Annotated in this window: 51 protein-coding genes (1 of these 51 cut by a window edge); 19 read left to right on the forward strand and 32 right to left on the reverse strand. The window is 53.8% G+C overall.

Annotated features, from left to right (window positions below; genetic code table 11):
* Positions 1–163 precede the first annotated feature (163 nt).
* From IEX86_RS06900 to IEX86_RS06955, 12 genes are all read right to left on the reverse strand, one after another.
* Positions 164–2917: a hybrid sensor histidine kinase/response regulator gene (locus tag IEX86_RS06900; RefSeq protein ID WP_229685281.1), complete on the reverse strand. Its 2754-nt coding sequence runs from the start codon at positions 2915–2917 to the stop codon at positions 164–166.
* A 93-nt stretch (positions 2918–3010) separates the two neighbouring features.
* Positions 3011–4294, reverse strand: a complete 1284-nt coding sequence (gene purD, locus IEX86_RS06905; RefSeq protein ID WP_188865401.1) for a phosphoribosylamine--glycine ligase — start codon at positions 4292–4294, stop codon at positions 3011–3013.
* A 124-nt stretch (positions 4295–4418) separates the two neighbouring features.
* The gene (gene purH / locus IEX86_RS06910; RefSeq protein WP_188865402.1) at positions 4419–6026 is read right to left on the reverse strand and encodes a bifunctional phosphoribosylaminoimidazolecarboxamide formyltransferase/IMP cyclohydrolase; all 1608 of its coding nucleotides are present in this window, start codon (positions 6024–6026) and stop codon (positions 4419–4421) included.
* 79 nt (positions 6027–6105) lie between these two features.
* Positions 6106–6426, reverse strand: coding sequence for a DNA-binding transcriptional regulator Fis (gene fis, locus IEX86_RS06915; RefSeq protein ID WP_010795429.1), 321 nt, complete (start codon positions 6424–6426; stop codon positions 6106–6108).
* A complete protein-coding gene (gene dusB, locus IEX86_RS06920) occupies positions 6423–7418 on the reverse strand; it encodes a tRNA dihydrouridine synthase DusB (protein WP_188865403.1) in 996 nt (331 codons plus the stop codon). Before dusB ends, fis begins: the two co-directional genes overlap by 4 nt.
* 180 nt (positions 7419–7598) lie before the next feature.
* On the reverse strand, positions 7599–8876 hold the full coding sequence (locus IEX86_RS06925; protein ID WP_188865404.1) for a DUF3426 domain-containing protein: 1278 nt from the start codon (positions 8874–8876) through the stop codon (positions 7599–7601).
* A gap of 105 nt (positions 8877–8981) precedes the next feature.
* Positions 8982–9857 (reverse strand): 50S ribosomal protein L11 methyltransferase, encoded by an 876-nt coding sequence (gene prmA / locus IEX86_RS06930; RefSeq protein WP_188865405.1) that lies wholly within the window; start codon positions 9855–9857, stop codon positions 8982–8984.
* A gap of 79 nt (positions 9858–9936) precedes the next feature.
* Positions 9937–11283: an acetyl-CoA carboxylase biotin carboxylase subunit gene (accC, locus tag IEX86_RS06935; protein ID WP_188865406.1), complete on the reverse strand. Its 1347-nt coding sequence runs from the start codon at positions 11281–11283 to the stop codon at positions 9937–9939.
* Positions 11284–11299: 16 nt separating this feature from the next.
* Positions 11300–11758 carry an acetyl-CoA carboxylase biotin carboxyl carrier protein gene (gene accB, locus IEX86_RS06940; protein ID WP_188865407.1) on the reverse strand — a complete coding sequence of 153 codons (459 nt, stop codon included), beginning with the start codon at positions 11756–11758 and terminating at the stop codon, positions 11300–11302.
* 96 nt (positions 11759–11854) lie between these two features.
* Positions 11855–12307 carry a type II 3-dehydroquinate dehydratase gene (gene aroQ / locus IEX86_RS06945; protein ID WP_188865408.1) on the reverse strand — a complete coding sequence of 151 codons (453 nt, stop codon included), beginning with the start codon at positions 12305–12307 and terminating at the stop codon, positions 11855–11857.
* A gap of 124 nt (positions 12308–12431) precedes the next feature.
* Positions 12432–14213, reverse strand: a complete 1782-nt coding sequence (gene dsbD / locus IEX86_RS06950; RefSeq protein ID WP_188865409.1) for a protein-disulfide reductase DsbD — start codon at positions 14211–14213, stop codon at positions 12432–12434.
* A gap of 99 nt (positions 14214–14312) precedes the next feature.
* A complete protein-coding gene (locus IEX86_RS06955; protein WP_188865410.1) occupies positions 14313–15932 on the reverse strand; it encodes a response regulator in 1620 nt (539 codons plus the stop codon).
* 207 nt (positions 15933–16139) lie between these two features.
* Between IEX86_RS06955 and IEX86_RS06960 the strand changes: the two genes are divergently transcribed.
* From IEX86_RS06960 to speA, 4 genes are all read left to right on the forward strand, one after another.
* A complete protein-coding gene (locus tag IEX86_RS06960; RefSeq protein WP_188865411.1) occupies positions 16140–17195 on the forward strand; it encodes a DUF2333 family protein in 1056 nt (351 codons plus the stop codon).
* Positions 17196–17341: 146 nt separating this feature from the next.
* Positions 17342–18331 carry an aldo/keto reductase gene (locus tag IEX86_RS06965; protein ID WP_188865412.1) on the forward strand — a complete coding sequence of 330 codons (990 nt, stop codon included), beginning with the start codon at positions 17342–17344 and terminating at the stop codon, positions 18329–18331.
* A gap of 188 nt (positions 18332–18519) precedes the next feature.
* Positions 18520–18891, forward strand: a complete 372-nt coding sequence (locus tag IEX86_RS06970) for a translation initiation factor Sui1 (protein WP_188865413.1) — start codon at positions 18520–18522, stop codon at positions 18889–18891.
* A gap of 94 nt (positions 18892–18985) precedes the next feature.
* Complete coding sequence (speA, locus tag IEX86_RS06975; RefSeq protein WP_188865414.1) at positions 18986–20899, forward strand: arginine decarboxylase; 1914 nt, start codon at positions 18986–18988, stop codon at positions 20897–20899.
* Between the two features lie 35 nt (positions 20900–20934).
* Here the strand turns inward: speA and mtgA are convergent, their stop codons facing one another.
* On the reverse strand, positions 20935–21630 hold the full coding sequence (gene mtgA / locus IEX86_RS06980; RefSeq protein ID WP_188865415.1) for a monofunctional biosynthetic peptidoglycan transglycosylase: 696 nt from the start codon (positions 21628–21630) through the stop codon (positions 20935–20937).
* A 67-nt stretch (positions 21631–21697) separates the two neighbouring features.
* Between mtgA and IEX86_RS06985 the strand changes: the two genes are divergently transcribed.
* The 4 genes from IEX86_RS06985 (at position 21698) to trmB (ending at position 23944) form a co-directional block, all read left to right on the forward strand.
* A complete protein-coding gene (locus tag IEX86_RS06985) occupies positions 21698–22069 on the forward strand; it encodes a DUF423 domain-containing protein (RefSeq protein ID WP_188865416.1) in 372 nt (123 codons plus the stop codon).
* 76 nt (positions 22070–22145) lie between these two features.
* Complete coding sequence (thiS, locus tag IEX86_RS06990; protein WP_188865417.1) at positions 22146–22346, forward strand: sulfur carrier protein ThiS; 201 nt, start codon at positions 22146–22148, stop codon at positions 22344–22346.
* Positions 22347–22364: 18 nt separating this feature from the next.
* Positions 22365–23159 (forward strand): thiazole synthase, encoded by a 795-nt coding sequence (locus tag IEX86_RS06995; RefSeq protein ID WP_188865418.1) that lies wholly within the window; start codon positions 22365–22367, stop codon positions 23157–23159.
* Between the two features lie 113 nt (positions 23160–23272).
* Complete coding sequence (trmB, locus tag IEX86_RS07000) at positions 23273–23944, forward strand: tRNA (guanosine(46)-N7)-methyltransferase TrmB (protein ID WP_188865875.1); 672 nt, start codon at positions 23273–23275, stop codon at positions 23942–23944.
* Between the two features lie 42 nt (positions 23945–23986).
* Here the strand turns inward: trmB and IEX86_RS07005 are convergent, their stop codons facing one another.
* From IEX86_RS07005 to IEX86_RS07045, 9 genes are all read right to left on the reverse strand, one after another.
* Positions 23987–24310, reverse strand: coding sequence for a DUF3392 family protein (locus tag IEX86_RS07005; protein ID WP_188865419.1), 324 nt, complete (start codon positions 24308–24310; stop codon positions 23987–23989).
* 13 nt (positions 24311–24323) lie between these two features.
* Positions 24324–25481: a radical SAM family heme chaperone HemW gene (hemW, locus tag IEX86_RS07010; RefSeq protein WP_188865420.1), complete on the reverse strand. Its 1158-nt coding sequence runs from the start codon at positions 25479–25481 to the stop codon at positions 24324–24326.
* Positions 25478–26071 (reverse strand): RdgB/HAM1 family non-canonical purine NTP pyrophosphatase, encoded by a 594-nt coding sequence (gene rdgB, locus IEX86_RS07015; RefSeq protein WP_188865421.1) that lies wholly within the window; start codon positions 26069–26071, stop codon positions 25478–25480. Before rdgB ends, hemW begins: the two co-directional genes overlap by 4 nt.
* A gap of 135 nt (positions 26072–26206) precedes the next feature.
* Positions 26207–26806: a methionine biosynthesis protein MetW gene (gene metW / locus IEX86_RS07020; protein WP_188865422.1), complete on the reverse strand. Its 600-nt coding sequence runs from the start codon at positions 26804–26806 to the stop codon at positions 26207–26209.
* 10 nt (positions 26807–26816) lie between these two features.
* Positions 26817–27956, reverse strand: coding sequence for a homoserine O-succinyltransferase MetX (metX, locus tag IEX86_RS07025; protein ID WP_188865423.1), 1140 nt, complete (start codon positions 27954–27956; stop codon positions 26817–26819).
* A gap of 104 nt (positions 27957–28060) precedes the next feature.
* Entirely contained in the window at positions 28061–30022 is a 1962-nt protein-coding gene (locus IEX86_RS07030) for a dynamin family protein (RefSeq protein WP_188865876.1), read from the reverse strand.
* Positions 30023–30173: 151 nt separating this feature from the next.
* Positions 30174–30806 carry a YggT family protein gene (locus tag IEX86_RS07035; RefSeq protein WP_188865424.1) on the reverse strand — a complete coding sequence of 211 codons (633 nt, stop codon included), beginning with the start codon at positions 30804–30806 and terminating at the stop codon, positions 30174–30176.
* Positions 30807–30815: 9 nt separating this feature from the next.
* A complete protein-coding gene (proC, locus tag IEX86_RS07040; protein ID WP_188865425.1) occupies positions 30816–31634 on the reverse strand; it encodes a pyrroline-5-carboxylate reductase in 819 nt (272 codons plus the stop codon).
* A gap of 11 nt (positions 31635–31645) precedes the next feature.
* Positions 31646–32350 carry a YggS family pyridoxal phosphate-dependent enzyme gene (locus IEX86_RS07045; protein WP_188865426.1) on the reverse strand — a complete coding sequence of 235 codons (705 nt, stop codon included), beginning with the start codon at positions 32348–32350 and terminating at the stop codon, positions 31646–31648.
* A 73-nt stretch (positions 32351–32423) separates the two neighbouring features.
* On the opposite strand from IEX86_RS07045, the gene IEX86_RS07050 reads away from it, so the two are divergent.
* Both IEX86_RS07050 and IEX86_RS07055 read left to right on the forward strand, forming a co-directional pair.
* Entirely contained in the window at positions 32424–33458 is a 1035-nt protein-coding gene (locus tag IEX86_RS07050; protein ID WP_188865427.1) for a type IV pilus twitching motility protein PilT, read from the forward strand.
* Complete coding sequence (locus IEX86_RS07055; protein ID WP_188865428.1) at positions 33458–34597, forward strand: PilT/PilU family type 4a pilus ATPase; 1140 nt, start codon at positions 33458–33460, stop codon at positions 34595–34597. The genes IEX86_RS07050 and IEX86_RS07055 overlap by 1 nt, the downstream gene beginning before the upstream one ends.
* 3 nt (positions 34598–34600) lie before the next feature.
* Here IEX86_RS07055 and IEX86_RS07060 read toward each other — a convergent pair whose 3' ends face one another.
* The 3 genes from IEX86_RS07060 to IEX86_RS07070 form a co-directional block, all read right to left on the reverse strand.
* The gene (locus tag IEX86_RS07060; protein ID WP_188865429.1) at positions 34601–36016 is read right to left on the reverse strand and encodes a UdgX family uracil-DNA binding protein; all 1416 of its coding nucleotides are present in this window, start codon (positions 36014–36016) and stop codon (positions 34601–34603) included.
* 2 nt (positions 36017–36018) lie between these two features.
* Positions 36019–37230 (reverse strand): putative DNA modification/repair radical SAM protein, encoded by a 1212-nt coding sequence (locus IEX86_RS07065; protein WP_188865430.1) that lies wholly within the window; start codon positions 37228–37230, stop codon positions 36019–36021.
* A gap of 97 nt (positions 37231–37327) precedes the next feature.
* Positions 37328–37996 carry a C40 family peptidase gene (locus IEX86_RS07070; protein ID WP_188865431.1) on the reverse strand — a complete coding sequence of 223 codons (669 nt, stop codon included), beginning with the start codon at positions 37994–37996 and terminating at the stop codon, positions 37328–37330.
* Positions 37997–38205: 209 nt separating this feature from the next.
* Here IEX86_RS07070 and IEX86_RS07075 point away from each other — a divergent pair, with 209 nt between their 5' ends.
* On the forward strand, positions 38206–38622 hold the full coding sequence (locus IEX86_RS07075) for an NINE protein (protein WP_188865432.1): 417 nt from the start codon (positions 38206–38208) through the stop codon (positions 38620–38622).
* A gap of 40 nt (positions 38623–38662) precedes the next feature.
* Here IEX86_RS07075 and IEX86_RS07080 read toward each other — a convergent pair whose 3' ends face one another.
* From IEX86_RS07080 to gshB, 7 genes are all read right to left on the reverse strand, one after another.
* Positions 38663–39934 carry a dihydroorotase gene (locus tag IEX86_RS07080; protein WP_188865433.1) on the reverse strand — a complete coding sequence of 424 codons (1272 nt, stop codon included), beginning with the start codon at positions 39932–39934 and terminating at the stop codon, positions 38663–38665.
* A complete protein-coding gene (locus IEX86_RS07085) occupies positions 39935–40933 on the reverse strand; it encodes an aspartate carbamoyltransferase catalytic subunit (RefSeq protein ID WP_188865434.1) in 999 nt (332 codons plus the stop codon).
* 18 nt (positions 40934–40951) lie between these two features.
* A complete protein-coding gene (gene pyrR / locus IEX86_RS07090; RefSeq protein ID WP_188865435.1) occupies positions 40952–41464 on the reverse strand; it encodes a bifunctional pyr operon transcriptional regulator/uracil phosphoribosyltransferase PyrR in 513 nt (170 codons plus the stop codon).
* The gene (gene ruvX / locus IEX86_RS07095) at positions 41461–41922 is read right to left on the reverse strand and encodes a Holliday junction resolvase RuvX (protein ID WP_188865436.1); all 462 of its coding nucleotides are present in this window, start codon (positions 41920–41922) and stop codon (positions 41461–41463) included. The genes pyrR and ruvX overlap by 4 nt, the downstream gene beginning before the upstream one ends.
* Positions 41923–42492, reverse strand: coding sequence for a YqgE/AlgH family protein (locus IEX86_RS07100; protein ID WP_188865437.1), 570 nt, complete (start codon positions 42490–42492; stop codon positions 41923–41925).
* Between the two features lie 51 nt (positions 42493–42543).
* A complete protein-coding gene (locus IEX86_RS07105) occupies positions 42544–43437 on the reverse strand; it encodes an energy transducer TonB (protein ID WP_188865438.1) in 894 nt (297 codons plus the stop codon).
* 108 nt (positions 43438–43545) lie between these two features.
* Positions 43546–44508 carry a glutathione synthase gene (gene gshB / locus IEX86_RS07110; protein WP_188865439.1) on the reverse strand — a complete coding sequence of 321 codons (963 nt, stop codon included), beginning with the start codon at positions 44506–44508 and terminating at the stop codon, positions 43546–43548.
* A gap of 228 nt (positions 44509–44736) precedes the next feature.
* Between gshB and pilG the strand changes: the two genes are divergently transcribed.
* From pilG to IEX86_RS07150, 8 genes are all read left to right on the forward strand, one after another.
* The gene (gene pilG / locus IEX86_RS07115) at positions 44737–45144 is read left to right on the forward strand and encodes a twitching motility response regulator PilG (protein WP_010795389.1); all 408 of its coding nucleotides are present in this window, start codon (positions 44737–44739) and stop codon (positions 45142–45144) included.
* 39 nt (positions 45145–45183) lie between these two features.
* Complete coding sequence (gene pilH / locus IEX86_RS07120; RefSeq protein WP_188865440.1) at positions 45184–45549, forward strand: twitching motility response regulator PilH; 366 nt, start codon at positions 45184–45186, stop codon at positions 45547–45549.
* A gap of 24 nt (positions 45550–45573) precedes the next feature.
* Entirely contained in the window at positions 45574–46110 is a 537-nt protein-coding gene (locus tag IEX86_RS07125) for a chemotaxis protein CheW (RefSeq protein ID WP_188865441.1), read from the forward strand.
* Between the two features lie 184 nt (positions 46111–46294).
* Positions 46295–48325 (forward strand): methyl-accepting chemotaxis protein, encoded by a 2031-nt coding sequence (locus tag IEX86_RS07130; protein WP_188865442.1) that lies wholly within the window; start codon positions 46295–46297, stop codon positions 48323–48325.
* A gap of 30 nt (positions 48326–48355) precedes the next feature.
* On the forward strand, positions 48356–49240 hold the full coding sequence (locus IEX86_RS07135) for a CheR family methyltransferase (protein WP_373290406.1): 885 nt from the start codon (positions 48356–48358) through the stop codon (positions 49238–49240).
* Between the two features lie 19 nt (positions 49241–49259).
* The gene (locus IEX86_RS07140) at positions 49260–56372 is read left to right on the forward strand and encodes an Hpt domain-containing protein (RefSeq protein ID WP_188865443.1); all 7113 of its coding nucleotides are present in this window, start codon (positions 49260–49262) and stop codon (positions 56370–56372) included.
* On the forward strand, positions 56365–57387 hold the full coding sequence (locus IEX86_RS07145) for a chemotaxis protein CheB (protein ID WP_188865444.1): 1023 nt from the start codon (positions 56365–56367) through the stop codon (positions 57385–57387). Before IEX86_RS07140 ends, IEX86_RS07145 begins: the two co-directional genes overlap by 8 nt.
* 11 nt (positions 57388–57398) lie before the next feature.
* Positions 57399–57671, forward strand: the 5' portion of a protein-coding gene (locus IEX86_RS07150) for a chemotaxis protein CheW (RefSeq protein WP_188865445.1). Its footprint extends 207 nt past the window's final position; only the first 273 of its 480 coding nucleotides appear in the window; its start codon is at positions 57399–57401; its stop codon lies beyond the right edge, outside the window.

Below are 57671 nucleotides of genomic sequence, written 5' to 3' on the forward strand. Positions count from 1 at the left end.
GGTTTATAACGGTAATGCCTTTTTTTGGTGCCGGTGATAAATACGAAAAACCAGGCGGCCCCTTTTTGGGGCGCCTGGTTCAGGTCTTCATCTAAGTAAAGGATAAGCAGCCTGTGAGGCGTATGAGGCAGCTACAGGATGAGGAAATCATGTAGCTGCCATCCTACTTCTTTGTAGTGCCTCGCTCACGTTCACTTGCCCAGAACTGCACAAGGTCACGTAGCTGAGAGAGCTCCACAGGCTTGGCCATATGGCCATCCATCCCTGCGTCGTGGGCACGTTCCTTATGCTCGGAAAGGATATGCGCAGTCAGTGCCACAATAGGGGTACGAGGACGATTCTCACGAGCTTCCCAGGCCCGCATGCGCTCGGTTGCCGTAAAGCCATCCATTTCAGGCATTTCACAGTCCATCAGCACCAGATCGTATGGGGTCTGCTGCATGGCCGCCAAGGCTTCAAGGCCGTTTGTAGCGGTATCCGGCTCGATATTGATTTTTTTCAACATGCCGCGGATGACCTTGGTCGAGATAATATTGTCTTCGGCAACCAATACCTTGAAATCATTGGGCAGAGGCGTTGATTGAGGCTCTCTAGGTGTTTCGCCGAATGGCTGACTACGGCGAGAGAGTTCATCCGCCAGCGTGGCCTTCAACGTATAACCTGCTACAGGTTTGGTCAGAACCCGCTTGATGCCGGCATTACGCGCAATGATCTTGCTTGGCGCATTGGTAATGCCCGTCAACATGATCAGCAAGAGGTCATGGCTCAGATTAGGGTCTTCGTTGATTCGAGCGGCCAGTTGCATACCCGTCATGCCGGGCATTTCCTGATCCAGCAGTACCACGTCGAAGTATTCCTGCAAATTGGCCTTGGTACGCAGAAGCGCCAGCGCTTCCCGACCAGAAGCCGCCAGGGTGACGTTCATGCCCCAGGTACTGCATTGCAGCTGAAGGACCTTGCGGCAGGTTTCATTATCATCGACCACCAATAGACGCACGCCATGCAGCGGGCGATCGAGGTCGGCACCGGGATTATCCAGAAGGCTTTGTGGCACAGGTAGAGTCAGCCAGACAGTCGAGCCGGTTTCGGCGCCGCTCTCGATACCCAGTTCACCCTTCATCAGCATAATCAGGCGCTGCGTAATAGCCAGGCCGCGGTGGGCGCCTGATACACCAGCTGCCAGAAATTCCCGACTGTCCAGCTTGTTGGAAACCAGGCGATTACGGGCTTCGGGCTCAAGAGGTGTACCGCTGTCCTGAACGGCAATGCGCAGGCGTGGACTCGGTGTGCCTTGGCCTTCCAGGGCTACTACCAGCAGGATCTCACCCACTTCGGTGCGTTGGAAGGCATTATCCAGCAGACTTAGCAGCACCTGACGCAGGCGAGTCGGATCGCCTATCATCATTCGGGGCACCTGAGGCTGAATAAAACTGATCAGCTCAACCTGCCGGTGTTCAGCTTTGGCTCTGAAGATGTCCAGGCTGTCTTCGATCAATGCATTGAAGTCAAACTGAACATCTTCCAGCTCGATCTGGCCAGACTCCAGCCTTGAGATATCGAGAATCTCATTGATCAGGCTGAGCAGTTCGTTGCCCGCACTGTGAATGGTTTGAACATAATCCCGCTGCTTGGGCGACATCGCAGTGCCTAAAAGCAATTCGGTCATACCCAGGACGCCATTCATGGGCGTCCGTATCTCATGGCTCATACGTGCCAGAAAATCCGCCTTGCCTTTGATCTCCGCCGTATTGGCGGCTTGGTCGCGGCTCATCAGGAAGTGCTTCTCAAGCAGATAACGCTGGCGCTCACCAACGGCCACTGTAAACAGAAAGCCCGTAATCACGCTGACCATGACCAATGAACGTCCCAGCCATTCTGGCGAGTACCAATAGCCCATCATGCGGGGCAGGGCCAGGCTGCCTGCAATAATTGCCAACAGATAAGCCAGTGCCAGCCAGCGCGCTGGTTTGAAGCCCTGTTGCCAATACTTGACGCTAATGGCGAAGAGGGTGAGAAGGCTCAGACCGATAAGACTGTAGAGCACCTCACCGATGTACACGTCCTTGGTCAGAATCAGGAAGGCGGCAGCCAGGACAAGGGAAATAAACTCTACATAAAGTAGTAGCTGTAGGCGTAATGGCAGCTGCTGGCCGTTAAAGAAGGCACTGGTAAAGTAGAGTGCGCATGCCATTGTCGCCAGTGCGGAGAGGTCCATCAGCAGGGGCGTCAGGTAGAGCTTTTCGACCAGAATCATGCTGGCCAGGCCAAATATATTAAACGCCGCCACCATCTGCAGGCCAAGCAGAAGGGTCAGGGCGATACCAGTACTGCTGCGCCGGTAGAAGAGCTGCATCATGTTGAAGATCATGAGCATGCATAGGCAGCCTAACAGCGTACCAAACATCAACAGCCGGAAGGCAATGCTGATTTCGGCATTGGGGGCAATCTTCAGAAAAGCGCGAATCGGGCTCTGGCTTTCCATGCGGACAAAAACGTCCAGCGGGCCAGCGGTACTCGGCAGAGTAAACAGAAAGTCGCGGCTGGGCTGCTCACGGTAGTTACCGGGGCGTGCGATGCCGGTTCGATTGAGCGAGAGGGTACGGCCATCACTCAGGGCATAGAAATCGATATACGCTACATTTGGCGCAATGGCTCGCAAAACGCGTGAGCTATCCGAGGCAGGCAGGCGGGTATAGAGCCAGATCGCTCCTTCATCAGCCGGACGATGGGTTTCCTGCCCTGGGAGCGATCTGAACTCAGAAAGTCGCTCACGCACATCGCTCAGCTGCAGGCTACCTTCTGGATCATCCAGACGTGACCAAGCTGCCATTTCGTCGGCAGACGCAGGAAACGAGGCATACAGAAGAGCCAGCACAACGCTAGCAAGCAAACAGATGGCGGTCCTGAGCCGGCGCACGAAAATTCCCTTCGTAAGTTGAATTCAAAGTATAGCGAGCCGACCAGCAGGGATAAATGCTGCCGGACATCTTCGTGACGTCCGGCAGTTGTATTAGCTGTGTTCGCGAGCTATTGCACGATAACCGATATCGTGGCGATAGAAGCAGCCCTTCCAGCTGATCTTTTTGGCCAGGGCATAGGCATTGTGCTGTGCTTCTGCCACAGAGTCACCTAGCGCAGTGGCACACAATACGCGGCCGCCGCTGGTCACTACCTGTCCTTGGCTCAGGGACGTGCCGGCATGAAAGACTTTGCCGTCGACTGCCACTGCCTGCTCCAGACCGGAAATGACGTCTCCCTTGGCATAATCCCCTGGGTAACCTGCTGCCGCGAGCACGACGCCCAGGCTTGGGCGCGGGTCCCACTGTGCTTCGGTTGTATCCAGTTGCTCCGCCAGGGCCGCTTCGATCAACGCTACCAGACTGGATTGCAGGCGCAGCATGATTGGCTGCGTTTCGGGATCGCCAAAGCGACAGTTGAACTCGATGACCTTGGGGGCACCGCTCTTGTCGATCATCAGGCCTGCATACAGAAAGCCCGTATAGAGATGACCTTCAGCCGCCATGCCTTTTACCGTAGGGTAGATCACTTCATTCATGATGCGCTGATGGATCTCAGCCGTGACCACCGGCGCAGGAGAGTAGGCACCCATACCGCCAGTGTTCGGTCCGGTGTCCGCGTCGCCTACACGTTTGTGGTCCTGGCTGGTAGCCATTGGCAATACGTTGTGGCCATCGACCATGACGATAAAGCTGGCTTCTTCGCCTTCTAGAAACTCTTCGATAACAACGCGGGCACCCGCATCGCCAAAGGCATTGCCAGACAGCATATCGCGCACGGCCGCTTCAGCTTCTTCAAGTGTCATGGCTACGATTACGCCCTTGCCGGCGGCGAGGCCGTCAGCCTTGACCACAATAGGCGCACCTTTTTCGCGCAGGTAGGCGAGTGCAGGCTCGACTTCAGTAAAGTTCTGATAGGCTGCTGTCGGGATCTGATGACGGGCCAGGAAGTCCTTGGTAAATGCCTTGGAGCCTTCCAGCTGAGCGGCGCCGGCCGTCGGGCCGAAACACTTGAGACCACGAGCGCGGAACAGGTCTACAACGCCTTTTACCAGCGGGGCTTCAGGTCCTACAATTGTCAGGGCAACGTTTTTCTCGGCGAAGTCTGCCAGTTGCTCTAATGCCAGAACGTCAATAGCGACGTTTTCACACTTATCCTCGATAGCAGTGCCCGCATTGCCTGGCGCCACGAATACCTTCTCGATACGAGGATCCTGTGCGGCTTTCCAGGCTAGCGCGTGTTCACGTCCGCCGCTGCCAATGATCAATACATTCATGTTCGCTCCTTCTAAGAATCATGCCGGGCAGAGGCATGATCCAGCGGTGATGCAAAGTGCCCAGAGCCCCATCTTTAGTGACAGATGCTGAGTGCTCTGGGCAATACGGCTGAGCCGGTGATTGTTAGTGACGGAAGTGGCGCATACCGGTAAAGACCATCGCCATGCCCGCTTCATCAGCCGCTGCAATCACTTCCGCATCGCGCATCGAGCCGCCAGGTTGAATAACGGCGGTGATACCTGCCTTGGCAGCATTGTCGATGCCATCTCGGAAGGGGAAGAAAGCATCGGATGCCATAACAGCTCCCTGTACGGCCAGACCGGCGTGCTCTGCCTTGATCGCTGCGATACGCGCGGAATTGACGCGGCTCATCTGGCCGGCGCCTACCCCAACGGTCTGGCGATGCTTGGCATAAACAATGGCATTGGACTTTACAAACTTGGCCACTTTCCAGGCGAACAGCAGGTCTTGGATCTCCTGTTCGCTGGGCTTACGCTGGGTAACAATCTTGAGGTCGGCCTGGGTGATCATCCCAATATCGCGGCTCTGGACCAGCAGACCACCGTTTACTCGTTTGAAATCCCAGCCAGCAAGGCGCTCAGTGCTCCACTCGCCGCATTCCAGAAGGCGAACGTTAGCCTTGGCAGCCACGACTTCGCGGGCTTCTGCCGATACTGCAGGCGCAATGATGACCTCAACGAATTGGCGCTCGACAATGGCTTTGGCGGTTTCACCGTCTAACTCACGGTTGAAAGCGATAATGCCGCCAAAAGCGGACTCGCTGTCCGTCGCGTAAGCCAGATCGTAGGCTTTGCGAATGCCGCCATCTTCTTCAGAGGCCACCGCAACACCGCAGGGGTTGGCGTGTTTGACGATCACACAAGCCGGGGCATCAAAGCTTTTCACGCATTCAAGGGCGGCATCAGTGTCTGCTACGTTATTGAATGAAAGCTCCTTGCCTTGAAGCTGGGTTGCCGTGGCAACACTGGCCTCCTGGGCTTTGCTTTCAACGTAGAACGCAGCGCTCTGATGCGGGTTTTCGCCGTAGCGCATTTCCTGCGCCTTGATAAACTGGGTGTTGAAGGTACGTGGAAAACTACCGCGACCTTGGGTGGACAGGGTCTCAGCCGCCTGATCGATAGTGCCTAGATAATTGGCAATCATGCCGTCATAGGCCGAAGTATGCTCAAAGGCCTTCAGGGCCAGATCAAAGCGCTGCGCATAAGTCATTCCGCCGTGCTTGAGGCTTTCAAGCACTTGCGCATAGTCACCCGCATTGACCACGATGGCGACATCCTTGTGGTTCTTGGCTGCAGAGCGAACCATGGTCGGACCGCCGATATCTATGTTCTCAATGGCCGTTGGCAGATCGCAGTCGGGCTTGGCTACGGTTGCCTCGAAGGGGTAGAGGTTAACCGCTACCAGATCGATCGGTTGTATACCGTGCTGAGCCATGACGCTGTCGTCCGTGCCACGGCGCCCCAGGATGCCGCCGTGGATCTTGGGGTGTAGCGTCTTGACGCGACCATCCATCATCTCAGGGAAGCCGGTATAGTCAGCCACTTCCACTGCCGGGACATTATTATCGCGCAGCAGTTTGTAGGTGCCGCCAGTCGAGAGAATCTCGACACCTAATGCTGCAAGCTCTCGGGCAAAATCAACAACGCCAGTCTTGTCGGAGACGCTGATCAGCGCACGGCGAACGGGAAGGCGGGCGGTTTGGTCTGTCATCACAAAGTCCATCGGTCAGGCGAGAGGAAGGGCTGTCCAGTGCCGGACCTTGCTCGACCGGCTCTGGACATCATGAGAATCAGAGCAGATCGTATTGCTTGAGCTTTTTGCGCAGGGTGCCGCGATTCAAGCCGAGCATCTCAGACGCCTTGGTCTGATTGCCCTTGACGTAATTCATTACGCTTTCCAGCAAGGGGGCTTCGACTTCACACAACACCATGTTGTAAACATCGGTAACCGGCTGGCCGTCCAGGTGAGCGAAATAATTGCGAAGCGCTTTTTCAACGCTATCACGTAGGGTCTGGCCTTCCTGCAGCGGTGCCGTCAGGTGCTGCTTCAGATTGGCATTATCGCTCACAGGCGTGATTCCAGTCATAGAGTTATCGGTCAACGAAGTCATGCCACTTCCTTCCCATCAGATGGGCATTGCGCGAAAAAGGCGCAAATGCTGGCGTGTTGTGCGTCCATATCTTGGAGACGGTTGAACTGAGCACGAAAGTCCTGAGCGCCAGGAAGCGCTGAAAGATACCAGCCCACGTGCTTGCGGGCGATCCGTACACCCATTTCCGGCCCGTAGAAGCTGTGTAGCTCGGACAAATGGCCCAGTAGGATACGCTCCACTTCGCCAAGACGAGGTGCCGGCAGGTGGTGGCCTGTACGCAGGTAATGATCGATCTCGCGAAAGATCCAGGGTCTTCCCTGCGCAGCTCGCCCAATCAGCAAGGCATCGGCTCCGGTATGATCCAGCACATAGCGAGCCTTTTCAGGTGAGTCAATGTCGCCATTAGCAAAAACCGGAATGGACACTGCCTGCTTGATTTCGGCAATGGTGTCGTATTCAGCTGTTCCGGTATAAAGATCGGCCCGTGTCCGTCCGTGTACCGAGAGTGCCGCAATGCCGGCTTGCTCTGCAATGCGGGCAATCACTACGCCGTTTCGATTTTCGCGGTCCCATCCTGTACGGATCTTGAGGGTAACGGGTACGTCGACTGCGGCTACGACCGCATCCAGGATATCGGCAACCAACGCTTCGTCTTTCATCAGCGCTGAGCCGGCCGCCTTGTTGCAGACCTTTTTGGCTGGGCAGCCCATGTTGATATCAATGATCTGTGCACCCAGTTCGACGTTGCGCTGCGCCGCTTCAGCCAGCATGGCAGGATCACCGCCAGCAATCTGTACTGAGCGCGGCTCGGCCTCGTCCTCATGAATCAGGCGTAGGCGCGATTTGCGGCTGTTATACAGACGGACATCGCTGGTGACCATTTCCGATACGACCAAGCCTGCACCAAGCTGACGACACAGCTGGCGGAACGGGCGATCAGTCACCCCGGCCATTGGCGCGAGGATTAGCGGGTTAGGCAATGTATATGGGCCGATGCGTGCCATCGACATGAGTTTCCCTGGCCAAAAATTACCTTATCCAATAGCAACTACAGGCGCTTTGGAGGTACGGGTGTACTGGAAAAGGGTCGGCAATCATACCCGCTAGCCGTGTCCGGATAAAGGCTGAATTGAACAAAAACTGAACAGTTCAGCCTGGACCGCGGCCCATTTGTAGCATTGGAGTGATTTTTATTCCGGAGAGTGGAAGCTCAGGCTGTAATTTACTGCTCGGCTGCCTGGGTCCAGGATATCTAGCGAAATATGAATCGGCGTTTGTGGGGGCATTTCGGTCTGCCCTTTCAGCTCTCCACCCAGGTATTCCCAAGGCTTGAACCGGCGGCTGGCGATCAGTTGGCCGTTCAAGTCAGCAAAGCGTAACTCCAGGAGCGGGAAGGGTTGTGAGAATGTGGCCCGGTTATAGAGGATCGCATCCACCTGTAATGCCCCCGAGAATTCAGGGTGACTACGTACAACGAGGTTACTGCTGCGGATCTGTTTTACATCGACTTTCGAGGGGACCTTACAATCCGCCCACGCACAGAACTGTACAAACCAGGGGCGATATTGGTCCTGGCGAGCCAGCTCATTGAAATGAAATCCTACGTATTGTGCAAACAGGCCAAACAAGGCAACTAGATTCAGCAATGCCCAGCCAAGCCTCCTGGGCCACTGTTTCTTTGGCGGTTGCCAGTCGAGTTGTAAGGGCTCGTCATGCAGATCGAGCAAGGGATCGTTGCGTAAGGCAGGTTCTGCTCGTACAGGGGCTACTTCGTCATCGGAGGGTGCCGCAGTGCCCAAGTGAGGCTCATCAAGCTCAACAGGCCGATCGTGAGGGGTGGTTTCATCGGCATTTAAGGAGGCGTCAAGCTCAGGCTCATCCGCATCGTTCGTGGCATGTAGCCCGAGTGAGGGGCCTTCATGAGCCTGCTCTTCCTCAATGGTATCGAGGGTTAGCGTAGGCTCCTGGCGCTGTCCGTTGTCAGACTCCGCGCCTTCCTCGCGTAGCAGAGCCTCAGCCCAGCTTTCGTCATAGGCTGGTGTGATTTTCGAGATAGGTTTCTGCTGGCCAAACGTCGGTAGCGGAGGAAGGCGCTGCGCTGACTCCATGGCGTCTAGCTTGGCCAGCTCTTCGTCCAGATCCAGCCCGTCCAGATCCAGATCATCATGAATCAGCAATGTGTCCGAGGAGTGCTTGGGTGCAGTCTCGGCTGAGTCTGGAGAGTGTCCGGCAGGCTTAGGCAGTATCGAAGGTGTCTGAGCAACGTGAGGCTCAGGCTGGACGATGACGGCTGTCGACTCTATGACTGGCCTGAGAGGTGTGGGCAATCCTTCAAGATGCTGAGTGGCATCGAAGATTTCCAGGCAGGCGCCGCAACGCACGTTGCCGTGGGCAATCGCCAAATGCTCCTGCTTGACTCGAAAGCGAGTGCTGCAATGCGGGCATTGAGTGACGTAGGTTTCAGTCATTATGGCGATCTGATCTGGTCCTGCTGAAAAGCCGACTAGTTTACTCTAACGCTCGGAGCTGAAAAGTGGCTCGTTGAAGCCACTTTTTGCCGCACGTCATTCCTCTCAGCGCTTGATGCCGGTGATCCTGATCCAGCCTTCGTGCTCGGCCGTAGGGTCTAGTTCAAAATCAGCACTGTAAGCCGCGCGAACTTCCTCGGCCTGCTCAGCCAGAATGCCTGACAAGGCCAGTCTTCCGCCAGTCTTTACAAGGCGGCTCAATTGCGGAGCGAGGCTTACAAGCGGGCCGGCCAGGATGTTGGCGACAACAACGTCCGCAGGCTCGTCTGGCATGTTGGCTGGCAGGTAGACAGGGAAGCGGGCAGGGTCAATACCATTTCGGTTGGCGTTATCGCGAGAAGCTTCAAGTGCTTGTACGTCGATATCCGTTCCTATGGCGCGCTCTGCGCCCAGTAGCAAGGCAGCAATGGCCAGAATGCCGGAGCCGCAGCCAAAGTCGATAACCTGATGGCCATTGAGGGTTTGGCCATCCAGCCACTCCAGACAAAGTGCTGTGGTTGGATGCGTACCTGTACCAAAGGCAAGCCCGGGGTCTAAGTGCAGATTGACTGCGCCCGGCTCGGGTGCCTCATGCCAGCTGGGTACGATCCACAGGCGTTGGCCAAAGCGCATGGGGTGGAAATTATCCATCCAACTGCGTTCCCAGTCCTGATCCTCGATATGCTCGATATGAAAGTCAGCCTCGGCGCCTGCAATCAACGTCAGGTGTTTCGCCAGATCCTGCTCATCAACATCTGCTTCGAATAAGGCTAGCAGGTGTGTCTTGCTCCAAAGTGGAGTGGTGCCTAAGTCCGGCTCGAAAATGGGCTGATCTTCAGCATCCATGAATGTTACGGAAACAGCACCCAGGCCGAGCAGGGCATCTTCATAGGGCTCTGCCTGATCAGGCGTAATGGCGAGTCGGACTTGCAGCCACGGCATGGCGAAACCTTCAAATACGTAAATGGGTAATTTAAAAAGCAACGGGCCGCATGTGCGGCCCGAGCTTCAAGCAAGGCTATCAGTGTTTCAAGCCTAGCTTCTTTTCCAGGTAATGGATGTTGACGCCGCCTTTACCGAAGGACTCATCACGAGTCAGCATGCGATGCAGGTCGGCATTGGTTTTGATGCCATCAACGATCAGTTCGTCCAATGCGTTACGCATACGAGCCATGGCCTCATCACGGTCACGTCCCCAGGTAATCAACTTGGCGATCAAGGAGTCGTAGTTCGGCGGAACCTTGTAACCGCTGTACAGGTGCGAGTCGACACGTACGCCATTACCACCCGGGGCATGGAAGTGCTTGATCGTACCTGGGGAGGGCATAAAGGTTTTTGGATCTTCAGCGTTGATCCGGCACTCGAGAGCATGGCCGGTGATCTTGATGTCTTCCTGCTTGATCGACAGCTTGTTGCCAGCGGCGATGCTCAGCATCTCCTTGACGATGTCGACCCCAGTAATCATCTCGGTAACCGGATGCTCTACCTGGACACGCGTGTTCATCTCGATGAAGTAGAAACGACCGTCTTCATAGAGAAATTCAAACGTACCTGCGCCGCGGTAACCGATCTCGACACATGCCTTAACACAGCGGGCGAGTACTTCAGCGCGAGCCTTTTCATCGATCTGTGGGGCAGGTGCTTCTTCGATCACCTTCTGGTGACGGCGCTGCAATGAGCAATCGCGGTCGAACAGGTGCACGGCATTGCCCTGCCCATCGGACAGAACCTGGACTTCCACATGGCGCGGGTTACCCAGGAACTTCTCCAGATAGACCGTGGAGTTGCCGAATGCAGCACCTGCCTCAGTCTGAGTCATGCTGATGGACTTGATCAGCTCGGACTCTTCATTCACCACGCGCATGCCACGACCACCGCCGCCGCCTGCCGCCTTGATGATGACAGGGTAGCCAACTTCACGAGCGATACGCAGGCATTCGGCTTCGTCGGTCGGCATGGCGCCATCGGAACCGGGAACAGTCGGCACGCCGGCCTTTTTCATTGCGTCTTTTGCAGAGACCTTGTCGCCCATGAGACGAATAACGTCTGCAGTCGGGCCGACAAAGGTAAAGCCAGAACGCTCGACTTGTTCGGCAAAATCGGCATTTTCTGCCAGGAAGCCGTAGCCGGGGTGGATAGCGGTTGCGCCCGTAACTTCAGCAGCGCTGATGATTGCCGGGATGTTCAGGTAGGATTGGGGAGACGGGGCGGGGCCGATGCAGACCGATTCGTCGGCCAGGGACAAGTGCATCAACTCACGATCAGCGGTGGAGTGTACGGCCACCGTTTTGATGCCCAACTCCTTGCAGGCACGAACCACACGCAGGGCAATTTCCCCGCGGTTGGCGATCAGGACTTTTTCCAGCATCGCGGACTCCTGTCGATCAGACAATGGTGAACAGCGGCTGGTCGAATTCAACCGGCTGGCCGTTTTCGACCAGGACAGCGCCAATGGTACCGCTGGTTTCGGCTTCGATGTGGTTCATCATTTTCATGGCTTCGACGATGCAGACGATATCGCCTTTCTTCACGCTCTGACCCACTTCGGCAAAAGGAGCCGAAGTCGGGGAGGAGGCACGATAGAAGGTGCCAACCATTGGCGAGCGTACGACATTGCCTGTCAGTTGTGGCGCAGCGGCAGGCGCTTCGGCAGCCGGGGCAGCAGCCGGAGCAGGTGCAGCAGCAGGGGCAGCAACGGGTGCAGCAGTGTAAACAGCAGTCTGTACAGCACGCTGGCTCTGACGGCTGATGCGAACGGACTCTTCGCCTTCACGGATCTCCAGTTCGTCGATTCCGGATTCTTCCAGCAGTTCGATCAGCTTCTTGACTTTACGAATGTCCATTAACGTTGGCACTCCCCTAAGGTCTGTTACGTTGAAGTTTTTATCGGGTACATCGAGAGATCGATTCAATACCCGGTTATGCAGTTGTTGCAGTGGCTAGGCGTTCTGCGCCTTGCCTGTCATTTCGATTGCAGCTTCGAGCGCCATGCGATAGCCGCTGGCACCGAGACCGCAGATCACCCCTACGGCAACATCTGAAAAGTAGGAGTGATGACGAAAAGGTTCTCGCTTGTGCACGTTTGAAAGATGCACCTCGATGAATGGGATGCTCACAGCCAGCAATGCGTCACGTAGCGCAACGCTAGTATGGGTAAAGGCCGCGGGATTGATCACAATGAAATCCACGCTTTCATGACGAGCGGCATGGATGCGCTCAATCAATTGGTGCTCGGCATTGCTCTGGAAATAATCCAGCTGGTGTCCGACTGCTTCTGCGCGACGCTTGAGATCCTGGTTAATTTCATCGAGCGTGACCGCGCCGTAGACGCCCGGCTCGCGGGTGCCCAGCAAGTTCAGATTGGGTCCATGAAGGACCAGCAGCGTAGCCATGACAACATCCCTCAACAGGTAAAGCGATGGCCGCGGACTATGCCGTATTGCTCGCTGACTGTCCAGTCGCCGGATGTTTGCTGTAAATGCCAGCACGTTGGACGAAATTTTATCTAATTGGGGGTTATAAGATTTCTTGGGCGCGTTTGAGGTGGTTACTGAACGCATCAGCTCCGATCTCGCCAATAATCCTTATGTCACGGGCTTCCTGGCCGCTAGGAGCGAAGAACTGGATCGCGGGTGGGCCAAAGAGGCGATAGCGATCCAGCAGCGCACGTTGTTGCGCGTTGCTTGCAGTCATGTCGAAGCGTATCAGACGAAAGGCATTCAGTTGAATCCTGATCTCAGGATCGTTGAACACTTCGCGCTCGATCACCTTGCAGCTGATGCACCAGTCGGCATACCAGTCAAGCAGAAGCGGTTGTCCCGCCTCCTTGGCGGCCCGAAGGGCTGCGTCCAATTCAGCAGGTGTGGTAACAGTCTGCCAGCTTGAGGTGTTTGAGCTGCTGGCTGAGGATGTTGCGGCTGGTGTCATGGCTAATGGGCGGAGCGGGTCAGAGCGTCCTTGTAACGTGCCCACCCAGGCCGCCACGGCATAAACCAGTAAGGCCAGGCCCAGGAGTTGAGCCAGCTTTTGCCGAGGCGTCTTTGGCGTCATTTCTAAAGCCCCAAGGAACAGTCCGGTTCCACCCGCCAATAAGCCCCAGAGCGCCAGCGCCAAGGGGCCAGGTAGCAGGCGCTCCAGCATCCATACCGCCACCCCGAGCAGCAATACGCCAAAGGCGTTGCGTACACCAACCATCCAGGCGCCAGACTTAGGTAGGAGCGCGCCGCCGCCGATAGTAAAGAGAATAAGTGGAGCACCCATGCCCATGCCTAGGGCAAACAGCTTTAATCCGCCACCCAAGGCATCACCGCTGCTGCTGATATAGAGAAGCGCACCCGCCAGGGGAGCCGAGACGCAGGGTGATACCAAGAGGCTTGAGAGAACACCCAGTGTGGCTGCACCTAATACGGAGCCCCCTTTGGCTCCGCTCGCCAGGCGGTCGACAGGATTTCGGATAAAGGCGGGTAAGCGAAGCTCGAACAGGCCAAACATGGCCATTGCAAAGGCAACAAAAAAGGCTGCAAAGGGAACAAGTACCCAAGCGGATTGCAGACGGGCCTGCAAGTTAAGGCTGGCCCCAAAAAGCCCCATCAGAGAGCCCAATAAGGCAAAGCAACCTGCCATGTGAACAACATAGACCAGAGACAGGAGCAGACCCCTGCCTGCTGAGTGAGGGCTTTTGTCACGACCATGAAGCAGGACCGATGACATGATCGGCAGCATGGGCAATACACATGGAGTAAAGGTCAGTCCAAGACCCGCCAGAAAGAATAAAAGAACGTCGCGCCAGTGCCAGTTAGCCGCTGTCGTTGTTTCGGAGGGCGCAATAACAGGCAGCGTTGATGCCTTTCCAAGAGCGATCTGCTTGGTTTCTGGGGGATAGCATAAGCCCTTGTCGGCACAGCCTTGATAGGTAATCGAAAGCTGGCCCGAAACACCTTCCTTGGCCAGAGGAATCTCAACGTCTACGACATTGTGATAGACCTGAACGTCACCAAACCACTCATCGTGTTTTGACTCTCCTGCCGGCAACACGATGTCCTTTGTCAGGCCGTCGGGCTGGGTGCTGAACTGAAAACGCTGCCGATAAAGGTAATAGCCTTCCGCAATGATAAAGCGCAGCGCCAGTTTGTCTGGAGTTGACTCAAGCTGCTCCAGGCGAAACGCCTGGTCAACGGGCAGAAAGTCGCTGGCATTGTTTGAGGTTCCGATCGTGGATGCAGGACGGTTACCGTCAAAAAGGCCGGCAGAGGCAGGCAGGGCGAAGACCAGCAAAAGCAGAAATAACAGGCGGCGCATGACATTCTCGGCAGGTAGAACTCTGGTTCATGATACCGAAAGCGTTCGCCGCTAGCCTTTAGCAATTGTCTCTATATGCGTTATGAGTGGTTAGCCCAATTACTCGGGCTGGTAGATTTCCACGCAGTTACGGCCGCCTCGTTTGGCTTGATAGAGAGCCTCGTCAGCCTGTTTTGCCAAGCTTTTAATGTCTTGGTTGGGCTGCAGCTGAGCAATGCCTGCGCTGAACGTACAGAAGAGGTTTTCCTGTTGAGCGGGGTAGCAGATCTCTGAAAACCGTTTACGGATTTCGTCGATCAGTCTCAGGGCGTTCTGGCTATCGGTATCCTGCAACACCACTGCAAACTCCTCACCACCGTAACGGCCGATATGGTCGGTCTTGCGCAGACGTTGTTTCAGGAACAGCGCCAGGCTCTTGATAACGCGGTCCCCCATGGGGTGACCGTATTGGTCATTCACTTTCTTGAAGTGATCTATATCGAGCATGACAAACGACAGGCTTCTGCTACGTCGACGGGCCAGGAAGCTGGCGTCCTCCAGTAGCTGCAGGATATGGGTATGGTTATAGAGGCCTGTCAGGCTGTCCTGAACGATACGCGCCTTAAGGTTGCGCGCCCTGGCAGCGCGTGTGCGCACGGTAGCGATCAGATGGCGAGGCTTGATCGGCTTGGTCAGGAAATCATCTCCACCCTCGCTCATGGCGTCCAGCTGTTTGTCCAGGTCGCCTTCAGCCGAGAGATAGATGATCGGAACGCTGACATAGCGCTCATGCTGACGGATGACCTTGGCCAGCTCCGTACCCATACACTCCGGCATGTACATGTCGAGAATGATCAGATCCGGGTTGAACTCAGCCAGGTGCGGCATCACAGCTGTCGGATTGAGCAGGGTGCGAGTCACGATGCCGGCACTGTTTAAAGACATTTCCGTATGCATCGCCTGGGCGCGTGAGTCGTCGACGATCAGGGCGCGGATGGGATCGTAGTAGGCGACGCGGGTCAACGTTTCGACCTTTTCAAGCAGGTGCGAGGCATCCAAGGTGCCGGTATAGAACTCGTGGCCACCCGCACGCACTGCCGCTAGACGCATGGCAGTGTCGGCTTCCTCATGGCTGAAGAACAGCACTGGCAACTTGATGCTCAGGTTCGCCTGGATCTCAGCGGTCAATTGAAGACCCGCGCCAGGACCGTTGAAGTCAACCTCCATGATGAGCACCGCCGGGTGGCGCTCGGAGATGGCGTGTCGGAACGTAGCCGCATCTTCAAAGATCTGGATCGTGACGCCGAAATACTCCATCTGCAGGGCCAGGCGCTCGGAGCGTTCTTTATCCTGCAGGGCAATATAGATAGGCTTGCGCAATGGGGGCAGGTTGGTACTTTCCAGCTGGTCGCCATGGCGTAACCCTGTGCGGGAAAGGCTCTGCATGAGCTGGCTCAGCTCGGAGATCGTAGTGCTGGTCAAGCGTCCCCGGTTGGCCTCGACTGTCAGCAGGCAAGCAGCAATCCGCTCTGCCAGATGACTATGTTCGAGCTGGTCGAATCGCTGGGCATAGCGCAGGAGACGATTATTAGCCTCGGTCAGCTCTTCCAGACTTGCCGTACTCCATTCCACACGATGCAGACGTTGCCAGATTTCCAGAACGTGCCTGGCCTGGGTAATGACCCGTTGGGCAAAATGGTTCTTGATACGGTCCAATGAAGGATCGTCATGCTCGCTCATGGTAGTCCGGCTCGTCCTGAGTAAAGGTGTGTGGCTATAGGCCATCATTAAGCCTACCAGCATCGCCTGGTAAGGTCATCGGCCCAGGATCGAACAACATTAAGACCAAGAGCCGAGCGGCTTATGTACACTACTGAGCGTACTTAATCGGCAACCCCTTGTCATAGACGTGGTCGAACGCTGGAGTCGACTATAAGGAATAACATCATGCTGGACTGGAAGAATCGTATAAGCAGTTGGAGGCGGCGGACAGACGGCGCTTCGGCTGTTGGTGGCCGGCCTTGGCTGCGCGCTGTGGCTGTCATCATTGCGCTTTATCTGCTCGTGACATTTGTCCTGGGTTGGTACTGGAGCCGCGAGCCGGATCGCTTTCCTGTTCAGCAGCATGCTCAGGAAGCTGCCACTGCAGCTCAGCGCAAACTGGCACTGGGGTATACCACCGTAGAAACCCTCAAGATGGTTGCCGGTACCTTGCTCGACAAGCCAGGCGGCTATCTGTCCAACGATGTCGCGCCACCCGGTCTCTGGCTCGACAATATGCCTTCATGGGAGTATGGCGTACTGGTGCAGGTGCGTGATCTCTCCCGTGCATTGCGCAAGGATTTTGCTCGCTCACAGTCTCAGTCGACGGAAGATGTTGATCTGGCAAAAGCTGAACCGCACTTCAATTTTGATAACCGCAGCTGGGCAATGCCATCCTCGGAGTCAGAATATCGAGCGGGTATTCGGTCCCTGGATCGTTACCTGGCGCGTCTAGGCGGGCAGGATCAGCAGCGTGCATTGTTCTATGGGCGTGCGGATAACCTGCGTAACTGGTTGGGTGATGTAGAGACCCGCCTGGGCTCGCTGTCGCAACGGCTTTCGGCCAGCGTGGGCCGTTCCCGTCTGGATGCCGATATCAATCCTAACCAGGATCTCCTGCCAGGACAGATGCCGGAGGTTCACGAGCGTATCGTCAAAACGCCTTGGCTTCAGATTGATAACGTTTTCTATGAAGCGCGTGGCCAGGCTTGGGCGTTGTCTCATATTCTGCGCGCTATCGAGGTAGATTTTGCTGACGTGTTGGCCAAGAAGAACGCAACGGTCAACGTACGTGAAATCATTCGGGAGCTTGAGGCCGCTCAGCAGCCTGTGTGGAGCCCCATGATTCTGAACGGCAGTGGCTTTGGGATTCTGGCTAACCATTCCCTGGTAATTGCCAACTATATCTCTCGCGCCAATGCGGCCATTATCGACTTGCGCCAGCTGATGGAGCAGGGTTGATCTGTTGCCTGGCTGGCCGTACCGTTCAGATGCAGCCAGCCAGGCAACTTTTATTGAACACTTTGCTCAATACCTTTCCGTAAGCATGTCTTATTTCTTTTCAGGCATTAATAGCCTGCCCACCCCTGAGCCAAACAGGAGGTCACATGTCAGTCGAAACATTGACTATTCAAGGTATATCCCGTCCCGTTAGCCGCATTGCCCTGGGTACTTGGGCAATTGGTGGCTGGATGTGGGGCGGTAGTGACGAGGCTAAGGCCATCGCCACAATCCGCAGTGCAGTAGAGCGCGGTATCAACCTGATCGATACTGCTCCGGTCTACGGCTTCGGCAACTCCGAAGAGATCGTGGGCAAGGCACTGCAAGGGATACGTGATAAGGCAGTGATCGCTACTAAGGTTGCGCTGGACTGGAACGATGAAGGCCCTTTCCGCAACGCCAGCCCGGCTCGTATCCGTAAGGAAATTGAAGATTCCCTGCGTCGTCTCAAGACCGACCACATTGATTTGTATCAGGTGCACTGGCCAGATCCAATGACACCGATTGACGAGACGGCCCGTGAGCTGGAAAAGCTGCGCCAGGAAGGAAAAGTACTGGCCTTGGGTGTTAGCAATTTCTCGCCTGAGCAGATGGACGCCTTTCGCAGTGTTGCCCCTCTTGCTTCCGTGCAGCCTCCTTACAACCTTTTCGAACGTGATATTGAAAAGGATGTACTGCCTTACGCCAAGGAGCACAAACTAGCCGTACTGGCCTATGGCGCGCTGTGCCGTGGGTTGCTGGCTGGTAAAATGTCCCCGTCGACACGCTTTGACGGAGATGACCTGCGCAAGGTGGATCCAAAATTTCAATCGCCACGCTTTGAGCAATACCTGGCTGCCGTGGCTGCGTTGGAAGATTACGCACGTGCCCGTCATGACAAGACGGTTCTGGCCCTGGCTATTCGCTGGATTCTTGATCAAGGCCCGACGATTGCGCTGTGGGGCGCCAGAAAGCCCGAGCAGATTGAAGGCGTAGATGAGGCATTTGGCTGGTCACTGAGCCAGGATGAGCTGGATGAGATCGATAGGCTGTTGACCAGACATGTAACCGATCCAGTAGGGCCGGAATTCATGGCTCCTCCAACACGTAAGGGCTAATGAGAGCCATGGCAGGTTTTTTACGAGCCTGTCATAAAAATATCCGGCATTGGCGCAAATTTGTACTTAGCATTTGCGTTCAATGCTGGTAAATTGCGCGACCTTTTAATGCGCAGCCCCTGCCAGAGTGGGGCGCTCTCGGTTGGTTCTCCAACCTGTCGCTATCCTGACCCTGTGAGGAATGCCCGGTGGTCAAGAAAGCCTCTTCTTTTGCTGGTCTCGGCGGCCTGGTGTATTCCACCGACAGTGGTCGTCATTGCCCGGATTGCAACAAACCTTTCGCTGACTGTATCTGCAAGCAGGCCCACGTGCCGGCTGGTGATGGTACCGCCCGCGTTCGCCGTGAAACCAAAGGCCGTGGAGGCAAGACTGTCACCACCGTCAGCGGTGTGCCTGTGACTGCCGATGAATTGAAAGAATTGGCGAGCACACTGAAAAGACGCTGCGGCACCGGCGGTGCGCTAAAGGATGGCGTTATTGAAATTCAGGGCGATCATGTCGACCTGCTGATCGATGAGCTGACCAAGCGCGGTTTCAAGGCCAAGAAATCTGGCGGTTGAACGAACGGTTCTACGTTCAGGCTATATATATCCAAACTTACCGCAGCGATTTGCGGTCAACACCTTATTACCTTCAAGCAGGAGAATCTGGCGGATGTCCCCACGACGTACGCGCAAAGATGACGGCAGCCAATGGACCGTAGCCGATAGCCGTAGTGTGTACGGCATTCGCCACTGGGGTGCTGGCTACTTTGCTATCAATGACATCGGCAATGTCGAAGTCCGTCCTCATGGTCCCGATGGCGAGCCCATCGACCTTCATCTACTGGTGGGGCAATTGTGTGAGGCAGGCCTTTCGCTGCCTCTGCTGGTACGTTTCCCCGATATTCTGCAAGGTCGCGTACGGGCATTGACTGGAGCGTTCGATGCCAATATCGAGCGTATGGAATATGGTGGCCAGTACACAGCCCTATACCCGATCAAGGTCAATCAGCAGGAAGCTGTTGTCGAGAACATCATTGCTACACGCAATGTTTCGATTGGGCTTGAAGCAGGTTCTAAGCCTGAGCTGATGGCTGTTCTGGCACTGGCGCCAAAAGGCGGCACCATTGTTTGCAATGGTTATAAGGATCGCGAGTTCATCCGTCTCGCCCTGATGGGGCTCAAGCTCGGCCATAACGTCTTCATCGTGATCGAGAAGGAATCCGAGGTTCCGTTGGTAATCGAGGAAGCTGCCGATCTTAAGGTGACGCCTCAGGTCGGTTTGCGCGTTCGCCTGTCATCGCTGGCATCCAGCAAGTGGGCCGATACGGGCGGTGAGAAGTCCAAGTTTGGTCTGTCGGCTGCGCAGCTGCTGTCCGTTATCGAGCGTTTCCGCAAGGCAGGGTTGGAGCAGGGTGTTCGTCTGCTGCATTTCCATATGGGCTCGCAGATCGCCAATCTGGCTGACTACCGTCAGGGCTTCCGTGAGGCCATTCGTTATTATGCCGAACTGCGCGCCCTTGGCCTGCCGGTTGATCACGTCGATGTTGGCGGTGGCCTGGGTGTGGATTACGACGGCACGCACTCGCGTAATGCCAGCTCCATTAACTACGACATGGAAGACTATGCTGCTACTGTCGTAGGAATGCTCAAGGAGTTCTGCGACCGCCAGGGCTTGCCGCATCCGAATATTTTCTCGGAAAGTGGTCGCGCCATGACAGCGCACCATGCCGTGCTGGTCATGCAGGTGACCGATGTCGAGCGCAATAACGACACCATGCCCGATATCGAGAACTTCTCTGATAAGCCAGAAGTTGTGCAGTGGTTGGTTGAACTGCTGGGTGATACTGACCCGGAAATGGTGACCGAGACCTATTGGCGTGCTACGCAGTACGTGAGTGAGGCCTCTGCCCAGTATGCTTCCGGCCGTCTGAGCCTGAACGATAAAGCGCTGGCGGAGCAATGCTACTTTGCGATTTGCCGCCGGCTCTACAACCAGCTCAAGGCACGCCAGCGTTCGCATCGTCAGGTTCTGGACGAGCTGAATGACAAGTTGGCCGATAAGTACATCTGTAATTTCTCGGTCTTCCAGAGCTTGCCAGATACCTGGGCAATTGGACAAATCCTGCCTATTGTGCCGCTTACGCGTCTGGACGAAGAGCCCATGCGTCGTGCGGTGCTACAGGATCTGACCTGTGATTCCGATGGCAAGATCAATCAGTACGTGGATGAGCAGAGTATCGAGACCAGTTTGCCGGTTCACGATGTACGCCCGAATGAAGATTACATGCTGGGTGTATTCTTGGTAGGCGCTTATCAGGAAATTCTGGGCGATATGCATAACCTGTTTGGTGATACGGATTCGGTTAACGTCTATCTGGATGCTGATGGCACAGTCCGTCATGGTGGAATCGAGACTCACGACACCATCGAAGACATGCTTCGTTATGTGCACCTCTCACCAGAAGAGCTGATGACCTACTACCGTGACAAGGTAGCCGGGGCAAAACTGACAGCACGTGAGCGTACGCAGTATCTGGATGCCTTGCGTCTCGGGCTGACCCGCTCGTCTTATCTCGCTACTTGATCTAAAAAAGCCCTGGCATTCAGCCAGGGCTTTTTTTATCTCATGTGCAACAGGTAATCGCTACCGCCCAACTGTCGGACCTGCTGTCGAATCCAGTTGGCGCGACGGCTGACGTAGGCGCTAGGATGGCTTGGGCTCCAGCCTCTGGGATTGGGTAGGGTTGCTGCTAACAGGCTGGCTTGCCGATCCGACAGGTAAGGAGCGCCTATACCAAAATGATACTGCGCAGCCGCTTCAGCGCCGAATACTCCAGAACCCCACTCAACGCTGTTGAGATAAACTTCCAAAATACGTTGCTTGGGCCATAGGGTCTCAATCAACAGAGTAAACCAGGCTTCAAACCCTTTGCGTACCCAACTGCGGCCTGTCCAGAGAAATAGATTCTTGGCCGTTTGCTGGCTGATCGTACTGGCTCCACGCAGAGAGCCACCCGCCTCGTTGTGGCTAAAGGCTTTGCGGATGGCTTCCATATCGAAGCCCCAATGCTGACCGAAGTGCTGATCTTCTCCAGCCACTACTGACATTTTCAGATTGTCCGGCAGTTCGTTCCACGGCCGCCATTCCCGTTGCAGATCAATCGGCTTGCCATCCATCCACGACTCTACCTTTCGCTCTACCATGACCATTGAGCCGGGCGGCGGTACCCAGCGAAACATCAGGACGAGCAGCACGCTTACAGCCACGAGGATAAGCGTATAGAGAAACAAACGACGTAGAAGAGAGCGCACCATGCGACTTGGTCTTTAGGAATGAGCGGTCCATTATAACGATCGCTTCGATTCTGTCTGGGAGTTATCCATGCTTCGTACGTTTCTCATGCTGGCAGCCGTGTTTGGCTTTACAGGGGTCGGCCTTGGGGCTTTTGCGGCCCATGGTCTGAAAGGGCGGCTTTCGCCAGAGCATCTGGCTGTATTCCAGACCGGCGTCCTGTATCAGCTTATACATGCCTTGGCATTACTGGGTATTGCCATTCTGGCCACTCATCTTCAGGGACGTCTGGTTGGTTTGGCGGGCACTTTTTTTGCGATAGGGATCGTGCTGTTTTCGGGTAGTCTCTACGCTCTGACCCTTTCTGGGATCAGTAAGCTGGGTATCATCACACCTTTTGGCGGGCTTGCCTTCCTGGCGGGATGGGTTTGCTTGGGATTGGTGGCCTGGCGATTGGCCTAGATGACGATACAGCGTTGGTCATCGTGGCAGAAGGGGCTAGAATGCAGCCCTTCATACATTTCAGACCGCTTCTGCCATGCGCATTCAATTGAACGGCGAATCTTTCGAACTTCCTGACGGTACCACCGTGGCGGATCTGCTTGTCCGGCTCGAGTTGACCGGAAAGCGGGTCGCCGTGGAGCGTAACCTCGATATCGTACCCCGCAGCCAGCATGCCGCGACCACCCTGGTGGATGGCGATCAGCTGGAAGTGGTTCATGCTATTGGTGGCGGCTAGGCCGCCGGAGAATCTGCCATGACCAGCAATCGTCAAGATACACCGCTTACCCTGGCCGGACGCACCTATCAGTCGCGTCTGCTTGTGGGAACCGGTAAATACAAGGATCTGGAGGAGACCCGTCTGGCCATTGAGGCGTCGGGCGCTGAAATTGTGACCGTTGCAGTCCGCCGGACCAATATCGGTCAGAACCCAGGCGAGCCGAACCTGCTGGATGTTATTCCACCAGATCGCTATACCATCCTGCCCAACACGGCTGGCTGCTATGATGCCGTTGAGGCCGTACGGACTTGTCGTCTAGCGCGCGAGCTTCTTGATGGGCATTCACTGGTCAAGCTTGAAGTATTGGCTGATCAGAAGACATTGTTCCCCAATGTCATCGAAACCTTGAAGGCCGCCGAGACACTGGTGAAGGATGGTTTCGATGTTATGGTGTACACCAGCGATGACCCCATTATTGCCCGCCAACTGGCCGAGATCGGTTGCATTGCCGTGATGCCACTGGCCGGTTTGATCGGCTCTGGGCTGGGTATCTGCAATCCCTATAACCTACGCATCATTCTGGAAGAGGCCAAGGTACCGGTTCTGGTCGATGCTGGTGTAGGTACCGCTTCGGATGCAACTATTGCGATGGAGCTAGGGTGCGATGCCGTCCTGATGAATACAGCCATTGCCCATGCCAAGGACCCAGTACTAATGGGTGAAGCCATGAAGCATGCCATTTTGGCAGGACGCATGGCCTATCTGGCAGGGCGGATGCCTCGCAAACTGTATGCATCGGCTTCATCTCCTCTGGAAGGTCTGATCAACTGATCACGACGCTCCACTCATCTTAACCTTTAGCGACCCGGCTTTCTCGCTGGGTCGTGTTGTCTTTGTGAATAGCCATGAGCGATCAGGAACTCGATAACGCCCCCGCACGCCCGATGCGTACCGTCAAAAGTTTTGTCATGCGGGCGGGACGCATGACGGAAGGTCAAAAGCGAGGCCTTGACCTGGGCTTGCCTCGCTTCGGTCTTGACCTGGAGGCGGGTCTTCAGGATTTCGATACTGTTTTTAACCGCCAAGCGCCGCGTACCTTTGAAATTGGCTTTGGCATGGGTCACTCCTTGCTGGAGATGGCTGCTGCAGCGCCCGAGCAGGATTTTATTGGCGTTGAGGTCCACCGTCCTGGTGTAGGTGCGTTGCTGAATGGCTTGCTGACCCAACAGCTGAGCAACGTGCGTGTATACAGCTGCGATGCCTTGGAAGTGCTTCGCCAATGCGTTCCTGATGCAAGCCTGGACCGGCTGCTGCTGTTTTTCCCCGACCCGTGGCACAAGGCTCGTCATCATAAGCGCCGTATCGTTCAGCCTGAGTTTGCCGAGCTGGTTCGAAGCAAGCTAAAGGTTGGCGGTGTACTACATATGGCAACCGATTGGGAACCCTATGCCGAATACATGCTTGAAATCATGAGCGCCGCGCCGGGGTATCGCAATCAGGCCTTGGATGGGACTTATGTTCCACGACCTGAGGAGCGCCCCATTACCAAGTTCGAACGTCGCGGTGAGCGGCTTGGGCATGGTGTGTGGGACCTCAAGTTCGAGCGCATCGAATAATGAAAAGGCCTGACCACTGTGTCAGGCCTTTTTGTATGCCTGTCAGCGTCGCTCGGCCAGAACGCCCAGCAGGCAAGCGCCAACCAGCAACGCTGGCGCCAGGCTGTAGTTATTGAACTGGCCCAATCCTTTCACTACCCAAGGGGTTAGATGGGTGGTTGCCGCGCCATAAATGCTTACCGAAGCTGAAGCCAGAATCGGTACGCGTACAAAGGTAGGCAAACTACCCAGGCGCTGTTTTATCCAGCTGTTGATTTCGGTCCCAAACATGACCAGCAGGGTGGAAATCAGAGCCAGAGCAATTTCGGCCAGATGGCCACGACACCAGCGAGAGGCATCTGCAATAAGGCTAAGTAAAAAGTCCAAGCGTCATGTCTCCTTAGTCGGACAGGAAGTGCTGTAGCACATCATTCAAAAAAAGCTGCCCATGGGGGGTGGGGGCTAGCCTTGCTGGATCCTTTTCAAGCAGGCCTTTACTGCGCAGCGCTTTGAGCGCGTCATGCAGACTTTCCAAGGGTTGGCCGGTTCGCTGCGGATACTGCTCGCTTGGAACGCCTTCAACCAGACGCAGAGCGTTCATCATGAACTCAAAGGGAAGCTCTGCTGGCGTCAGTACTCGCTCGCCTGCTTGAAAGTGCTTGGCAGGGTCCAGGTAGTCTTTGGGCAGGCGGGTCTTCCAGGTACGAACGATGCGCCCTTCAGGTGAGCTCAGCTTGGCATGGGCGCCTGCGCCAATTCCAAGGAAGTCACCAAAGGTCCAGTAGTTCAGGTTATGACGCGCTTGCCGACCGGGTTGAGCATAGGCAGATGTTTCGTATTGCCGGTAACCCATTTCGGCAAGCCGAGCCTGGCCGGCTTCTTGGATATCCCAAAGGGTATCGTCTTCAGGAAGCTCAGGCGGTTGGCTCCAGAAGACGGTATTGGGTTCCATGGTGAGTTGATACCAGGAGATATGCGTTGGTGCGAGTGCAATTGCTTGCTCAAGATCTGCCATTGCGTCTGAAACGCTCTGGTCAGGCAGGCCATGCATGAGGTCCAGGTTGAAGTTGTCGAAACCTGCGCGACGTGCCATCTCCGCTGCTCGAACAGCTTCATCCCGCCCATGAATCCGCCCCAGTGCTTTGAGTTTAGTGTCCTGAAAACTTTGGATACCAATGGAAAGCCGGTTAATGCCGAGCTGTCGGTAAGCCGCGAATTTGTCCTGCTCAAATGTCCCAGGGTTGGCCTCAAGGGTAATTTCGATGTCTGAGGCAAACTCAACCCGGCGCTCTATGCCTTCAAGCAAACGCCCTAGTGCATTGGCTGAAAGCAGACTCGGCGTACCTCCGCCAAAGAAAATCGAACTCAGCGGCCGACCCTGTATATGAACAAGGTCGGCATCCAGGTCCGCTAGCAGCGCATCAACATACTCTTCTTCAGGTAGCTGAGGCCCTGCTGCATGCGAGTTGAAATCGCAATAGGGGCACTTACGCACGCACCACGGAATATGGATATAGGCGGCCAGCGGGGGGAGTTCGAACGATACTGGCTGAGTCAAAGTCCGAGCCGCTCACGGAGAATGGCCATGGCGCGGGCACGGTGGCTGATACGGTTCTTTTCTTCAGGTACCAGCTCTGCGCTCGAACAATCCCGTTCGGGTACCCAGAATAAGGGATCATACCCAAAGCCATGCTCGCCCCGCATCTCAAAGAGAATTCGTCCCTCCCAGATACCTTCACAGACAATAGGAAGCGGATCATCAGCGTGACGGACTAGGGCCAGCACGCTTACAAATTGGGCGCCACGCTCGGCCTCAGGAATACCTTTAAGCGCATCGAGCAGCTTTGCATTGTTAGCAGCGTCACCACGACCCTCTGCATAGCGTGCCGAGTAGATGCCTGGCGCACCACCAAGTGCGTTAACAGCAAGACCCGAGTCGTCAGCCAAGGCAGGCAGGCCGGATACACGTGCGGCGTTACGTGCTTTAAGAATGGCATTCTCAATAAAGGAAAGCCCTGTTTCTTCCGGCTCGACTTGGCTGAACTCGCCTACAGAGCGCACCCTGACAGCGTCTCCCAGCATGGCCTGAAGTTCTTTGAGCTTGCCAGCGTTATGACTGGCCAGCACCAGCTCGGACAGTTGGATCATGTCGTGTCATCTCTGGTTTGGGGCGGAAACAGACGAATATTTGCCTGCCCGCAATGATATGAAATCTGAGGAGTTGATGTATGTGATTCAGATAGCGGGTCATGCCGCTATCTGAATCCATGCGACAAATACCTGTTACAGCGACGGGCCCGTTACGCGGTAGATGCCGATTTCACCCAGCAAGTTAGGCCATAAGCGACTGCCGATACCGTGGCGGTGCTGACGGTCGACAGCCAATCGATCAAGCACTTTGACCTTTAGCTCGCGGCAGAGGCACTCGAAGTCTTCGAAGGTACAAAAGTGAATGTTCGGCGTGTTGTACCAGGTGTAAGGCAAAAATTCTGAAACTGGCATTCGCCCATTACGGGCCAGATACCAGCGACAGCGCCAATGGCCGAAGTTCGGGAACGTAATGATACATTCTCTGCCCACCCGTAGCATTTCTTCAAGAATGCGGTCAGGGTAATGGACTGCTTGCAACGCCTGACTCATAACGACAATATCAAAGCTGTTGCTGGCAAAATTACCCAGCCCTTTATCCAGGTCTTGTTCAAGGACATTTACGCCCCTGCGGATACATTGTTTGATGTTTTCGTCGTTGATCTCAAGGCCGTAACCAGTGACCTGCTTGTTTGCCTGAAGATAAGCAAGCAGTTCGCCATTACCGCACCCTAGATCAAGCACCCGGCTACCGGCGGGAATCCAGTCTTTGATGATATCCAGATCGGCACGCACGTTCAGGCCCTCATACAGCAATGCGATTCATGTAACTAACGAAGGCTTCCAGGTACCGGGGAATCGGTAGAAGAAAGGCGTCATGCCCCTGTGGCGCATCAATATCGAGATAGCTGACATTCTTCTTCGCCGCGATCAAGGCATCTACGATTTCCCGCGAGCGGGCCGGTGAAAAACGCCAGTCGGTTGTAAAGGACATAATGCAAAAGTCAGCCTTTGCAGCAGCAAATGTCTTGGCCAGATCACCATCATGTGCGCTAGCAGGGTCGAAGTAATCCAGCGCTTTGGTCATCAACAAGTAGGTATTGGCATCGAAGCGGCCTGAGAACTCCTCGCCTTGATAACGCAGATAGCTTTCCACTTGGAATTCCACGCTGTGGAAATCGTAGTTGAGTTTGTCTGTCTTAAGCTCACGCCCAAACTTCTGTCCCATCGCATCATCGGACAGATAAGTGATGTGGCCAACCATGCGGGCCAGCATCAATCCACGCTTGGGCACAACATTCTGCTCGTAGAAGCGACCGCCATGAAATTCTTCATCGGTCAGAATGGCTTGGCGTGCCACCTCGTTGAATGCGATGTTTTGTGCTGACAGCTTTGGTGCTGAAGCGATGGCCATACAGTGACGCACACGATCAGGATGGCTGATTGTCCACTGCAGGGCCTGCATTCCGCCCATACTGCCGCCGACAACGGCAGCCCATTGCGCGATACCCAGTGCATCAGCCAGGCGTGCCTGACTGTTTACCCAATCCTCAACGGTAATAACGGGAAAGTCGGCACCATAAGGCCTTCCCGTAGCTGGGTTGGCACTTCCTGGGCCCGTTGACCCATTACAGCCACCCAAATTGTTCAGTGAAACCACAAAGAATCGACGGGTATCGATAGGCTTGCCAGGGCCAATACAACTGTCCCACCACCCAGGCTTGCGGTCTTCCATGCTGTGATAACCCGCCGCATGGTGATGGCCCGATAAGGCATGGCAAATGAGCACGGCATTGCTGCGGTTTTCGTTGAGCTCTCCATACGTCTCGATGACCAGGTCGTACTCGGTCAAAGATCTACCGCAAGCCAAGGGGAGCGGCTCGGAGAAGTGAAGGACCTGAGGCGTAACCAGGCCTACGGAATCATGGGGTATGACGCTGGGCATTTAAGGCTCTTATGCGTGAGAGGGCGCCAGTCTAAAGAGCGCCAACGCAAGCGGCAAGCATCCTGCGTGGAGGGGCTTGCCGCTTTGGATAAAGCCTTATGCCGCTAGGCGAAGTTTACCCCGGGAAGGGCTACAACCTTGGCGTGGCGCTGGGCAGGAGCAGGACGGCGCAGCTGACGCAAAATATCGTTAGCCTCGTCAAGCTGGCTTGCCATTGTTTCGCAGTAGGCTTGCAGACGGCTTTTCTGTTGCTGAGTATCCAGCGCCTGCTGGGTCAGTGCCTTGAGTTCCAGCATGTTGGCCTCCAGCAACTGCTTGTGCTCACGCGTGAACTGAATAAGAGGGAGCAGGGCGACCTCATTCCAGCGTTTGGCTTCGCGGCAGGCCTGTTCATGGACGTGGACCGCTTCTTTGACCAGGGTGGCAAAGAAGCGGCGAGTCAAGACGCGCTGCTCAGTAAACAGGGTTTTCATCTGACGACGGAAACGATCTGATTTCAATTGCAACTGGCGGAGCGCGCGAATTTGAGCCTTGACCCGCAGGCGTGGAGCATCCAGGCGATGGCCAGGATTTTCCTCATTGTGTCGTTGGTAAATCGACAGCAGAACCTTGTTGGCACGTTCGCCTTCGTAGTAAAGGGACAACATGTCATGTTCAACGCTTTGGAAAAATCGATGGATCGATTCGCTGATACCCAAAGTAGTCCAGCTTTCCGCCAGGTTGCTGCGTACGTCGGTCAAGTGTCTTTCAAGGCGTGCCGGATTTAATGCATCGTTGAGTAAAACAGCTTGCCCTTGGAGCATCCGCTGCGTAGTACGCAAATTCAGAAGCCGCTTGTGATACAGCGCATGCTCTTCACGCGTCTTTTCTATCTGCTCAGCCAGCGTTGAACCGGTAGAAGCATTTTCTAGGAGCGCATGTTGCCGCTTTATTTCGACGAACCGCTCACCTAGGAGTGAATGGCTGCTCGCCAGCAGAGAGATAACCTGATTGACGACCCGGCTCTGGAGTAAACGCTCTCTGTGCCCAACGATACGGTCGCAAAGAAGGTGCTCAAGGGTAGCCAGCTGGCTGCGCTCAAGCAGATTCGTATCGTGGCGTACCTTGCCAAGCAACGCCTGCTTTGCAGATAAAGGCAGCACATCAGTCATGGGGATTCCCAAGTGACGTGCGCTGACTTCACGGATGCGCTGGATGGATTGCTCGACGGACTCGTCGCCATTCAGATCGCCCCAAAGCGTGTCGATCTTGTTGAGGATCGCAAATAACGAGCCTTCCGCATCATCACTGGTCGGCTTGATATGGTGCTCCCACAGCTGCAGATCGGAAGCCGTAACGCCAGTATCGGCAGCCAATAGAAACAACACAGCCTGTGCCGCCGGAAGCATTGAAAGTGTTAACTCAGGTTCACTGCCAAGCGCATTGAGACCTGGGGTATCAAGTATCCGCAGGCCCTGACGTAACAGAGGATGGTCAAAGTTGATAATCGCATGGCGCCAGGCTGGGATTTCGACCAGCCCCTCTGTACTGGGCTTATCGAGCTGCTCTGCATCGAATCCAAGGGAGATGGCATGGTCTATCGTTACCAGCTGAATCTCGGCGACCTTGCCGAGTGCAGCGGCCATCATCTCCGGCTGCTCATAATCAAGCGTGATTTGCTGCCAGCGAGCCGTATCGTTTCTCAGGTCTGCAATATTAAGGTCATCTAACCGTGATTCGATGGGAAGAAGCCTAATATAAGGCGCTTCTGCCTTGGCATCGTAAAAAAGCTCGGTAGGGCACATGGTTGTTCTGCCTGCTTGCGACGGCAGCATGCGCTGACCGTAGTCGGCAAAGAACAAGGCATTGATCAGTTCGGTTTTTCCACGTGAAAACTCGCCAGCAAAGGCTAGCGTAATGTGATCGTCACGCAGAACCTGAACGCAGCGTGCCAGGGTTTCATCAAGGTTTTGCGAATTGAGGCGGTTACGAACAAGCCAGCCGCTGTAGCGATTGATTTGCTGTATGAGTTCAAGTTTCCAAGTCGCATAGGCATCGACTTGCTGAGACAGACGCTCCATACCCATCCCTGCCATCATCATGAGCGTAATAAAGGGCGGTACGGTGCCGTAAGGCGGGTCTTGCGTCAATCAAGACCCGACGGGATTCTCTAGGCGGTCACGCAAAGTGTGTGAATGGTTAAGGATAAAGGCCCCACCGAACAGGTGGGGCCCTCGCTTACAGGAACGGTGCCAGAACCGAAGGCATGCCTGCCATCGTGGCCAGATTCTTAATGACCAGCATATCGATCAGCTTGATTGCGATGAATGCAAAGATAGGCGAAATATCCAGCCCGCCCAGGTTAGGCAGCAGGCGGCGGAAGGGCGCCAATGCAGGTTCGCAGATCTGGTTTACAAGCTGAGCACTGGGATTGTAGCTACCCGGCGCAACCCAGGAGAGGATTACGCTAATAATCATGGCGAAGAAAAACACCTTGAGAAATAGGGAAGCAACGGCAATCAGCGACCAAATGAACAGATGGGCAATCGCTCCGCCTACGCCATATTGCATGGTAATGAGGCTGAGGCCATTAATGCCTTCGACGTTGGTCAGCAAGAGCAGCAGAATCATAAGGACCAGCTGCACCAATACCGCAAGTACCAGCGAGGCCAAGTCGATGCCGCCAAAGCCTGGAATGATCCGGCGCAGCGGACGTATCAGGGGCTGTGTTGCCTTAACAATGAACTGGCTCAGAGGATTGTAAAAATCCGCTTTTACAAGTTGTAGAATGAAGCGCAGCAATACAATGAGCAGATAAAGACTGCCAAGCGTTTGCAGTATGAGAATTAGGGCGGTATTTAATCCGTACATGAATACTCCTTATTGACCGAGCTCTTCCGCCAGCTCGGCTGAACGACGGGCTGCCGCTGAAAGTGCTTGTTGAACAAGGGCTTCGAAACCGCCCTCCTGAAAGGTCTTAATGGCTTGCTCAGTAGTGCCGCCGGGTGAAGTGACACGGCGACGCAGCTCTGCAGGTGGCGCGTCACTGTTCAAAGCCATCTGGGCGGCGCCAAGTGCCGTCTGAAGGGTCAGGCGTGCTGACGTTTCCCTGTCTAGACCAAGCGATTCGCCGGCCTGTGTCATGGCTTCCATCATCAGAAAGAAATACGCCGGACCGCTACCTGATACGGCCGTTACCGCATCCAGCTGCTTTTCATGCTCGACCCATACGGTAAGGCCTACTGCAGACAGTAATTGCTCAGCCTGATCACGTTGGGCTGGCGACACATGCTCATTGGCATAAAGGCCGCTGGCACCCTGACGAAGCAAGGCTGGCGTGTTGGGCATGCAGCGTACCAGCGCACGCTCACCTAGCCACTGCGTAAGGCTGGCACAAGTGATTCCAGCTGCAACAGAAACGATCAGCTGAGTTCCGGTAAGTGCACTGGAAAGCTCCTCACAGACAGGCTTCATGACCTGCGGCTTGACTGATAGGACAATCACATCAGCCTGTTGAGCCGCTTCAAGGTTGGATGTGAATGTTTGAATCCCATGATCAGCCTCAAGTGCTGAGCGTTGTGCTGCGTCAGGATTGCTAGCGGTAATACAGGATGTGGGCAGGCCTTGTGCGAGAAGGCCTCCAATCAGACTGGCCGCCATGTTTCCAGCGCCGATAAAGGCGATGCGGGTATCGCTCATGTATACATTCCTTAATGAGAAGCAGGCGAGGTCGGTGTGCCGTAGTCTCTGGTGCCAAACAAGGCTGTGCCGATTCGAACCCAGGTTGCACCCTCTGCAATAGCTGCTTCTAGATCGTGGCTCATGCCCATGGACAGGGTATCAAGATTCAGGTTCAGCGCCTCGCTGAGTTTTCGGAGAGAAGAAAAGGCAGCGTGCTGCGCTTCAGGTTCCGTAGCCGCTTCTGGAATAGCCATCAGCCCACGCAAGACAACATTGGGTAGTTGAGCAATAGCACGGGCGAGCTCGGGCAGCTCTTCGGGGGCACATCCAGATTTACTGGCCTCACCGCTGATATTTACCTGAAGGCAAATATTGAGCGGGGACAGTCCCGCAGGGCGCTGTTCGGAAAGCCGCTGGGCAATCTTAAGGCGATCAACGGAATGTACCCAATCGAAATGGCTGGCTATTGCCCGTGTCTTATTGGATTGAATAGGGCCGATGAAATGCCAGATCAAGGGCAGATCTTTTAGCGATTCTTGCTTTTGGATCGCTTCTTGCAAGTAGTTTTCGCCAAAGTGTTGTAATCCGCAGCTGTAAGCTTCGCGCAGATCTGTTGCCGGTTTGGTCTTGCTTACGGCAAGCAGACCAATGGTTGCCGGGTCACGACCACAAGCCTGCGCTGCGGCTTGGATACGGGTACGTACTGTTGCGATATTTTCAGCTATCGTTGACATTCAACCTCGTTCTCTAAATACCGCTGCTGATAAAGCGGCATTCTACCTGCTTGTTTGTATTAAGGGAGTCCTCATGGATATCACGGAACTGCTGGCGTTTTGTGCCAGACAGGGTGCATCTGATTTACACCTGTCCTCTGGTTTGCCACCCATGATCCGTGTCGACGGCGATGTTCGACGCATCAATCTGCCCGCCTTCAACGACAAGCAGGTGCATGCGCTTATTTACGACATCATGAACGACAAACAGCGCAAGGATTATGAAGAATTCCTTGAGACCGACTTTTCGTTCGAAGTGCCTGGCATTGCGCGCTTCCGTGTCAATGCCTTCAATCAGAATCGCGGACCAGGCGCTGTATTCCGTACTATTCCCTCTAAAGTGCTCTCGATGGAAGAGTTGGGAATGGGCGATGTGTTTCGCAAAATAACCGACGTGCCTCGTGGGTTGGTGCTGGTCACAGGACCTACCGGTTCGGGTAAGTCGACCACGCTGGCAGCTATGCTGGATTATCTGAATAACACTAAGTATCACCATATCCTGACTATCGAAGACCCTATCGAATTCGTCCACGAGTCCAAAAAATGCCTGGTCAACCAGCGGGAAGTGCACCGCGACACGTTGGGCTTCTCTGAGGCGTTACGTTCTGCGTTGCGTGAGGACCCGGATATTATTTTGGTGGGTGAACTGCGTGACCTTGAAACGATCCGTCTTGCGCTGACCGCCGCTGAAACGGGTCACCTGGTATTCGGCACGCTGCACACCACCTCGGCAGCCAAGACCATTGACCGTATCGTGGACGTGTTCCCGGCCGAGGAGAAGTCTATGGTTCGATCCATGTTGTCTGAATCCTTGCAGGCGGTTGTCTCTCAGACGCTTATTAAAAAGGTAGGCGGCGGGCGTGTGGCTGCCCATGAGATCATGATCGGGACACCTGCGATTCGTAACCTCATTCGTGAAGACAAGGTGGCGCAGATGTATTCTGCTATCCAGACAGGCGGTGGTCTTGGAATGCAAACCCTTGATATGTGCTTAAAGAATCTGCTGGCCAAAGGATTGATCAGCCGTGATAGCGCTCGTGAAAAAGCCAAGATTCCGGAGAATTTCTGATGGAATTTGAAAAGCTGCTGCGGTTGATGGTTGAAAAAGGCGGCTCCGACTTATTCATTACAACCGGTGTTCCGCCGTCCATGAAAGTGAATGGGCGTGTCCTGCCGGTAACCAAGGAATCGCTCTCTCCTGATCAGGCAAGAGAGATTGTCTTGGGCGTCATGAATGAGCAGCAGAAAGCTGAGTTTGTCGAAAAGCATGAGTGCAACTTTGCGATCAGCGCCAGAGGGGTCGGACGTTTTCGGGTAAGTGCGTTCTATCAGCGTAACCTTGTAGGCATGGTGCTTCGGCGTATCGAAGTGAACATTCCTACGCTGGATCAGTTGCGTCTACCTGAAGCGCTTAAAAAACTGTCTCTGACCAAGCGTGGCCTGGTGCTGTTCGTGGGTGCAACCGGTACCGGCAAATCCACGTCGCTAGCTGCCATGATTGGTCACCGCAACAAGAACTCCACAGGCCATATCATCTCGATCGAAGATCCCATTGAATATATCCACCAGCACCAGAACTGCATCGTGACGCAGCGGGAAGTAGGATTGGATACAGAGTCTTTTGAAGTTGCGCTAAAGAACACGCTTCGTCAGGCACCTGATGTCATCATGATCGGTGAGGTGCGTACCCGGGAAACGATGGAGTATGCCGTGGCGTTTGCCGAGACGGGCCACCTTTGTCTGGCGACACTGCATGCCAATAATGCAAACCAGGCGCTGGAGCGGATCATCCACTTTTTCCCGGCTGATCGGCATCAGCAAATATGGATGGACCTTTCGCTTAACCTCAAGGCCATTGTTGCACAGCAGCTGGTACCAACGGTTGACGGAAAGGGGCGTAGGGCGGTTATTGAAGTACTGATCAATACACCGCTGGCGGCAGATCTGATTCGAAAAGGGGAGGTTCATGAGCTTAAGCCGCTTATGAAGCGCTCAACAGAATTAGGTATGCAGACCTTCGACCAAGCGCTTTACCAGCTTTATCGAGACGGTGAGATCACTTACGAGGATGCTTTAGCGCATGCAGACTCTGCCAACGATCTGCGCTTGATGATCAAGCTGGGATCTGAGACAGACGCGGATCATTTGTCGAGTGTTACCCAGGGTCTTTCCTTGGATATGAGTGACGATAATAAGCGGTTCCGATAAGCGTTATTGCTCAAGCAGCTGCCTAGCCTGTACCAAGGCAGCGGTGAGTGCTGCTTGAGCCTGTTCTCGCTTCGCTTCCTCAGGCACACGCAGGATATAGGACGGATGATAGGTAACAATCAGCCGCCGTCCTTTCCATTGCGTAGCTTGGCCCATATACATGGCCAGTGAGCCTTGTTTCTTACCCGTCAGAGATTCCAGGGCAGTGGCGCCCAGTGCAACGATTACGTCAGGCTTAACGTTGTCTAGTTCCTGTTCGAGCCAATGACGGCAGGGAGCAATTTCAGTCGTGGGGGTAACATGTTTACGCCGGCGCCCTTGTGGCGTCCATTTGAAGTGCTTGACGGCATTAGTCAGATAGAGTGCCTCTCGCTGTAGGCCTGCATCCTGGATGGCTTGGTCAAGCACTTGCCCTGCCGGCCCCATGAAGGGGCGGCCCAATAGATCTTCATGGTCGCCGGGCTGCTCGCCTACCAGAAAAAGCCGGGCATTCAGGGGGCCTTCACCTGGAACTGCCTGAGTGGCTTTCTGCCAAAGAGGGCAGCGACGGCACGTGTCCAGTGTGCTTAATTGCTCACGTACCGGTAGTACTTCTTCCGCTGATACCGGTACCGTTTTTCCTGCCTGTTCGCTTACGGTTTTCGCTTGGGCTGTCCGCTGAGTGCCAGTGCGCGCCTCGCTAAGCAGGGCAGGAATCAAAGGGCCTTCCGGCAGATCCTTCCAGAATCGCTTGGGCATGTGCCCAGTCATAACTTTAGGGTTGGCTCGGGCGGGGTTAAATGTACTCGCGTAATAAGCCAGCCAAAGTGACTCTCCATCATCCCGCTGTTGTTTGGCGAGCGCTTGCAGCTCTACAGGGCAGGGCGCTTTAAACGCTAATGTCTTTCCATCCCATAGCGCTACCGCCTCTGGAGTTGCGATCAGCCATGAGGTATTTCCCATGCGGTTACAAAAGTGAGGGGCAGCCAAAGCCAATACATCATGAGCTGGCTCATGCCAGGCAACATATTGAGGATTACCAGAGTGCTCTCCTCGGTGCTTGAAGCGCAGGAAGGCATGCAGGTGATGAGTTTCTCGTCTGACCGCCTTGGCCCAGCGGTGCAGCTCACTGCCATCTTCATCACCGGCCAGCATGGCAGCCTGATCGCCCCGCACGACCCGCCACAGGACCCGATATAGCAATGCCCAGCGTTGGGCATGTCGATAACAGGCCGCCAAGCTTAATAGTTCTGCAAGTTGCTTAGGTACCCTGATAGCAGAAGAAACAGTTTCCGGCTGCTCGCTTGTGCCGGCAAACAAATCACCGACTAAGTGCTCGGTTTGCCAGCTGATTTCAGAGGGGGCTACGTCTTGTTCCAGTAGCTGCCGTGCTATGCAGCGCCAACCCGCAAATGAGCCATCAAAAGAAACCGTGCGCATGATCACCAGAGCGCCAACTGGGCAGGTTTTTCGCTGAGCTGGGTACGAAGATGCAGCGATTCGGCAAGCAAGAAACTAGGCCTATAATCATGGACAACAATGAACGGTTTAGCTTTTTCGAGGCTGCAACGTAAGCGGATAAGGTCCGCATAGCGAATACGCCTCTGTTGCCGCAGCGCCACGAGCCGCTTGGCCGAGAGCACCCCGATGCCTGGAACCCGAGCAATCAAGGCAGGCTCCGCCTGATTAAGATCGAGCGGGAAGGTATCGCGATTGCTTAGCGCCCAGGCAAGTTTTGGATCGATATCTAACGGAAGATTTCCTTCTTCTGTCGGCAATTCTGAAGCCGTAAAACCATAGCCTCTGATCAGAAAATCTGCCTGATAAAGACGATGCTCGCGCAGTAACGGCGGAGGTATCAGGGGAACGGAGTTTGGGCTATCTGGAATAGGGCTGAAGGCAGAGTAATAGACACGCTTTAACTGATAGGCGCCGTATAGGGTTTGCGCGGTATCCAGTATGGTCCGATCATTAGTGGGATCGGCCCCTATGATCATTTGGGTACTTTGTCCAGCAGGTGCGAAGCGTGGCGCATTCTTTTCTGCCGCTGTCTCCTCCAGGCCGAGACGGATCGTGCCCATGGCCTTTTTAATGCTACGAACCTCCTTCTCAGGCGCAAGGCGTGTTAATCCCGCTTCAGTGGGAAGCTCGATATTGACTGAAAGGCGGTCGGCATAGAGTCCGGCTTTGGCAATCAGTAGAGGATCTGCGTCAGGAATGGTCTTTAAGTGGATATAACCCCGAAACTGATGCTCCTCGCGCAGTAACTGAGCCACCCTGATCAACTGCTCCATCGTATAGTCCGCCGAGCGGATAATGCCCGAGCTTAGGAAAAGCCCGCTGATGGTATTGCGTCGATAAAAGTCGAGTGTAAGTTTTACAACTTCCTCTGGAGTGAAGCGAGCGCGAGGGACATTACTAGATCTGCGATTGACACAGTACTGGCAGTCGTAAAGACAGAAATTGGTCAGAAGTACTTTAAGTAGGGATACGCAGCGGCCATCGGGTGTGAAGCTGTGGCAAATACCCATGCCATCAGTGGAGCCTAATCCATCCTTTCCTTTAGACGAGCGTTTGGGTGCTCCACTACTGGCGCATGACACATCATATTTGGCAGCATCAGCCAAAATAATGAGTTTGTCGGTCAACTCCATAAAGCAGCCCCTTATACTGTATATGTGCACAGTATAAGGGGCTGGACAAAGTCTTCAACTGCTTCCGCTTAGTGGCTAGCCTGTTGTAGCACTATTATCAAGACTTACGCGGATTGGCAGCACTACGGGGATGAGTCTGTTGTTCGCTTGTGGCAACCATCTGAGGCAGGACACGCTTGGCTGAGGCGAAACGCGTTTTCCAGTACGGCCGGCTGAGATGATCAATACGCACACTCTCTCCACGGCGTGGCGCATGAATGAAGCGGTCGTGGCCCATATAAATTGCAACATGATCAACATTGCGGCCATGAATTTTGAAAAAGATCAGGTCCCCTGGTTTCAAATTCTTTTTTTCGACCTTCATGCCATCCATGCGAGCCAGTTCCTGAGAGGTGCGGGGCAACTCGAGGTCCTGTACGTCACGATAGACATAATTTACAAGTCCGCTGCAGTCAAAGCCATGCTTGGGCGTCGTACCGCCCCAGCGATAAGGCGTACCAAGCACATCAATTGCTCGGTTAACTACTTTGGTACTTTCCTTGGCCGCGGCATGCTGAGCGGCAGCATGAGCTTGCACAATGGTTCCTGCCTTAGGTTTGGCAGGAGCATAAACGTGTTGTGTACGTGCCTTAGGCTTGTTGGCACGAGGTGCTGACTTGGCATGAGCCGGAGCGGCAGCGCGAGCACTATCGGCTTCTTTAGCCTGGACTGCTGTCACAGGCAGTACCAAACAGGCTGTTAGCCAGGTAATGAGTAAAGAGCGCATTGTCGACGGACCTGATAATCAAAATCGCGGAACTTTATATCAGATCGATAGTTTTATTTCCGCTCCGCCGGTCGAGATATTTTTCAAAAATCAGCGGTTCATGTCGCAAAAGGTTTCTATACCAGTTGGAATCACTGGCAGAATGACCAGTGAAATCAAAAAATCTTGCTTATGAAGCAGACATTACCGCTCTGTGACTGAGGTTGTATATGAAGTACCAAAACGATACGCATAGCAAAGTGCTCGGATACCTGTTGTGGATTTTTGGCTTTCTAGGCGCCCATCGCTTTTATTATGGAAAGCCTGTTACCGGCACCATTTGGTTTTTTACGTTGGGTCTGCTGGGTATTGGCTGGATCATTGACCTGTTTCTGATTCCCAGCATGGATCGTGAAGCGGGTCTGCGGTTTCAGGGCGGTCGTGTCAATTACAGCATTGCGTGGATACTACTGACGTTTCTGGGCATTTTTGGCGTTCATCGCCTGTACATGGGCAAATGGATTACCGCCATCCTGTACTTTTTTACAGGAGGGTTTTTTCTGCTAGGCGTGCTCTACGATTTCTGGACCCTGAATGATCAGGTCTCCATTGAAAATCGTCAGAAAGGCGGGGGTATTCTAGGTTAGGCTTGAGCGAACCCGCTGGGATGCAGCGGGCTCTTTAGGCTTATGCTTGATAAACAGTCTTGCCTGCAACAAGTGTATGGCGGACCTTTCCGGGTAACTCTATCCCCATGAATGGTGTATTGCGTCCACGCGAAAGCCATGGCTGGCCCACGATTGTGCGTTCCTCAAGAGAGAAGAGCACGATATCCGCCGGAGCGCCTACTGAAAGTTTACCGGCAGGTAAATCCAACACAGAAGCAGGGCCACTCGTTAATCTGGTCAGAATGGTTGGTAGGTCTGCCAAGCCTTCTTCCACAAGCTTAAGGGCCAAAGGTAGTAGTAGCTCTGCACCACTAATGCCAGGCTCGGTGGCAGCAAAGGGCGCTAGCTTTGCATCTTCTTCGTGAGGCTGGTGATGGCTGGCAATCGCTTGCACTACACCGTGTTTAACTGCCTCGCGTAACGCCTGTCTATCTCGTTCAGTGCGTAAGGGAGGCTGCACATGGTAAAAGCTGGAAAAGCCTTCAAGTTGCTCATCAGTCAGAAATAACTGATACAACGCAACATCTGCAGTGACGGGTAGTCCTCGTGCCTGTGCCTCAGCAATCATTTCAACTCCACGAGCGCTGGTCAGCTGGCTGAAGTGCGCTCGTACGCCGCTTTGCTCAACTAAAAGCAAGTTCTGAGCAAGCGCAATGGTTTCTGCGGCCTCGGGTATACCTGCAAGGCCAAGGAAGCTAGCCGTGGGTCCCTCATGTGCCAAACCACCCTCTGCTAAATCAGCGTCCTGGGAGGTGAAAATGACCTTTAAATTAAAGGTCGCTGCATATTCCAATGCTCGACGAAGGGTGCGCATGCCTGCCATTGGTGCAAGACCATTGGTAAACGCTACACAGCCTGCGTTTTGTAGCGTAACCAATTCCGCAAGTTGCTCTCCAGCTAGGCCTTTGGTTAGGGCGCCAATAGGAAAAACACGCGCCTTGCCTGCCATCTGTGCACGATCAAGGATGAGCTCTGTTACTGCTGTCGTATCAAGCACGGGCCTGGTAAATGGGGAGCAGCACAGGCTCGTCGTACCGCCAGCTGCCGCTGCCTGAGTCTCACTCTCTACCGTGCCTTTTCGTGTATAACCTGGTTCGCGAAGCGATACGTTTAGATCGACAAGTCCGGGCGAGGCGATAAGCCCTGACGCATCAAGGATCGTATCCGCCTTGAAGCCAGCCGGCGCTTCACCGATGGCGGCGATGTTGCCTTGGGAGATATGAATATCAACGATCTGGTCGAAGCGAGTAGCGGGATCTATTACACGGGCCTTGATAATGCTCAGAGTCACTTAGATACTCTCCTGCTCAAGTTGACGCTGGGCCGTTTGCCCGCTCATTGCCATGGATAGCACGGCCATACGCACAGCTATTCCGTAGGTCACCTGATTGAGAATTACAGACTGCTTACCATCGGCCACCGCCGACTCTATCTCTACACCACGGTTGATAGGGCCAGGGTGCATCACAATAGCGTCAGGCTTGGCCTGGGCCAGGCGCTGTGTAGTCAGCCCGAATAGCTTGTAATACTCGCTTTCGCTTGGCAGTAGTCCGCCCTGCATCCGTTCGCGTTGTAGGCGTAGCATGATGACCACGTCTACATCCTTTAATCCAGCAGACATATCCGTAAATATCTTTACGCCATAAATATCTTCAAGGCCGACAGGTAATAGCGTACGAGGTGCAACCACGCGAATGTCCTGGCACCCTAGGGTGCGTAACGCCAGCATATTCGAGCGAGCTACGCGGGAATGCAGAATGTCGCCAACAATCGCTACAGACAGGTTCTCGAAGTTGCCCTTGTGACGTCGAATAGTAAGCATGTCGAGCATGCCTTGGGTGGGATGCGCGTGACGCCCATCACCACCATTGATGATCGCTACCTGCGGGCATACATGCTCGGCAATAAAATGCGCTGCGCCAGAATCGGCATGCCTGACTACGAACATATCCGCAGCCATAGCTTCCAGGTTTCGCAGTGTATCGAACAGTGTTTCACCTTTGCTGGTCGATGAGGTCGAAACGTTCAACGTAATGACATCTGCAGAAAGCCGCTTGGCTGCCAGCTCGAATGTGGTTCGGGTCCGGGTTGAGTTTTCAAAGAAAACATTACAAACCGTTTTGCCGCGCAACAAAGGGACTTTCTTAACTGCACGCGCACCCACTTCAAGAAACGAATCTGCTGTATCAAGCAGTTCAGTTAACAGAGGGCGGGGTAGGTCATCCAGGGAGAGAAAATGGCGCAACTGTCCGTTAGCATTCAGTTGCAAGGAACGCGTAGCGTTGGTCATGGCGATAAGCCTTGAATGTCAGATAGCAGAAGAAAGAACTTTTCGCTCGAATGCTAAAGGCGCAGGACCTGTCAGCTTGATGCGTTCATTTGACTCTAAGGAAAGCGTCTGGCCAACAATATCCGGGCGAATGGGTAACTCGCGTGCTTCCAAATCCAACAGGCATACAAGGGTAACGCTGGCTGGGCGACCATAATCAAAGAGCTCATTCAGCGCAGCGCGAATTGTGCGTCCTGTCATGAGCACATCGTCAACCAAGACGAGATGTCTGCCTTCGATTTCAAAGGGAAGGGCCGAAGGTTGAACCTGAGGATGCAGGCCGTTCTGGGTAAAGTCGTCCCGGTAGAATGAGACATCCAGGGTGCCTAGAGGCCATTTACTTTGAAGTGCATCCAGTAGGGCTTGAGCAACCCAGACACCTCCGGTTCGGATTCCAACCATGCAAGGCTCATTAATACCTCTGTGCTTAAGGTGGTTGGTCAATTGGTCCGCCATCTGCGGAATTAAATCGGTAGGAATGGGGATGCTCATTCATTCTCCTGCGGAGGCTCGGATTTGGCAGTCTCAGCTTGGGCGGTAAGCCAGCCTTCAAGGAGCATGGCAGCGGCCAGGGCATCGACAGGGCGCTCACGGTAACCATCACGCTGACCTTGAGCAAGACGTACGCCTTTGGCCTCGTATGTAGTCAAGCGCTCATCATGGGTATAAACGGGCAAGTTGAAGCGGCCATTGAGGCGGCGCGCAAATTTTTCTGCGCGTGTACTCATTTCGCTAGGTGTGCCATCCATGTTCAATGGAAGACCAATTACTAGCGCATCAGGCTGCCACTCCTTAAGTAGCGCTTCAATTTTTGACCAGTCCGGTACGCCATTTTGCGCTTTAAGAATACATAGCTCTCGCGCTTGGCCTGTTATGGGCTGACCGACAGCAACGCCTATTTGACGTGTGCCATAGTCAAATCCTAGTACCAGTTTAAGCGGGCTTTTCATTCAGGCATGACCTGACTGGCTGGTCAATAAAGACAAATCCACACCTAATTGAGCTGCTGCTGCTTTCAGGCGGAGCTCGCTGGGCATATCAAACAGAATGGACAGGTCTGCCTCGCAGGTAAGCCATGCATTATCAGTCAACTCAAGCTCAAGCTGACCTGCTTCCCAACCTGCGTAGCCAAGCGCAATCAAATGCCGGGCAGGACCCTGCCCATCAGCTATCGAAAATAAGATGTCTTGAGACGTAGAAAGCGCCACTTCACCCAATTCCAGCGTTGCCTGAAATTGAGGGCCAGAGGGGTGAAGTACAAATCCGCGCTCGACCTGTACGGGCCCGCCGTTATAGATGGCAGTGCTTCTTGATGAAAGAGGAGGTGCTTCATCAGGTCGCAATTGTTCTAGAACATCCTCCAAGTTCAATGCGCTGGGCTTGTTGATAATAATACCCATGGCACCGTCTTCGCCATGCTCAACCAGATAGATGAGTGTTTGGGCAAAGGTAGAGTCCGCCATGTGTGGCATGGCGATTAAAAGGTGGTTTTTAAGGTATTGCGGAGTGCTAGCGTTCATGGTGCTAGTTTCTAGCTTCACGCAGGAAGCTTCAAGCCTAACTCGACAACATTATTGGCTAGCGAGTCGATCTCCACGCTCGAAACGCCATGTTCGGATGATTTCAAGCCTATCGATATCGTTAAGGTCTCCGCTAAACGGTGCAAAGGGAGCGGCTAAGCGGACGATTCGTAGGGCGGCCTGATCAAGTACAGTTTGCCCAGAGGATTCAAGGATCTGAACTTCATAAAGCGAGCCATCTCGGTTGATAGAGACCAAAAGACGAAGGCTGCCATAAAGGCGTTCCCGACGGGCTTGCTCTGGGTAATTCAGATTACCGACCCGCTCAATCTTCTTGCGCCAGTCTTCTTTATACCAGGCGCCTTTATCCTTCATTGTAGAGGCCGCATTGATACGGTAGATCTTTGGTCGTTTGGCGTATTGTTGCCGTTCTTGGGAAAGCTGGGCCTCAAGGCTCGCAATCTCACTTGAGATTTGAGAGTTATCAAAATGAGGCGTTTCCCGAGCAACCGCTTCAGGTTGAGGCTTTTCGCGTCGAGTTGGCGCTTTATCCTCACGTGCCGACTTTGTCGTGACCGCAGCCTTGGGTGTTTTAGGCTCAGTGGTTTGGCGAGGGGACGTCGGCTTGACGGCCGGCTTTATCTCGCTGTCCTTAAGTGGGACCTCTTCTGTGGTGCTAGGCGCTAGCGCTTTATCGAGTGTGCCGCTACCTTGCTGATTCTCTTGAGCCAGAAAGTCAGCCTTTTCCGGCGCCTTGTCACTCTTGAACGAGGCGAGCGTAATCTCAAGTGACTTACTGACTTCGCTAGGCTCAGGCATGGAAAAGCCGAGCCCCAAAATCAGGACGACATGAACCAACGCCGCTATAAAGAGAGTAAAGCCAAGACGGTCTGCTGGGCGAACGGCAGAGGCGGCAGGCAGCGTATTTGAAATAGCGGCATTCATGATAAGTAGTTGAGGTTACGCTGTGAGAAAACTGCTAACCGGCATGACTATCCTGTCGTGCCGGTTGATGACTATATAAAGAAGTCTGAAGAGAGTTGAAGCAAATGTCTATCGCCCAGGTCTCATCGCAAGCTTCTTTTCGATAACATCCATCAGCCTGTCAGCAATGCGGGTGTCGTAAGCGTTATCGATTTCCCGAATACAGGTGGGACTAGTGACGTTAATTTCCGTCAGATGTTCACCAATTACGTCCAGCCCTACAAATAACAGGCCACGTTTGCGAAGCTCAGGGCCAACCTTGGCAGCGATTTCTCTGTCTCTGTCTGACAAAGGCTGCGCAACACCCCGTCCGCCGGCGGCCAGATTGCCTCGGGTTTCGCCTTGAGCCGGTATTCTGGCAAGGCAATACTCCACCGGTTCACCATCGATCATGAGTACGCGCTTGTCGCCGCTTTTGATAGCAGGGAGATAGCGTTGAGCAATAATCTGCTGTGTTCCGTGGAGTGTTAGCGTCTCAAGGATGACCGAAAGATTCGGATCGCCTTCTCGATGCCTGAAGATGGACGATCCACCCATTCCATCAAGCGGCTTGAGGATCACGTCTTGATGCGTTTGGGCAAATTCGCGGATCAAATCGGCCCGACGGCTTACAAGCGTAGGAGGTGTCAATTCTGGGAATAAAGTGGCAAAAAATTTCTCATTGCAGTCGCGTAGGCTAGAAGGCTTGTTGACGACCAGGGTTCCTTCCTGTTCGGCTTGCTCCAGCATATAGGTAGCATAGACATACTCATTATCGAAAGGTGGATCTTTCCTCATCAGGATGACGTCAAGGTCTGCAAGGGGCATGTCCAACTCTTCATGCAGGTCATACCAGTGTTCGGAATTTTGATGTACCTTCAATAAACGGCAGCGCGTACGAGATTTGCCGTCAAGGTGGTACAGGTCCTGCATCTCCATGTAGTGTAGTGTCCATCCACGCGCCTGAGCAGCCCACAACATGGCAAGGGAACTGTCTTTTTTGTAGGCAATATGGGCAATGGGATCCATGACTATCCCGATGCGTATGCTCATTGATCGATTCTCCAAAGCGAACGGTTTGACGGCTCTAATCAGCCGACACTGATGAATGCTCAGAGTGGCGATAGTGCACTTAGTTATCAAGAAAAACCGGTAGTCCGGTGGTTAATAGATAGACCCTGTAGACTGTGCTAAAAAGATTCGATTTCCAGTCGATATCTTAAAAGGCTGGAATGCATTGATAAAGGCGCTATGACTCGCCTATGTGGTGGTAGAGCAAACATGGAACAGTACTCCGAAGGTCTGAAGGTAATGGTAATCGATGATTCGAAGACGATTCGTCGAACCGCCGAGACGCTTCTCAAGAAAGTAGGCTGCGAAGTTATTACTGCCGTCGATGGATTCGATGCGCTCGCAAAAATTGCGGATAACCATCCCAACATCATCTTCGTTGATATCATGATGCCCCGTTTGGATGGTTATCAGACCTGTGCGCTGATCAAGAACAATAGTGCATTCAAATCGACGCCGGTCATCATGCTTTCTTCGCGTGACGGCCTATTTGACAAGGCTAAGGGTCGGATCGTTGGATCCGATCAGTACCTGACCAAGCCGTTCAGCAAAGAAGAGCTGATCGGGGCAATAAAAAACCATGTACCCAATTTCACCCCAGTCGAGCATACGTCCTGAGGCGTCTGGTTCGTGGTATTGACCAAGTAGGATTCGAAAATGGCTAGAATTTTGATAGTCGATGATTCACCGACTGAAATGTACAAGCTGACTGCCATGCTGGAAAAGCATGGACATCAGGTTCTCAAGGCAGAAAACGGTGCTGATGGCGTTGCCCTGGCTCGTCAGGAAAAGCCCGATGTTGTTCTGATGGACATCGTAATGCCTGGTTTGAATGGTTTCCAGGCAACTCGCCAGCTGACCAAGGATAGTGAAACCAGCCAGATTCCGGTAGTTATCGTAACAACCAAGGATCAGGAGACCGATAAGGTCTGGGGCAAGCGTCAGGGTGCTCGTGATTACCTGACGAAGCCAATCGATGAAGACACATTGCTGAAAACCTTAGCTGGTGTACTCGGCGCTTAAGGTCATTCAAGGCAGGATCTTCATATGAATGGAAGCCATACTCCTTATACCCTCTTCGCTCAGATTGATCAGCGATGCCGGGACCTGGCGGCGGGATTGCCTGCTCAGCAGGAGGTGGTGCGCTCTTGGAGCGGTGTCGGGTTCCGTATGGGAGATCGACTGTTCGTTGCCCCCATGGGTGAGGTAGGCGAAATCCTCCATGAGCCTCGTTATACCCTTTTGCCCGGCGTTAAAAGCTGGGTGAAAGGGGTAGCCAACGTTCGCGGTCGATTGCTTCCTTTAATGGATCTCAATGGGTTCCTGGGGGGCGAATCATCGTCTATACGTGCTCAGCGTCGTGTCTTGGTTGTTGATCATCAGGAAATTTATGCTGGGCTGATCGTAGATGAAGTGTTTGGTATGCAACATTTTTCAATCACCTCGTTTAATGAAAAGCCTGTAGTGCCTATAGAAAAGCTAGAGGCGTTTATTCACGGCGTTTTCGTCCGTGAATCCGAGTGGCTGGTCTTCAGCCCACACGCACTGGTCCAGCACCAGCAATTTTTAAACGTTGCTGCCTAGCGCACGACGTAACATCAGTATCGCCAAGCCTCTTTATATAAGACAAGCAGGCGGACACATCCATGTAGAACGAGGATCAGCAAAAGCTGGCCATCTAATTGCATGGGCAATGGATTGTGGGGCCAAATGAGTTGGCTTTATCACAAAGGAATATGCATCAAACCGGTCCAGGCGGGGGCCAGCAATGAAGAAAACGAGTACGGGGAAAACGAGTCCTTTGGTCGCCGGCCTTTTTGTCGCGCTGATCATTTCAATAGTCCTGCTTTTCGCAAACTTCGCGTACCTCAGTACGCAAGCCAACCACGATAAGCAATATCTTGAGCATGCAGGTGAGTTGCGTGTTCTTTCACAGCGTATTTCCACTAACGCCAGTGAGGCTGCAACAGGTAAACCTGAAGCATTCAACCAGCTCAAAGCGGCTCGTAACGAGTTTGAAAGACGCTGGGATATCTTGCGTAATGGTAACGAGCTAGCAGGTTTGCCACCTTCTTCGTTGTCTGTTGCACCACAAATGGAAGCAGTACAGGCGGAATGGGATCGCGTTCGTAAAAGCGCGGACGACATTACTGCGAGTGAGCAGACCGTATTGTCGCTGCACCAATTGGCAAATACGCTCGCACAAACCATTCCTCAGCTACAGGTAGAATATGACGAGATCGTTAATATTCTATTGGAGCGTAAGGCACCTGCAGAGCAAATAGCAGTTGCCCAGCGCCAGTCATTGCTGGCTGAACGTATTCTGGGTTCTGTTAACAAAGTACTGGCCGGTGATCAGTCTGCTGTTCAGGCTGCTGATAGTTTTGGTCGCGATGCCAGTATGTTTGGCCGTGTTCTGAATGCGATGCTCGAAGGTAACGCTTCGATGAACATTGCAAAAGTGACTGACCCTGAAGCAGTTGGCCGTTTGAATGAAGTAAACGAACTGTTTGAGTTTGTTTCTGGCAACGTGGATGAAATCCTAGGTACTTCCTCTGAGCTACTTGTAGTTCGTGAGGCGGCTAACCAGATTTTTGATAGCTCGCAGCAACTTCTAACCAAAGCGTCGGATCTGGCGCAAGGGTACGGCAACGTAACAGCTGAGCGTCGTATCAACGTTCTGGGTAATTACGTACTTGGTCTTATCGCTCTGGTTTCAATTATTTCCATTGGTCTCATCATTGTGAAAGAAGCGCGTCAGCGCTTGGCTGAAACCAATGAAAAGAACCAGCGTAACCAGGCCGCGATTCTTCGTCTGCTGGACGAAATCGCAGACTTGGCGGATGGTGACTTGACGGTAGAAGCGACCGTTACCGAAGACTTTACGGGTGCGATTGCTGACTCGATCAACTACTCCATCGACCAGTTGCGCGATTTGGTTAAGACTATTAACCAGACCGCCGTTCAGGTATCAGCAGCCGCACAGGAAACTCAGGCAACAGCTATTCATTTGGCCGAAGCTTCTGAGCACCAGGCGCAGGAAATTGCTGGGGCTTCTGCTGCCGTTAACGAGATGGCTGTTTCTATTGATCAGGTATCTGCCAACGCCTCCGAATCGACTGCGGTAGCAGAGCGCTCCGTATCCATTGCAAATAAGGGCAACCAGGTCGTACATAACACGATCGTGGGCATGGATAATATCCGTGAGCAGATTCAGGATACCTCCAAGCGGATTAAGCGACTGGGTGAATCGTCCCAAGAGATTGGTGACATTGTTAGCTTGATTAATGACATTGCTGACCAAACCAACATTCTGGCTTTGAATGCCGCTATTCAGGCCTCTATGGCGGGTGATGCAGGTCGAGGCTTCGCCGTAGTAGCAGATGAAGTTCAACGCTTGGCGGAACGCTCTTCTGGTGCCACCAAGCAGATTGAAGCGCTGGTAAAAGCGATTCAGACCGATACCAACGAAGCTGTTATTTCCATGGAACAGACTACGTCTGAAGTGGTTCGAGGCGCTTCGCTTGCTCAGGACGCCGGTGTGGCGCTTGAGGAGATCGAAAAGGTTTCCAGAGCATTGGCAGGTTTGATCCAGAACATTTCGAATGCTGCGCGCCAGCAGGCCTCATCTGCAGGTCATATCTCGAACACCATGAACGTTATTCAGGAAATTACTTCGCAAACGTCTACGGGTACTACTGCTACCGCTCGTAGTATCGGTGATCTTGCGAAGATGGCGAATGAAATGAGACGTTCGGTTTCGGGCTTTAAGCTGCCAGAAGACCAGTCCCCTAGTTAAGTGCACAGCTCGTACGGAGCGGCGAGAGGTATGGACGCTATCGCAACGAATATCGAGCCTTCCCAGGGTTGGAGTTTCCAACCCTCGATCGAAATGCTGCCAAGCGAATTCAGAGTTTGGCAGCATTTACTGGAGAGTCGTGTAGGAATTGTTATCGATATAGCAAGGCGTCCATTTTTTCAGACCCATTTGACGAGCCGGATGCGAGCGCTGGGTATCAACGATTATGCAGACTATTATCGATATGTAACTCAGGGAGTGACTGGCGCAAGGGAATGGGCTGATCTGCTGAATCATCTAACTACGCAGTTCACTCAATTCTTTCGCCACATCCCTTCTTTCGAGACGCTGGAGGCTTATTTGAGTCAGCGTATCCAGTTGGACAGCGAGGCAGCTTTATCCTTATGGAGTGTTGGTTGCTCTAGTGGAGAAGAGGCTTACTCATTGGCAATAACGGCTTCGGAAGTCTGTCGCAAGGCTGATTTACCCGAGCACTATGGTGTTTTCGCTACAGACATCAGTTCACATGCCTTGAGCAACGCTCGTCTTGGGATATATGCGTCTGAAAAAGTTCAGCATTTAGATAGTTCGCTGCTTGATCGCTATTTTTCAAATCATGCAGAGGGAACGTTTTCCATAGCTTCCGCGTTAAAGGCTCGCCTATGTTGCGCGAGATTAAATGTGCTTGAGCTTGGTAGAACACCCATATCTGGCATGGATGTCATTTTCTGTCAGAACTTGCTCATCTATTTTCGTCGGTGGCTTCGTAAGGACATTCTCAATCAGCTTGTTAATAAGCTGAACCCCGGCGGACTTTTGGTAATTGGCGTCGGGGAAGTGAATGGCTGGAGTCATCCAGACCTTATCCCCGTCGCTGATGAGCGTGTTTTGGCTTTTACCCGCAGGGTAGCTTAACGGTATGAATGGAGTGAATATGGCAGATCGGCACGATTATGTCGCTCTGGAGTGGGTGAAGGGTGAGATTGCCGAAACGCTGAAGCAAGCCCAGCATGCACTTGAAGCTTTCGTCGAGAATCCTCAGGACACTACCCGGATTCGCTTCTGCCTGACCTATATTCACCAGGTCCATGGCACCCTGCAGATGGTCGAGTTCTACGGCGCAGCGTTGCTTGCCGAAGAAATGGAACGGCTGGCTGAGGCACTCCAGAACGATCCGACTGCAGCTCAAAGCGATGCGCTCGAAGTTCTGATGCGAGCCATCTTGCAGCTTCCATCCTATCTGGATCGCATTCTAGGCGCCCGTCGTGATTTGCCGATGATGGTATTGCCACTGCTGAACGAGCTACGTGCGGTCAGAGGTGAAAAGCCTTTATCGGAAGTCAACTTCTTCTCGCCGGCGTCACCGCCGCTTGTACCACTTCTAGAGCCTGAAGAGTTGGCTCGTAGGCAGGCAACTGATTGGCCGGTAGTTGTACGTAAACTGCGTCAGGTTTTGCAGGTTGCTCAGGTCAGCCTGTTCCGTAATCAAGGCGTTGGCAGCCATCTGAATTATCTTGCGAAAGTATTCGAGCGCCTTGAACAGCTGTGCGAGAGGAGCCCGCTTGGTGAGTTGTGGCCGATGGCTTCTGCTCTTATTGAGGGACTGAGCGCTGGTGTTTTTGAGAACGATAGCCGTGTACGTGTATTTTTGCGGCGTATTGATCATGAACTAAAGCGACTGCTGGCAAATGGCACCGCTGCACTCAATGTCCCTGCATCTTATGACCTGACGCGCGATCTGCTTTTCTATTTAGGCCAGGCTACAAGCGATACGCCACGTATTAAAGAGATAAAGGCGCTTTATAAGCTTGAGGAGGCGCTGCAGATAGCGGGGCAGGGCGATGCCGTAAGTATTGGTCCGGATCGCGATGCAATGCGCTCTGTAGTAACAGCGCTGTGTGAAGAGTTAGTCCGCATCAAGGATAGCTTGGACCTTTATGTACGTAGCGACCGCCAGCAATCTAGCGAACTAGGTGCATTACTTCTTCCCTTGAAGCAGATCGCTGACACGCTCGCTGTCTTGGGATTTGGCCAGCCGCGTCGCGTAATCCTGGATCAGATCGATCAGGTCTCGGCGCTGGCAACTGGGGACGAGCCCAGCACCGACTCCGCACTCATGGATATTGCGGGTGCGTTGCTTTATGTCGAAGCCACGCTGGCGGGCATGATTGGCGTGACGGATCACGGGGATGATGAAGAGTCTCATCTTCCTACAACAGACGTTGCACAAGTACACCAGCTTGTTATTAGAGAAGCACGTAACGGTCTTGAACAGACTAAAGACGCCATTATCGAGTTTATCGCCTCTCAGTGGAATCATGAGCACCTACTGCCGATCCCTCAATTACTGACCCAAGTAAGAGGCGGTCTGGGCATGATTCCGTTGGAACGTGCGGCTGGCCTAGTTGAAGCATGCAATCGCTATATTCAACAGGAGCTTTTGGCTCGTCAGGTCGTTCCGGACTGGCAGAGTCTGGATACCTTGGCGGATGCCATTACCAGTGTCGAGTATTACCTCGAGCGTCTCGCTGACGACTCTAATGCACAGCAAGAGCTGATTCTTGATGTGGCTGAGGAAAGCATGGCGGCCTTGGGTTACCCTCTGGCACCCAGCGCGCCCGACGTTCCTGTGATTGTAGAGGAAGTTGCTCCAGAGTCTGCTCCTGAAGCGGAAGTGGAGGATGCCGAAAACGCTCCTGCTGTACTGCCCGATGAGTCAACCCCAACTGAAGCTCTTGATTCGCCTGAACACAACTTGTCTGAAAACGATGCAGTTGTCTCTGATACTGACGAACTGCAGCAGGATGCAACGTTACTTGAAGCCGATACTGAGCAGGACACTCCTCCTGAGGCTGAGGCTGATCTATCCGCAGATATAACCGCGGCTTCACCGGAATCTGCTTACAGTGAGCAGGAGAGCATTACTGATACTGACGCGGCTCAGGGTGAATCTGAAGTGTTGCTTGATCAGGCTGACACAATGCCTGACGCTTCTCCTGTACCAGATCTCAATGAAGGCCAGAGCATGGATCTGGGTGATGTCATGGCATCACCCGTTCAGGCTATCAATCCTCCTGCGAAAGATGTTCCACCCTCTATTCTTCCGCCGCCCACTGATGAGGAGCCAGTCGATGAGGACTTGAGAGAAGTTTTCATCGAAGAAGCGGAAGAAGTACTTGAGGCACTCAACACTTATATTCCTCGTTGGTTAGCCAATGCATCGGATCGTGAGGCATTGTCTGAAAGCCGCCGAGCGTTCCACACCTTGAAAGGCAGCGGGCGAATGGTCCGCGCCTTGATTATTGGTGAACTCTCTTGGTCAGTTGAAAATCTTCTTAATCGTGTAATTGACCATAGTGTCGAGACCTCTGCTGATATTCAGCATGTGATAAACGAAGTCGTAAAGCTGTTGCCGCAATTGGTCGACGAGTATGAGCTAAATGCTCAGCGTCAACGTAACGATGTCGATTACCTTGCTGCAGCGGCTCACGCCTTGGCGCGCGGCCTTCCGATTCCTGACTCGTTTGAGGCGCTTGATCAAGAGGAGTCTGCTGCTGAGGTCGGACATGACTCTCATAGTGAGGATCACGAGAGCGAGGCTTCTGCTATTTCTATGGCGCATGCTGAAGAGCCAGAGCCAGAGCCAGAGCCAGAGCCAGAGCCAGAGCCAGAGCCAGAGCCAGAAGCTGATAGCGAGGACATGCTGGATGCTCAAGTCGCAAACGAGCTTATGCTTGAAGAGCTGCCTGAGCGTGAAAATGTCGATCCATTATTGTTGGATATCTTCCGCAATGAAGCAGAGGCTCACCTCGCTACGATAGCTGAATACCTTGAGCAGGCAGATCCTGAAATACCCCAGCACGTCACAGATAATCTGCTGCGTGCCCTGCATACGCTAAAAGGCAGCGCTCACATGGCAGGCATTTCAGCTATTGCTGATCTGGCTTCGCTACTGGAGCGTGTTGTTAAAGAGTACAAGGCAAGCCATACACCTTTTGGCTCTGAAGAGCAGCAGGTTCTAGCGGATGCTGCATATTCAATCAGGGATGGCCTCAAGCAATTAAGTGATGATCATATCGATATTCAGCTTATCGATAACGACACATTACTGGCTCGATTGCAGGACTTGTTGGAGCGAAAGTCTGAACAGGCCGCTTCAGTCGATACGGCAGGGTCGACAACGCAGCATAATCGTCAGCGGCTATCCGATTTCCTCATCGAGAGCATGGATATCCTGCTCAAGGCTGATGGGCTGTTAGAGGCTTGGCAAGCGAGTGGCGAGGACGCTCATCATGCTGCCTTGTTATCTGCTGAGTTTACTCATTTCTCTGATCGGGCAGCCAATGCCGGACTTTCAGATGTAGAAGCATTGAGCTCCGTTCTCTGCGAGGTCTACCAGTCCTGCATCAGTGCACATATTCCTCATCGTGAAGCCTTCTTTGAAGAAGTATTGGCTTCGCAAGAGGCTTTGGTCAGCATGCTCAACCAATTGGCTGTAGGCCTTAGAGCCACGCCTCAGGCTGAGCGTATTACTGCCTTGCAAATGCTCCTGGCTGAGCTGGATGCTCCAGAAGCAGAAGCAGAAGCAGAAGCAGAAGCAGAAGCAGAAGCAGAAGCAGAAGCAGAAGCAGAAGCAGAGGCAGAGGCAGAGGCAGAGGCAGAGGACCAGGGAGACGCAGGCAACGAGGAACTGACGATTGATTATGTCGACCCAGTAATCGAACCTGCTTCAATCGATGTTGCTGAGCCTGTTACCCAGAACCTCATTGTTTCTGTTGATGATGAGCTGGACAGTGAGATGGTAGCCATCTTCCTGGAGGAAGCAGTCGATCTGCTTGATAGCGCAGGGCAGGCGCTTGAGCGCTGGTTCAAGGAGCCGACTAATCATAACAACCTCTGGATTCTGCAGCGTGATCTGCACACCCTTAAGGGTGGGGCACGTATGGCTGACATCGAGCCCATTAGCCTATTGGCTCATGAGCTTGAAACGCTGTACGAGGGGCTTGTCGATGGGCGTTATCAGCCAAGTGATGACTTAAAGCCTCTACTTCAACATTGCCATGACCGGTTGGCTCAGCAACTTGATCAGCTGCAGAACCATCAGGTATTGAGTCAGCCTGACGATCTGGTTGAGGCAATTCAGGCCTATCGCCAGGGCATTCAACGTGCTCAGCAAATCGAGCTGAGCGAAGATGTTGCGTTCTCTGAAGATGCGCCAGTTGCAAAAGAGCACACCTTTGAGCCTATGGATGAGGCTGATGAGGAGCTGATCGACATTTTCCTTGAGGAAGGTTTCGATATTCTTCAAAGCGCTGCTGGCTCTCTACAGCGCTGGCAGGCAGATACGCAAAACAGTTTTGAACTGGAAGCACTTCAAAGAGACCTGCATACGCTCAAGGGCGGTGCCCGTATGGCTGACATCACTCCTGTCAGCGACTTGGCCCATGAACTTGAATTCCTCTATGAAGGATTGAGTGCAGGCCGCCTACGTTCAAGTGAGCAGTTATTTAGTCTTCTACACCAAAGCCACGATTTGTTGCTTGAGATGCTGGAGCGCGTGCGCGCCCGTCAGCCTGTGCCGTCTGGTCAGCATTTGATAGAGGCTATTCACGCCTTCCGTTCCAACACCGATGAGCAGCTCGAGCGGCCTACTAGCATTACATTGCCGCCTGTCCAGGTAGACACTTCCGACGAAGACGAGATTCTTGAGATCTTTATTGAGGAAGCGGAAGACTTGCTCACCAATATGGAGCTAGCGCTCCATCGTTGGGAAGAGGTCGAGGGGTCGGATGAAGCTGTCGATGACTTGCTTCGCTGCCTGCATACCCTGAAGGGCGGGGCTCGTCTTGCTGGTCAGTTTGCCCTAGGTGACCAGGCTCATCTGCTTGAGCAGGAGCTGGGCGAAGCTAGTCCATTGCACGGGCCGGTTGCTCCAGAGCGCGCTGTTGAGTTGAAAGGTACGGCTCGTGCCGGTTTGGCTGACTTGGCTGCTCGAATAACCGACCTGCGTGAGCATTTCACTTCAGTGCCAACACCTGCACCGGTTGTAGAGCCTGAGCTGGTAGTCGAGCCTGAGCAGCCTCTGGAGGTGCTTGCTCCTGTCATGGCAGCTATGCCACAGGAAGTAAGTGACAACGCCCAGGTGCTACCTTTCGTACAGCGTGCCCAGGAAGCGGCTCGCAAGGAAACTAATCGTCGTGGGCCTCAGGAGCTGGTACGTGTCCCTGCGGATCTGCTCGAAGGCCTTGTTAATCTGGCTGGCGAAACCTCGATTTTCCGAGGACGTGTAGAGCAGCAGGTAAGTGATATCGGAGCCACGCTCAGCGAGATGGAAGCCACCATTGAGCGGGTGCGTGATCAGTTACGCCGCCTGGATACCGAGACGCAGGCGCAAATCCTGAGTCGTCACCAGGATGAGAATGAGCGTGCGGGTTATGAGGACTTTGACCCGCTGGAAATGGACCGCTACTCGCAATTGCAGCAGCTGTCCCGCTCTTTGTTTGAGTCAGCATCTGACTTGCTTGATCTGAAAAACACCTTGGCCTCCCGTAATCGCGATGCTGAAACCCTGCTGTTACAGCAGGCTCGCGTTAATACGGAGCTTCAGGAAGGCCTGATGCGTACGCGCATGGTGCCTTTCGATCGAATGGTGCCACGCCTGCGCCGTGTTGTCCGGCAGGTAGCAGGTGAGCTGGGAAAGCAGGTCGAGTTCGAGGTGAATAACCCCGAAGGTGAAATGGATCGCAATGTGCTGGAGCGTATCGTCGCTCCGCTCGAACACATGCTGCGTAACGCGGTTGACCATGGCATTGAGACCAGCGAAGCCCGTAAGGAAACAGGCAAGCCCGATGCAGGGAATATCCACCTTTCCCTAAGTCGTGAGGGTGGCGATATTCTGCTGACGCTTTCTGATGACGGCCGTGGCATTGATCTGTCTGCCGTTCGCCGTAAGGCAATAGAGCGTGGTTTGATGGATGAAGGCAGTGAGCTTTCCGAACAGGAAATCATGCAGTTCATACTGGAGTCGGGTTTCTCGACCGCTGCACAGGTAACCCAGATTTCCGGGCGTGGCGTTGGTATGGATGTGGTCCACTCTGAAGTCAAGCAGTTGGGTGGGACCATGGGGATCCATTCGGTCGCTGGGGAGGGGACAACCTTTTCGATCCGTTTGCCTTTTACGGTTTCGGTCAACCGAGCACTGATGGTGCATTCAGCCGAGGATCTGTACGCCGTTCCGCTTAACACCATCGAAGGTATCGTTCGGGTGTCGGCAACTGAGTTGGAGGCTTACTATCAGGCTGGAGCCCGCTCCTTTGAATATGCAGGCCAGACTTATGAGCTAAAGTATCTGGGTGAGCTGTTAGAAAATGGTCAGCGTCCCAAGCTGATTAATCAGCCGCTCCCACTGCCAGTAATTCTGGTGCGCTCCAACGATCACGCGGTGGCCATACAGATCGATGGTCTGGCAGGCTCACGGGAAATCGTGGTTAAGAGTCTCGGCCCGCAGTTTACAGGGGTGCATGGTATTTCTGGCGCGACGATTCTAGGAGACGGTCGAGTGGTTGTGATTCTTGACCTGCTAGCCTTGATTCGTAGCCGTTATGCACGCGCTATTAATGCGCCGACGGACATGGCGATCACGATTGAGTCTACAGTCGAGGCTGAGGTTGAGCGTCCGACTCTGGTTATGGTGGTCGACGACTCGGTTACGGTTCGTAAAGTTACTAGCCGTCTGCTTGAGCGCAACGGTATGGATGTTACTACGGCTAAGGATGGTGTGGATGCGATTGCTCTGCTTCAGGAGCGCAAGCCAGATATTCTGCTGCTTGATATTGAGATGCCGCGTATGGATGGTTTCGAGGTGGCTTCACTCGTGCGTCACGATGAGCATCTCAAGGACCTGCCTATCATCATGATTACATCGCGTACAGGCGAGAAGCACCGTGATCGTGCCTTCTCGATTGGCGTAAATCATTACCTAGGCAAGCCGTATCAGGAAAACGAGCTTCTCAATCACATCCAACAATTGGTCAAGGTACATGACTGAGAAAGCAACATTTCGAGTTGCTATTCTGGCTGACACCTCACTGCAACGGTATGTGTTGCAGCAGGTGTTGTCTGGCAATGGCTATGAAGTGGTATTCAACAGTGATCCAACGCGTCTTGATGCAGACGCCTTGCGTGCCTGCGAGACGGATCTTTGGTTGGTGGATCTGGCTGAGTCAGAAGACTCCAGCGTGCTGGAGGATCTGCTCGAGCATACCTCTACGCCCGTTCTCTTTGGTGAAGGTCAGGCGCCGGAGTTCAGCTCGGATCTTTTCCCCCGTTGGGAGCGTCGCCTCATTACCAAGTTGAAGCATTTGGTAGGTGATACGACAGAGGCCGTTGGCCCTAGTCTTCAAGCGCTTCTGGCTGATACCGAGCGGCCAGAGCGGCTTAGCCTGCCAGCCTCCTTGGCGTCGACACCTTTACAGATGGGTGGGGCTGCAAAAGAGGTATGGCTTTTGGCTGCCTCGTTGGGCGGTCCGGATGCAGTAAAGGCCTTTCTTGATGCATTGCCAGGCGGTTTGCCGATCGGCTTTCTGTATGCGCAGCATATCGATGCCAACTTCGAGGCAACGCTGCCAATGGCAGTAGGCCGCCACAGCCAATGGCATGTGCACATTGCGCAACCGGGGCTTGAGGTCAGGTGTGGAGAGGTTGTAGTCGTTCCTACACAGAACGAACTAAGCTTTCGGCATGACTCTAAGCTGGATATCTTGGGCCGTAAGTGGCCGGAGCCGTATACACCATCAGTCGATCAGATGATGCTCAATCTGGCTCAGCATTTCGGTTCACGTTGCGGCATGATTACCTTTAGTGGCATGGGCAATGACGGTAGCAGCTCGGCAGCCTATATGCGCCGCAGAGGTGCAGAAATCTGGACACAAAGTGCGGACAGTTGCAGTTGTGCCAGTATGCCGGAAACACTTCGAGAGGCAGGGTTCTCCTCGTTTACGAGTGATCCGCGAGGGCTGGCCGAGGCGCTGGTCAATCGCTTAGCCAAGCAGCATGCTCATTAAAAGGAGTTCCTATGAGCCAAACACCAGCCCTCACAAGCACTCCCGAGAATCTCACAGGACTGCTGCTTTCTCTTACAGATCGCACGCTCTTGCTACCTAACGTGGCTGTAGCTGAATTGATACCGTATCGCCCAGTTGCCAAGTTGGCTAATCAGCCTGACTGGTGTCTAGGGCAGGTAGCTTGGCGAGATCTTCGCTTGCCATTGCTCAGTTTCGAAGCGGCTTCTGGTGCACCGCTCCAGTTTGATCGTAATAATACGTCAGCACGAGTTGCGATCATCAAC

The organism is Pseudomonas asuensis (genome assembly GCF_014646755.1).
In the GTDB taxonomy this organism is placed as follows: Bacteria; Pseudomonadota; Gammaproteobacteria; order Pseudomonadales; family Pseudomonadaceae; genus Chryseomonas; species Chryseomonas asuensis.

What these genes read in the sequence shown, in the direction of transcription:
- IEX86_RS07125 (WP_188865441.1), top strand. Translation starts at nt 45,574, where the DNA reads ATGAATGGAAGCCATACTCCTTATACCCTCTTCGCTCAGATTGATCAG.
- accB (WP_188865407.1), bottom strand. Translation starts at nt 11,758, where the DNA reads ATGGACATTCGTAAAGTCAAGAAGCTGATCGAACTGCTGGAAGAATCC.
- IEX86_RS07055 (WP_188865428.1), top strand. Translation starts at nt 33,458, where the DNA reads ATGGAATTTGAAAAGCTGCTGCGGTTGATGGTTGAAAAAGGCGGCTCC.
- IEX86_RS06925 (WP_188865404.1), bottom strand. Translation starts at nt 8,876, where the DNA reads ATGACTGAAACCTACGTCACTCAATGCCCGCATTGCAGCACTCGCTTT.
- IEX86_RS07060 (WP_188865429.1), bottom strand. Translation starts at nt 36,016, where the DNA reads ATGCGCACGGTTTCTTTTGATGGCTCATTTGCGGGTTGGCGCTGCATA.
- IEX86_RS07130 (WP_188865442.1), top strand. Translation starts at nt 46,295, where the DNA reads ATGAAGAAAACGAGTACGGGGAAAACGAGTCCTTTGGTCGCCGGCCTT.
- IEX86_RS07045 (WP_188865426.1), bottom strand. Translation starts at nt 32,350, where the DNA reads ATGTCAACGATAGCTGAAAATATCGCAACAGTACGTACCCGTATCCAA.
- IEX86_RS06955 (WP_188865410.1), bottom strand. Translation starts at nt 15,932, where the DNA reads ATGAGCGAGCATGACGATCCTTCATTGGACCGTATCAAGAACCATTTT.
- IEX86_RS07050 (WP_188865427.1), top strand. Translation starts at nt 32,424, where the DNA reads ATGGATATCACGGAACTGCTGGCGTTTTGTGCCAGACAGGGTGCATCT.
- mtgA (WP_188865415.1), bottom strand. Translation starts at nt 21,630, where the DNA reads ATGGTGCGCTCTCTTCTACGTCGTTTGTTTCTCTATACGCTTATCCTC.
- IEX86_RS06960 (WP_188865411.1), top strand. Translation starts at nt 16,140, where the DNA reads ATGCTGGACTGGAAGAATCGTATAAGCAGTTGGAGGCGGCGGACAGAC.
- purD (WP_188865401.1), bottom strand. Translation starts at nt 4,294, where the DNA reads ATGAATGTATTGATCATTGGCAGCGGCGGACGTGAACACGCGCTAGCC.
- proC (WP_188865425.1), bottom strand. Translation starts at nt 31,634, where the DNA reads ATGAGCGATACCCGCATCGCCTTTATCGGCGCTGGAAACATGGCGGCC.
- IEX86_RS07145 (WP_188865444.1), top strand. Translation starts at nt 56,365, where the DNA reads ATGACTGAGAAAGCAACATTTCGAGTTGCTATTCTGGCTGACACCTCA.
- trmB (WP_188865875.1), top strand. Translation starts at nt 23,273, where the DNA reads ATGCGTACCGTCAAAAGTTTTGTCATGCGGGCGGGACGCATGACGGAA.
- speA (WP_188865414.1), top strand. Translation starts at nt 18,986, where the DNA reads ATGTCCCCACGACGTACGCGCAAAGATGACGGCAGCCAATGGACCGTA.
- pilG (WP_010795389.1), top strand. Translation starts at nt 44,737, where the DNA reads ATGGAACAGTACTCCGAAGGTCTGAAGGTAATGGTAATCGATGATTCG.
- IEX86_RS07070 (WP_188865431.1), bottom strand. Translation starts at nt 37,996, where the DNA reads ATGCGCTCTTTACTCATTACCTGGCTAACAGCCTGTTTGGTACTGCCT.
- IEX86_RS07100 (WP_188865437.1), bottom strand. Translation starts at nt 42,492, where the DNA reads ATGAACGCTAGCACTCCGCAATACCTTAAAAACCACCTTTTAATCGCC.
- IEX86_RS07065 (WP_188865430.1), bottom strand. Translation starts at nt 37,230, where the DNA reads ATGGAGTTGACCGACAAACTCATTATTTTGGCTGATGCTGCCAAATAT.
- gshB (WP_188865439.1), bottom strand. Translation starts at nt 44,508, where the DNA reads ATGAGCATACGCATCGGGATAGTCATGGATCCCATTGCCCATATTGCC.
- ruvX (WP_188865436.1), bottom strand. Translation starts at nt 41,922, where the DNA reads ATGAAAAGCCCGCTTAAACTGGTACTAGGATTTGACTATGGCACACGT.
- metX (WP_188865423.1), bottom strand. Translation starts at nt 27,956, where the DNA reads ATGCCCAGCGTCATACCCCATGATTCCGTAGGCCTGGTTACGCCTCAG.
- accC (WP_188865406.1), bottom strand. Translation starts at nt 11,283, where the DNA reads ATGCTGGAAAAAGTCCTGATCGCCAACCGCGGGGAAATTGCCCTGCGT.
- IEX86_RS06965 (WP_188865412.1), top strand. Translation starts at nt 17,342, where the DNA reads ATGTCAGTCGAAACATTGACTATTCAAGGTATATCCCGTCCCGTTAGC.
- rdgB (WP_188865421.1), bottom strand. Translation starts at nt 26,071, where the DNA reads ATGATCCAACTGTCCGAGCTGGTGCTGGCCAGTCATAACGCTGGCAAG.
- IEX86_RS07085 (WP_188865434.1), bottom strand. Translation starts at nt 40,933, where the DNA reads ATGACCAACGCTACGCGTTCCTTGCAACTGAATGCTAACGGACAGTTG.
- IEX86_RS07075 (WP_188865432.1), top strand. Translation starts at nt 38,206, where the DNA reads ATGAAGTACCAAAACGATACGCATAGCAAAGTGCTCGGATACCTGTTG.
- dsbD (WP_188865409.1), bottom strand. Translation starts at nt 14,213, where the DNA reads ATGCGCCGCCTGTTATTTCTGCTTTTGCTGGTCTTCGCCCTGCCTGCC.
- pilH (WP_188865440.1), top strand. Translation starts at nt 45,184, where the DNA reads ATGGCTAGAATTTTGATAGTCGATGATTCACCGACTGAAATGTACAAG.
- aroQ (WP_188865408.1), bottom strand. Translation starts at nt 12,307, where the DNA reads ATGGCTACGCTGCTGGTCCTTCATGGACCCAATCTGAACTTGCTGGGC.
- prmA (WP_188865405.1), bottom strand. Translation starts at nt 9,857, where the DNA reads ATGCCGTGGCTGCAAGTCCGACTCGCCATTACGCCTGATCAGGCAGAG.
- pyrR (WP_188865435.1), bottom strand. Translation starts at nt 41,464, where the DNA reads ATGAGCATCCCCATTCCTACCGATTTAATTCCGCAGATGGCGGACCAA.
- IEX86_RS07035 (WP_188865424.1), bottom strand. Translation starts at nt 30,806, where the DNA reads ATGTACGGATTAAATACCGCCCTAATTCTCATACTGCAAACGCTTGGC.
- IEX86_RS07140 (WP_188865443.1), top strand. Translation starts at nt 49,260, where the DNA reads ATGGCAGATCGGCACGATTATGTCGCTCTGGAGTGGGTGAAGGGTGAG.
- IEX86_RS06985 (WP_188865416.1), top strand. Translation starts at nt 21,698, where the DNA reads ATGCTTCGTACGTTTCTCATGCTGGCAGCCGTGTTTGGCTTTACAGGG.
- dusB (WP_188865403.1), bottom strand. Translation starts at nt 7,418, where the DNA reads ATGTCGATGGCACGCATCGGCCCATATACATTGCCTAACCCGCTAATC.
- IEX86_RS07030 (WP_188865876.1), bottom strand. Translation starts at nt 30,022, where the DNA reads ATGGGTATGGAGCGTCTGTCTCAGCAAGTCGATGCCTATGCGACTTGG.
- IEX86_RS07135 (WP_373290406.1), top strand. Translation starts at nt 48,356, where the DNA reads ATGGACGCTATCGCAACGAATATCGAGCCTTCCCAGGGTTGGAGTTTC.
- purH (WP_188865402.1), bottom strand. Translation starts at nt 6,026, where the DNA reads ATGACAGACCAAACCGCCCGCCTTCCCGTTCGCCGTGCGCTGATCAGC.
- IEX86_RS06995 (WP_188865418.1), top strand. Translation starts at nt 22,365, where the DNA reads ATGACCAGCAATCGTCAAGATACACCGCTTACCCTGGCCGGACGCACC.
- fis (WP_010795429.1), bottom strand. Translation starts at nt 6,426, where the DNA reads ATGACTTCGTTGACCGATAACTCTATGACTGGAATCACGCCTGTGAGC.
- IEX86_RS07105 (WP_188865438.1), bottom strand. Translation starts at nt 43,437, where the DNA reads ATGAATGCCGCTATTTCAAATACGCTGCCTGCCGCCTCTGCCGTTCGC.
- thiS (WP_188865417.1), top strand. Translation starts at nt 22,146, where the DNA reads ATGCGCATTCAATTGAACGGCGAATCTTTCGAACTTCCTGACGGTACC.